The sequence below is a fragment of the Burkholderia sp. 22313 genome (assembly GCF_052045245.1).
Classification (GTDB): domain Bacteria; phylum Pseudomonadota; class Gammaproteobacteria; order Burkholderiales; family Burkholderiaceae; genus Burkholderia.
In genome coordinates, this window is sequence record NZ_JBQEON010000028.1 from 1 (window position 1) to 56,467 (window position 56,467).

A 56,467-nucleotide genomic window follows, 5' to 3' on the forward strand; every position below is an offset into this window, starting at 1 on the left:
CCGTGCGCCTGCAGATCGGCGTGATAGCTCGAGCGCACCATCGCGCCGACGGCCGCGTGCGTGAAGCCCATCTTGTACGCCTCTTCCTCGTACATCTTGAACGTATCCGGATGCACGTACGCACGCACCGGCAGGTGGTGCTCGGACGGCTGCAGGTACTGGCCGATCGTCAGCATGTCGACGTCGTGCGCGCGCAGGTCGCGCATCACCTGCAGGATTTCCTCTTCGGTCTCGCCGAGGCCGACCATCAGGCCCGACTTCGTCGCGACGTCCGGATGCTGCGCCTTGAAGTCCTTCAGCAGCTTCAGCGAATGCGCATAGTCCGAACCCGGGCGCGCTTCCTTGTACAGGCGCGGCACCGTTTCGAGGTTGTGGTTCATCACGTCCGGCGGCGCCGCGTTCAGGATCGAGATCGCGCGGTCGAGACGGCCGCGGAAGTCCGGCGTCAGGATCTCGATGCGCGTTTCCGGCGACTGCTCGCGCACTTCGCGGATGCACTCGACGAAGTGCGCGGCGCCACCGTCGCGCAGGTCGTCGCGGTCGACGCTCGTGATCACCACGTACTTGAGCTTCAGCGCGGCGATCGTGCGTGCGAGGTTCTTCGGTTCATCCGCATCGAGCGGATCGGGACGGCCGTGGCCGACGTCGCAGAACGGGCAGCGGCGCGTGCACTTGTCGCCCATGATCATGAACGTCGCGGTGCCCTTGCCGAAGCATTCGCCGATGTTCGGGCAGCTCGCTTCCTCGCACACGGTATGCAGGTTGTGCTCGCGCAGGATCGTCTTGATCTCGTTGAAGCGCGAGCTGCCGGTGGCCGCCTTCACGCGGATCCACTCCGGCTTCTTCAGCTTCTCGATCGGAACGACCTTGATCGGGATGCGCGCCGTCTTCGCCTGCGCCTTCTGCTTGGCGGTCGGATCGTAGGCAGGGGTCGCGGCCGAATCGGCCGGTGCGGGGGAAGCGGTAACGTCAGTCATTCGAATGTTCCAGTGCCTGCGGCTTGTCGGCGGCCGCGGATACGCCATCGAGGTTGGCAATCAGACGCCCCACCAGCGTGTGGGCGACGTCGTTCCAGTCGGCGGCAACCTCGAGGCTCGCCATGTCGACGGTTTCCAGTCCGGCATAGCCGCACGGGTTGATCGCAAGAAACGGGCGCAGATCCATCTTCACGTTCAGGCTCAGCCCGTGATAACTGCAGCCGTTGCGGATCTTCAGGCCGAGGGCCGCGATCTTCGCGCCTTCGTGCACGCCGGATGCCACGTAGATCCCGGGCGCGCCCGCCTTGCGGACCGAAGCGAGATTATACGCCGCGAGGGTTTCGATCACGGCCTCCTCGATCTTCGTCACGAGCGTGCGCACCATCAGCTTGCGCCGGCGCAGGTCCAGCAGCAGGTAGACGACGATCTGGCCGGGGCCGTGGTAAGTGATTTGTCCGCCGCGGTCGACCTTCACGAGCGGCACGCCGCTGTCGGCCACCAGCAGGTGGGCCGGGTCGCCGGCCTGGCCGAGCGTGTAGACGGGCGGATGCTCGACGACCCAGATTTCGTCGCCGGTATCGGCCGTGCGCGTGTCGGTGAACGCGCGCATCGCGTCGAAGCTCGTCTCGTAGGCCTCGCTGCCGCGCCAGCGCACGGTGACCGGCACGACGGGCTGAACCGGAGACCCGGCGGGCGATTCGGAAACAGCGACAGGCGTGGACACGATGGCAACCGGCGAGACGGACATGGGCGGTAGTTTACCGAAAACCCATCGGTCTCGCCGGGTCTGGAAAAGGGACGGATGGCAGGCATCCGTCGGAGGAAAGCGGTGTCAGACGGTCCGCCAGCCGTCGTGGAGCAGCGCATTCAACCGCTCGCGCAGCCGCGCCAGCACGCCGCGCGCGACATCCCGCGCCGGCCGCGACACCGAGAAGGCGACGTGCGCGCCCTGCCCGCTTTCCGCGCTGAGCCATAGCCGCTCGCCGCGACGCAGCTTCAGCGTCTCGCCGTCGACCAGGAAGTAGTCTTCGACGTCGTTGCTGCGCGTCGCCCACACCGGCCCGCATTGCACCGTCAGGCGCGTGCTGCGTTGCACCTTCATCGGCACGGTCTCGCCCGCGGGGATTTCGAACGTGATGCTTGAAGAAATTTCTTGCATGGTCGACTCCGCCAATAAATGCTTCGATGGCTACAATCGTAGTCACTTAAAGGCGTCCGACCAAACGACCAAATTTCACGTCGATGTGAGGAAAATTAGCAAATGGACCTCCGCCAGCTCCCTGCGCTGAACGCGATTCGCGCGTTCGAAGCCGCCGCCCGTCACGAGAATTTCTCGCGCGCCGCCGACGAACTGTTCGTCACGCACGGCGCGGTCAGCCACCAGGTGCGCGCGCTCGAGGAGGAGCTGGGCGTGCAATTGTTCGCGCGCAACGGCAAGCGGCTGTGCCTGACCGGCGCCGGCATGCGCTACGCGCAGCAGGTGCGCACCGCACTGATGATGCTCGCCGACGCGACCCGCGAGGTGCGCGCGAGCGACCGTGACCGGCGGCTGGTGGTGTCGATGCTGTCGTCGTTCGCCGCGCGCTTCATCACGCCGCGCATCGGCACGTTCATCGAGCGGCATCCGGAAATCGACGTCGAACTGCAGTCGACCAACACGCTGACCGATTTCGCACGCGACGACGTCGACCTGGCGATCCGCTTCGGCTTCGGCAACTATCCGGGGCTGCACGTCGAGCCGTTGTTCGAAGAGGTGTTCTTTCCGGCCTGCGCGCCGACGCTGAACGGCGGCAAGCTGCCGCAAACGCCCGCCGATCTCGTGCACTACAACCTGCTGCGCTCGGACGACGAGCTGTGGCGGCCGTGGTTCGACGCGGCGGGTCTCGACACGCTGACCGAGCCGAAACGCGGGATTCTGTACCAGGATTCGTCGAACCTGCTGCTGGCCGCGATCGACGGCCAGGGCATCGCGCTGGTGCGGCGCTCGCTCGCGGTGCACGATCTGCTGGACGGGCGCCTCGTACGCCTGTTCGACATCGACGGGAAGAGCCCGTGGCACTATTTTTTTGTGTGTCCGCCGCCGCTCGTGAACGCGCCGCGCGTGCAGGCGTTCAGGACGTGGATTCACGAGGAAGTCGCACAATTCAAGCAGCTGTGCGACGAGCTGGATGCGCGGCGCGCGGCGGGGAAACCCCCCGCCGAGTGCGCGCGGGAAGGTTAGGGCCCGTTCCCGCTAATACCGGGCCCTACAGCACGACCTTGACCATCGGATGGCCGGTCAGTGCGCGGTAGATGTCGTCGAGCTGCGCCTGGCTCGTCGCGCGCACGGTGATCGTGAGGCCGGTGTAATTACCGCCGCTCGATGCGCGCTCCTCGATCTTCTCGACGTCGATCTCGTTGTCGTGGACGGCCACGACCTTGAAAATCGTATCCTTGAACTCCGGATGCGCCTTGCCCATGATCTTGATCGGGAAATCGCACGGAAACTCCAGCAGCGACTCCTTCCGGGCATCGACCGCGCCGGTGACCTCGATGGTTTTGGTCGGTTCGCTCATCATTTTCTCCGGGTTAGGTCAAACTGTTCAAACTCGCGTGCTTTCGCACGCTGGTACGCGTCGTACAACGCCGCGAATACGGGGCCCGGCTTGCCGCCCTGCACGGGCAGGTCGTCGAGCGACGTCACGGGCAGAATTTCCTTCGTGGCCGACGTGAGCATGATCTCGTCCGCCGAGCGCAGCTCCACCTCGCTGATCTCGCGTGCGACGAACGGAATCCCGCACTGATCGGCCAACTCCTCGACCAGCGCGTAGCGGATCCCCTCGAGGATCTTGTTGCTGCGCGGCGGCGCCATCAGCTCGCCGTTCTTCACGATCCACACGTTCGACGACGACCCTTCGGTCAGGTTGTCGTCGCGCAGCTGGATCGTCTCGAACGCGTCGCGTTCGGCCGCATGCTGCGCCATCAGCACGTTGCCGAGCAGCGAAGTCGACTTGATGTCGCAATGCAGCCAGCGGCGATCCTCGGCCGTCACGCAACGCACGCCCTGCGCGCGCTCGTCGTCCGACGGCAGGCGCAGCGGGCTCGTCATCGCGAACACCGTCGGCACCGCATTCGGCGGGAATGCGTGGCCGCGCTTCGCGACGCCGCGCGTCACCTGCAGGTACACGAGCGCGTTGCCGTCGGCGAGACCTTCCGCATTCGCGGCGAGCACGCGCTCGATCAGCGCGCGCCAGCCGGCCGCGTCGTGCGGATTGTCGATGCCGATCTTCTTCAGGCTGCGCGCGAGCCGCTCCAGATGCTGTTCGATCCGGAACGGCACGTGCGCGCCGTCGTGCGCATAAACGGGGACAACTTCATACACGCCATCGCCGAAGATGAACCCGCGGTCGAGCACCGGAACCCGGGCTTGCGACAGCGGTACCAGCTCCTCCTGCGATGACACGCTGAGGTAGACGATCGGTTCGAATTCGGTTTGGCTCATGGCAATACCAGATGGGGATGAAGTCGTAAAAACAAAGACCCGTCGCGCTTACTTCTTCTTGCTGAACATCAGCAGGATCGAGTCCCAGATACGCCCGAAGATACCCGCTTCCGGCACGGCCTGCAGCGCGACGACCGGGAACGCCGACAGCGTCTTGCCGTCGGCGACGATCTTCACGGTGCCGACCTGCTGGCCTTCCGCGAGCGGCGCGATCAGCGGCGCATTGACGTCGACTTCCGTCTTGACCTTGTCGCCGAGGCCGCGCGGCACGGTCGCCCACTGGTCGCCCTTCACGCCGACCTGCACGGTGTTTTCCTTGCCCTTGTAGATGCGCGGCGTCGACATCGCCTGGCCGCCCTTGAACAGGCGCACCGCGTCGAACGCGCTATAGCCGTAGTTCAGCATCTTCATGCTGTCCTGCGTGCGCTCGCCTTCCTTCTGCTCGCCCATCATCACCGACACGAGACGGCGCTGGCCGTCGACGCCCGGGATCGCGCGCTTGGCCGACGCGATCAGGCAGTAACCGGCCGCCTGCGTGTGGCCCGTCTTCAGGCCGTCGACCGTCGGATCCAGCCACAGCAGCCGGTTGCGGTTGCCCTGGCGGATGTTGTTGTACTTGAATTCCTTCTCCGAGAAGATGCTGTAGTACTGCGGAAAATCGCGGATCAGGTGCGCGGACAGCTTCGCGAGGTCGCCGGCCGTCGTGTAGTGGTTCGGGTCGGGCATGCCGTTCACGTCGGCGAAGTGCGTGCCCTTCATGCCGAGGCGCGCCGCCTCGTCGTTCATCATCGTGACGAACTGCCCTTCGCTGCCGCCGACCAGTTCGGCCAGCGCGATCGCGGCGTCGTTGCCCGACTGGATGATCATCCCGTACACGAGATCGTGCACCGCCACCGGCTTGTCCGCCTCGATGAACATGCGCGACTCGTCGGTGCCGACGCGGCGCACGGCTGCGCTCGGCGTGACGATCTGCTCCATCGAGATCTTCTTCTTGTCGAGCGCCTCGAACACCAGGTAGGCCGTCATCAGCTTCGTCAGCGATGCGGGCTCGACGCGCTCGTCGGCGTTGCCCGACGCGAGCACCGTGTTGCTGGTCGCATCGACGAGCACCCACGAGCGTGCATTCACGCCCGGCGGCGGCACGGCGCCCGGCATGAAGGTCGCGGGTGCGCCGGTGAACTGCTCGGCGGCGGCCGGCGCCGCATGCGCGGCCTTGGCCTTGGCGGCCGGCTTCGCCTCGGCGACGACGATCGTCGACGCGAGCGCGACGGGCAGCATCACGCCCAGCGCGACGTTGCGCGCGGCGGTGCCGAAGGCGATGGAAGAAGCGAGGGACTTGAGGCCTTGGGGAGACAGACGCATGATCGATTCAGGCTGGTGGCAGAAAGTGCGGCGCGAAACGCGCAGGGTTGAACGGCGAGGCGGCGGGCGTTCCGGCGTTCGCCCGACGGTGTCGGACGGCGCGAAACGCGCCGGTTGGACTCGTGCGGACGCGTTCGGTTCACGGCCGAACGCGAGCGGGCGGACAGGCGGCGAAACGAGCGCCGCATGGGCCTAGCCGGGCCGCGGGCGACGCGAAATGCGGCCATTATACGTGGCCGCGAAGGGCGTTTTCGCGAACCGCGCACGGGGTGGCCGCACACCGGCTTCCAGAGGATAGCGCGACGGCATGGCGGAGAATCGTGGTCGAAGCCACACGAAAGGCGCGCGCAGGCGCCGTGCAAGTCGGGTTGCACCGCGCAGGAACGGGCGGGTGCGACCGTGTTCGGAACGGTGCGGCGCGAGGTCGCGCGAGCGGCGGCCTCGCCGTGGTGCGGCATCGGCACCGCACGCCGGGTTCAACGCATCAACGCCACGCGTCGACGATGATGCGCTTCAGCACGTGCAGCTTGCGATGGAAGAAATGCTCGGCGCCGGGGATCACGACGACCGGCAGTTCCTGCGGCCGCGCCCAGTCGTAGACCGATCCGATCGGCACCGTGTCGTCGGTTTCGCCGTGGATCACGAGCGTGTTCTCGGGTACCTCGGCGACCTGCCAGCGGCTCGCGGCCGTGCCGACGAACACCATCCGCTCGATCGTCTCGCCCGCGTCGCGCAGCCGCTTCGCGACATGCGACAGCACGAAGGTGCCGAACGAGAAGCCCGCGAGCACGAGCGGCAGGTCCGCCCAGGCCGCCTGCGCGCGCATGTGCGCGAGCACCGCGAGCAGGTCGTCGGCCTCGCCGATGCCGTTGTCGTGCACGCCTTCCGTCGCGCCGACGCCGCGGAAGTTGGAGCGATACACCACGTAGTTGAGCTGGACCAGCGTGCGCGCGAGCGTTTGCGCGACCTTGTTGTCCATCGTGCCGCCGAACAGCGGATGCGGATGCGCGACGAGCGCGATCCCGCGCGGCGCGGCGCTGCCTTCGCGCACGGCGTCCGGCAGGTCGACCGCGATTTCGATCTGCCCGGCCGGGCCGGCGATCAGCGACTTCTGCGTATGAACGTTCATTCGGCCGGCCCGCTCAGATCTTCAGGCGGTCGACGACCTTGCCGTCGCGCAGGTGCGATTCGACGATCTCGTCGATGTCGGCCTGATCGACGTACGTGTACCACGTGCCTTCCGGATACACGACCATCACGGGCCCTTCCTCGCAGCGGTCGAGGCAGCCGGCCTTGTTGATGCGAACCTTGCCGGGCCCCGCGAGACCGAGTTCCTTCACGCGCTTTTTCGCGTATTCCTGCATGGTCTGCGCATCGCATTGCGCGCAGCTCGGACGCTCGGCGCCCGGTTCGCGCTGGTTCAGGCAAAAGAAGACGTGGTGCTGGTAGTAGGAATCCATGATGGTGACGAGCGGCCCGGCGCGGTGCCGGGCGGAAAGAGGGGCGATTGCCGTTGCGCGCGGCAACGGAGGTGCGGACGATTATAACGACCGGCGCGCGGCGCTGCCCGCGATCGCGCCGCGACCCGCCCTGCCCTGCCTCGCGTGCCGCGTCAGCGCCGCAGCGCAGCCGGCAGCCACGCGTGCTCGACCCGCTGGCCGAGCCAGATCAGCGCCGCGTAGGGCCAGATCCATGCGAGCCAGCGCGCGATGCTGTTGAAGTGCACGTAGCGGCCCTGCCGCCAGCCCGACAGCGTGAAGTCGAAGAACGGGTTGACGGGCAGCAGGTTCACGAGCGCCACGCCGGCCAGCAGCGCGACGACCGCGAGCAGCGCGCGCCACGTCGCCGGCACGTGCAATGCGATGAGCGCCGCGGCGAAGCCGAGCTCGATGCCGAGCCGCGCGCCGGGCGTCGCCCAGACGACGACGAGGCCGGTGCGCGACTGCATGAAGGTCGCGGCCGCCTTCAGCGCCAGCGTCGCCACGACGAACGCGATCAGGAGCCGCACGCGCGGCGCGTTCGCGCGCATCGCAAGCGACGCGATCGCCAGCGCGGCGAACAGCATCAGCCCGCCGAGCGCGGCCTCCCACGCGGTGTCGGACAGCCAGCCGTCGACGCGCTCCGGCCATTCGCTGACACGCCATGCGGCCGGCAGCCACGCGAGCAGCGCGTCCTGCATCGACCCGTCGGCGCGCTCCCACAGCGCGGCCGGCCAGTCGCCGATGCCGAACAGGAACGGCGACGGAAACAGGATCGCGAACGGCCATAGTCCGGCGAGCAGCAGCGGTGTCGCGCCGTCGGCCTCGAACCACGCAAAGCGCAGCCGCCGCAGCGCGCCGCGGTCGAGCAGCGCGCCGGTGGCCGGGGCCGCGAGCGCGGCACCGAGCAGCGCGCCGAGCGCATTGGCCGCGAGGTCGAGATTCGACGCGACACGCGTCGGCAGGTAGGTCTGCAGCGCCTCCATCGATCCCGACAGCAGCACGCCGAGGCCGAACAGGATCAGCGTCGCGGCGACGCCGCGCCAGCGCGGGTGCAGCGCGAGCACGCCGAGTGCGCCGAATGGCAGGTAGCCAAGCACGTTGGTGACCACGTCGAACGCGGTCACATAGCGCTGCATCGGCGCGAACAGATAGTCGAACGGCCCGATGCCGAGCGACACCCAGCCGTCGAACGGATACAGCGACGCATAGACGATGAGCGCCGCATACGCGGCGAACGCCTGCCGCGCGAGCGACGACGCACGCGGCGCGCCCGGCGCGCTCATCGCGGCTGCACGCCGCAGGTCACGGATTGCCCGCGTACGCCTGCACGCCGACCCATGCGGCGATCTGCGACACGAGCTCGTCGCTCGCGGCCGCGAGCGCACGCGCGCCGCCGGCCGCATCGGGCGTGCTCGACGGCGCGCGGGCGACGAACGTGCGCTGGCCGAGCACCTTGCCGTCCTGCATCAGCGTCGCGCGCGCGGTGACCGCGCCGTGACTCTGCGACTGCCCGTCGAACACCTGCTCGAATTCGTTCAGGTCGACCTTCAGCGTCGGCGCGCGCACGCCGTCGGAGCCTTCGAGCACCGCGCCGCGCGACGACATCACGCCGCGCAGCCGTTGCGTGAGCAGTTGCGCGGGCGGCGCGGTCCAGCGGCTGTCGCGGTAGACGGCCGTGCGCAGCGCATCCGCATACGCCAGGCGATAGACGAACTTGTCGGTGTCGAGCGCGTCGGGTGCGCCGACGTCGAGCACCTTCAGCGCGGGGCCCGCGCCGGCCGTCACGACCGGCGCGGCCGGCCCGAGGTCGTAGCGGACGTTCGACAGCGCCGCGCTGTTGCCGGCGCAGCCGGCGGCAAACACGAGCGTCAGCATCGCGAGCGCGGTCGCGGCCGGACGCAGCGCGCGATCAAGGATTCGTGGCATGGCATGTTCCTGCATGATGTTTCCGGTTTCGATGGCGTGATGGCCCGGTCTCGCTCCGGGCCGGGCCGGGCGATCGACGGGCTGGCGATCCGTTTCACTTCCCGGCCGCCGCACCCGCGCCCGGCCAGACGAAGCCCGCTTCGCCGGGGCCGGGTGCGGAACCGGGCGAACCGAACAACAGACTGCTCGGGTTGCGGCCGAGTTCACCGGCGACGTCCTTCAATTGCCGCGACGCATCGCCGACGTTGCCCGCCAGCGCGTTGAAACGCGGCAGCGTGTCGTACTGGACCCGCGCGTTCAGGTCGTTCAGCGCGACGCCGACCTGCTCCGCGGCCGTGCCGGCCTTGTTCAGGTTCGCCACCAGCGGCCCGTTCGGCTGCAGCAGCGTGTTGGCCGACGCCATCGCGCGATCGACCTGGTGCATTGTCTCCGGCAGCGCGGCCACCGCCGGCGCAAGCTGCTTCGACAGCGTCGCCGCGCCGTCCGCCGCGTGCTGCAGGCTTTCGGCCGTCGCGCGCAGCTGCTCGCGCATCTCCGGCGACATCAGCTGGTTCGCGCTTTTCGCCGCCTGCTCGAGCTGGCGCAGCAGCACGTCGCCGCGCTCCTGGAGCTGGTCGAACAGGCTCGGGCGCATCGGGATCTGCGCGATCGCCTTCGGCGACGACGGCAGCGGCGCCAGGTCGCGGCCGGTATCTTCGAGCTGCACGAACGCGATGCCCGTCACGCCCTGGAAGCCGAGACTGCCGTAGGTCGACTGCGTGATCGGCGCGTCGTGGTCGACCAGAATCCGGATCCGGATCTGCCCCGGATGCGTGCGGTCGAAGCCGATCGACTGCACCTTGCCGACGTCGAGGCCGCGAAAGCGCACGGCCGCATCGGGGAACAGGCCCGTCACGTTGGTGCGCGCGAGCAGGTCGTACGGCACGCGCACGGTGCGGTCGACGTTGAACCAGAACACGGTGCCCGCGATCGCCAGCGTCAGCGCGATCGTGAACAGGCCGGCCCAGAACGCATGTGATTTGTTTTCCATCAGAGGGTTCCTTGTCCTTGCCTGTTACAGCTCGACGCTCGACAGCGCCGGTTCGAGAGCCGCCTTCGGCAGCTTCGCGCGCCGCTCGGGCGGCAGCGCCTGCAGCGCGCGGCGCCCGCGCAGCCCCAGGAAATACTCGTGGATGAACGGATGGTCGACGTTCGCGACGTCCTCGACGGGTGCCGCGACCAGCACCTTGCGGTCGGCCAGCACCGCGACGCGCGTCGACAGCGCGACCATCGTGTCGAGATCATGCGTCACCATCACGACCGTCAGCCCGAGCGTGCGATGCAGCGTCGCGATCAGCTCGACGAATTCGTCGGACGCCTGCGGATCGAGGCCGGCGGTCGGCTCGTCGAGAAACAGCAGCTCGGGCTCGAGCGCGATCGCACGCGCGATGCCGACCCGCTTCACCATCCCGCCCGACAGCGCGGCCGGCATCTTCGATGCGTGCTTGCACGGCAGCCCGACCATCTCGAGCTTCAGCATCACGATGTCGTGCAGCAGGTCGGGCGGCACGCGGCCGAGCTCGCGCAGCGGCTGCGCGACGTTGTCGAACACCGTCATCGACGAGAACAGCGCGCCCTGCTGGAACAGCATCCCGGAGCGCGTGCGCATCATCCGCGCGGTCGCGTCGTCGATCGTCGAGGTATCTTCGCCGAACACCTTGATCGTGCCCGACGTCGGCCGCTCGAGGCCGAGAATCTGCCGCACGAGCGTCGTCTTGCCCGAACCGGAGCCGCCGACGATCGACACGATCTCGCCGCGCCGCACGTCGAAGTCGAGCTTCTGGTGAACGACGTTGCGCCCGTAGCGCTTCGTCAGGTTGCGCACCTCGATCACGCGTTCGTCGCCGTGCGCGGCGGCCAGCGGCGGCGTGCCGGCCGAACCCGCGCCGACGGCCGCGGCATGCGCGCTGGTTTCGTTCGACGCGTTCATCCCAACCCCACGTTCTGGAACAGGATCGCGAACACCGCATCGGCGAGGATCACCACGGTGATCGACGTGACGACCGACGTCGTCGTGCCTTCGCCGAGACTCTGCGAGTTCGCCTTGATCCGGAAGCCGAAATGGCAGGCGACCAGCGCGATCAGCATGCCGAACACGATGCCCTTGCCGACGCCGATGTACAGGTTCGCGATCGGCACGACGCCCGGCAGCGAGCGCACGAAATAGTTGACGTCGATCCCGAGCACCAGCTTCGCGGCGAGCGCGCCGCCCGTCAGCGCGATGATGTTGGTCCACATCACGAGCAGCGGCATCGCGACGCCGAGCGCGAGCACGCGCGGCAGGATCAGCCGCAGCCCGTGCGGAATGCCCATCACGCGCATCGCGTCGAGCTCCTCGGTCACGCGCATCACGCCGATCTGCGCGGTGATCGCCGAGCCCGAGCGGCCCGCGACGAGGATCGCGGACAGCACCGGCCCGAGCTCGCGAATCACCGACAGCCCGAGGATGTTCACGATGTAGCGGTTCGCGCCGAACATCTGCAACTGTTGCGCGGACAGGTAGCTGAGCACGATACCGATCAGGAACGCGACCAGCGCGGTGATCGGCAGCGCCTGCGCGCCAGCGCTGTAGATGTTCGCCGAGGTTTCCGTCCACGGCATCGTCTGCGGACGGCGCAGCACCGACAGCGCATCGAGGATCACGCGGCCGAACATCGCGATGCCGCCCTGCAGGTGCTCGGCGAACGCGAACAGCATGAAGCCGAAGCGGGTGATCGGGCCGAGGTGCGCGACGCGCTCCGGCGCCTCGCGCTGGCTGTCGAGGCGTTCGATCCGCTCGAAGATCGTGCGCTGCGTGGGGCTCAGCGCGATGCCGGCCGGCAGCTTGCGGCCCCACACGCGCCACAGCGCCTGGCCGCCGACGTGGTCGAGCCGTTCGATGCCGGACAGGTCCCACTCGCTCACGCGCCCGGACGCGATGCCCGCGACGCGGCGCGCGACCGCGCCGCGGTTGCGCGCCAGCGCGAGTGCGGTCCACTGGCCGGACAGGCGCACTTTCTGACCCTGGCCGCCGGCGTCGACCGACAGGCCGGGAGGAGTCTCGAAGTCCAAGGGCGGGTTGTTTGCAAAAGGATGACAGCGGTCATTGTAGCGAACCGCCCGGCGCCGCGACGTGAGGATTTCCGCCGGGGGCGTCCGACCGGCGCCGCGCGTGCCGCGGCCCCCAGCCACCCGGCCGGCCGTCCAGCCGGCCATCCAACCGGTTAGCGCTCACGCGACCTTTCATTCTTCCGTCACGTTTCCTTTCGATACTCTCACGCGCCGCACGTCAGGCCGTCGGCGCCCGCGTCGCCATTTCGTTGCGCACCTCGCGATTCATGGAACAGAACACCGAACAGGACAATCGATGCGTCTCCCCCCGCTTTCCCGCCGCCGCGTGAGCGCCACCGCCGCGCTCGCCGGCCTCGCCTTCGTCCTCGCCGGCTGCGGCGGCGACGACGTCACCGCGCCGCCGCCGGCACAGGCCCAGGCGCCCGCCGGCACGACCGCCACGCTTGCGCTGCTCGAAACGACCGACCTGCACACCAACGTGCTGTCGTACGACTATTTCAAGCTGACCGCCGACAACTCGCTCGGCTTCGAGCGCGTATCGACGCTGATCGCGCAGGCACGCGCGCAATACCCGAACACGCTGCTGCTCGACAACGGCGACACGATCCAGGGCACCGCGCTGTCGGACTACCAGGCGCTCGTGAAGCCGGTCGGCTGCGACCAGACGCTCGCGATCTACAAGGTGATGAACGCCGCGAAGTTCGACGGCGGCGGGATCGGCAACCATGAGTTCAACTACGGGCTGCCGTACCTGTCGCAGGTGACCGGCAACACGTTCGACGTCGACGGGCTGCCGGCCCCCGCGCAGCAAAAGAAGTGCGCGGGTCCGACCTTCCCGCAGGTACTCGCGAACGTGATCAGCGCGAAGACCAACGCGCCGCTGTTCACGCCGTACACGATCCTGACCCGCACGGTGACGGCCGTCACGCCCGACGGCAAGACGGTCAGCGCGCCGGTGAAGATCGGCATCATCGGCTTCACGCCGCCCGCGATCATGAGCTGGGACAAGCGCTGGCTCGACGGCAAGGTCTACACGACCGGCCTGAAGGAAGCGGCCGAGAAGTACATTCCGGAGATGCGTGCGCAGGGCGCCGATCTCGTCGTCGCGATCTCGCACGGCGGGCTCGACAACGCCGCCTATTCGCCGACGATGGAGAACGGCAGCTGGTGGCTGTCGAAAGTGCCCGGCATCGACGCGATGCTGATCGGCCATTCGCACCAGGTGTTCCCGGACGCGAACAGCACCGTCGCGCAGTTCAACCTGCCGGGCGTCGACAAGGCCAAGGGCACCGTCAACGGCGTGCCGACCGTGATGGCCAACTACTGGGGCAAGCACCTCGGCGTGATCAAGCTCGGCTTGAAGTTCGACGGCAAGACCTGGAGCGTCGACAAGTCGCAGACGACCGTCGAGGCGCGGCCGATCCAGAACGCGGACAAGCGCTACGTGGCCGCCGATCCGTCGGTGTCCGCCGCGATCGCCGCCGAGCACCAGGCGACGATCGACTACGTGAAGACGCCGATCGGCTCGACCGACTACCGGATGAACTCGTACTTCGCGGACGTCGGCGATCCGGGCGCGATCCAGATCGTCAACGAGGCGCAGACCGACTACGTGAAGACCTACGTGCAGGCCAACCTGCCGCAATACGCGTCGCTGCCGGTGCTGTCGGTCAGCGCGCCGTTCAAGAGCGGCTTCGGCGGTGGCAGCGACTACACCGACGTCGCGCCCGGCGCGCTCGCGATCAACAACGCGGCCGACCTGTACCTGTATCCGAACACCGTGTACGCGGTGAAGGTGAGCGGCAGCGACGTGAAGAACTGGCTCGAGACGGCCGCGAAGCGCTTCAACACGATCGACCCGACCAAGGCGACCGTGCAGCCGCTCGTCAGCAGCTTCCCCGGCTACAACTTCGACATGTTCACGTCCGCGGATCTCGGGTACGAGATCGACGTCACGCAGCCGGTCGGCAGCCGGATCCGGAACCTGACGTACAAGGGCGCGCCGATCGACCCGAACGCGCAGTTCATCGTCGCGACCAACAACTACCGTGCGAGCGGCGGCGGCAACTTCCCGGGCCTCGACGGCAGCAAGACGATCTTCGCGTCGCCCGATGCGAACCGCGACGTGCTGATCGCCTTCATCAAGCAGCGCGGCGCGATCACGCGCGCGGCGGATGGCGCGCAGCGCAGCTGGCGCTTCACGAAGCTCGCGAGCTCCGTCGCGCACGTGCAGTTCGCGTCCGCGCCGAACCGCCTCGGCGACGCGGCAGCGGCCGGCCTGACCGGCCTCACGCAGGTCGCGGCCGACGACGGCTCGGGCAAGAACCTTGCCCTCTACGAAATCGACCTCACGCATTGACCACGAGAACCGCCATGCAACCGATCCGGACGATGCGGCCGGCCGAGGCCGGCTTCACCGCCGCCACGCGACGCCTGCTGCGCGCGAAACTCCCGCCGGCCGCGTTGCTCGCGGCGGCGGCCGTGACCGTCGCGGCCGTCGTCGCGGCGACCGGCTGGCGGGCCGCCGGCCCCGTGCCGAGCGCCGCGCAGCTCGACGAGTGGCAGGCGATGGTTACGCAGGCCGTCGAGCCGCACGCGCTCGCGCAGTTGCGCACCCTCGCCCGCCGCGGGTCGGGCGACGCGCAGGCGGCGCTCGGCATCGCGCTGGTCGATGCGCGCGAGCCGGGGCTGCGCGACGAGGGACGCGGCTGGCTGGAAACCGCCGCGCAGACCGACGCGAAAACCGACACGCCGGCCGCACGCCGCGCGCAGCTCGCGCTCGGCAAGGCCCTGCTGCTCGGCAGCGGCGACATCCCGAAGGACTACGCGCGCGCCCGCGCGCTGCTCGGCACGGCGGCTGCGAACGGCGACCCGGCCGCCGCGTACTACCTCGGGCTGATCTATCGCAGCGGTTACGGCACCGCGGCCGACCCCGTGCAGGCCGCGCACTGGTTCGAGGTGGCGTCGCGCGCGGACATCCCGGCCGCGGACTTCATGCTCGCGAACGCGTACCGCGACGGCAGCGGCGTGCCGCGCGACGAAGCGCGCGCACTCGCGCTATATCGCCGGGCGGCGGAACACGAGCTGCCGGAAGCCGTGCAGACGCTCGCCATGGCCTATCGCAACGGCGAGCTCGGGCTCAAGCCCGACGCGGACGAATTCCACGCGCAGTGGATCGAGACCGCGCATGCGTTGAAGCATCCGGTCGTGGCGCCGTGACCGAGGGTCGGTCACGACCAGTGCGCGCGCCAGCCGGCGGACCGGCGACGGCCTGACGCGCACGGCCTTTCGCCCGGTGCATCGATCCCGGTTTCCGGCGATCGATGTATCGGGCGACACCCGCCCGGGCGCCCGCGCCCGGCCCGGTCCGTCGCGCGCCGCGCGCGCACCGGCGCCCCCGTCGCTACAATAGGCGCCATGAACGCCCCCACCTCTTCCGACACGCCCGATTCCGGCGACGCGCACATCGCGCGCAACCGGCTCGAGGCGCACCTGGACGCCGCGCCGCGCGCGTGGCCGCTCGACATCGTCGCCGCCACCGGCTCGACCAACGCCGACGTCGCGACGCGCCTCAAGGCGCTGCCGCGCAACGCGAACGCGCTGCCCGCGCCGCTCGTGCGCGTCGCGTTCGAACAGACGGCCGGCCGCGGTCGGCAAGGCCGCCCGTGGTTCGCGCAACCCGGCAACGCGCTGCTGTGCTCGGTCGGCTGCATCGTGCCGCGCGCCGTCGACGCGCTCGGCGGCCTCAGCATCGCGATCGGCGTCGCGCTCGCGGAGGGGCTCGCCGCGCTGCCGCTCGACGCCCGCACGCGCGTCGCGCTCAAATGGCCGAACGACCTGCTGCTGACGGCCACCGACGACGGCACGCCGCACATCGTCGGCAAGCTGGCCGGGATCCTGATCGAAACCGTCTGGACCACGGCCACCGCGACCGCCGTCGTGATCGGCTTCGGCATCAACGTACGCGGCGCGGAAGCCGTCGCCGCACAGGTCGACGCACTGCGCGCGCGCGACGCGACGCTCGCCAGCGGGCTGCCGCCGACCGCGCTGTCCGCCGCGTGCGCGTCGGCCAACCTCACCGATACGCTCGCCGCGGCGCTGAACGCGCTCACGCCGGCACTCGCGCAGTTCGGGACCGACGGGCTCGCGCCGTTCCTGCCGCGCTGGCACGCGCTGCATGCGTACGCGGGGCGCGAAGTCGTGCTGCTCGAACAGGGCGTCGAACGCGTGCGCGGCATCGCGACGGGCATCGACGCGACCGGCCAGCTGCTGCTCGACACGCCGAATGGCGTGCAGGCGATCGCGGCCGGCGACGTGTCGCTGCGCGAAGCGCAATGAGCGGACCGTACCTGCTGATCGACGCCGGCAACAGCCGGATCAAATGGGCGCTCGCCGACGCGCAGCACACGCTCGTCGACACGGGCGCGTTCGGCCATACGCGCGATGGCGGCGCCGATCCCGACTGGTCGATGCTGCCACGCCCGCGCGGCGCCTGGATCTCGAACGTCGCGGGCGCCGACGTGGCCGCACGGCTCGACGCGCTGCTCGACGCCCGCTGGCCGGGCCTGCCGCGCACGACGATCCGCTCGCGGCCCGGGCAATGCGGCGTGACGAACGGCTATACGACACCCGAGCAGCTCGGCAGCGATCGCTGGGCCGGGTTGATCGGCGCGCGTGCGGCGTTTCCGGGCGAGCATCTGCTGATCGCGACGTTCGGCACGGCGACGACGCTGGAAGCGCTGCGCGCGGACGGCCGTTTCACGGGCGGGCTGATCGCGCCGGGCTGGGCACTGATGATGCGCGCGCTCGGCACGCACACCGCGCAGTTGCCGACGCTGACCACCGACATCGCGAGCGGGCTGCTCGCGGGCGCGCAGGCCGAGCCGTTTCAGGTCGATACGCCGCGCTCGCTGTCGGCTGGCTGCCTGTATGCGCAGGCAGGGTTGATCGAACGCGCGTGGCGCGATCTCGCCGCTGCGTGGCAGGCGCCCGTGCGGCTCGTGCTGGCAGGCGGCGCGGCGGACGACGTCGCACGCGCGCTGACGCTGCCGCATACGCGGCACGATGCGCTGATCCTGTCGGGGCTTGCGCTGATCGCCGCGGAAGCGGCGGCGCAGGATTGACGAAACACCGGCCGGCATCGCGCCGGTCGCGTCGACGAATGCCCTGCCGCGGGCTTCGCCATGGTGGCAATGAGAAAAACGGGCGCCGCCGCTGGCACCCACGCGGTCCGGCCGCAACGACAACGCCGGCCACCCGGCCGGGCTGACTGAACGGTTGAACGACTGATCAACGACACGGAGTTTCGACGATGCTGCGCTGGCTGATCGCTGTCCTCTTTCTCGCCAACATGCTCGCGTTCGTGGCAGTGCGCGGCGTGTTCGGGCCGCTGCCGGCGGCCGGTCCGCGCGAACCGGGCGTGCTGTCCCGGCAGGTGCAGCCCGGTGCGCTGCATGCGATGCCGCTCGCGCAAGCGGCCGACCAGCCGGTGATCGGCGGTCCGATCGCCGCGCCGGCCGTCGCCACCGAGCCGCTCGCGGCATCCGCGCCCTGACGGCGCGGCGCGCGCATCAGGACGACTGCGCGCGCACCTTCTTCAGCAGCGCGGTGGTCGAGCGGTCGTGCTCGAACGGAATCGCGAGCGCCCGCCCGCCCCAGCCGCGCACGATCGCCGATTCCGGCAGCGCGTCCATGTCGTAGTCGCCGCCCTTCACGAGAATGTCCGGACGCACGGCCTCGATCAGCGACACCGGCGTCTGCTCCTCGAACTTCACGACCCAGTCGACGCTTTCCAGCGCCGCGAGCAGCGCCATCCGGTCGTCCTCGCGGTTGATCGGACGGTCGTCGCCCTTGCCGAGCATGCGCACCGACGCATCGCTGTTCACGCCGACGATCAGGTATGCGCCGAGCGCCTTCGCGTCGGCGAGATACGTGACGTGGCCACGGTGCAGGATGTCGAACACGCCGTTCGTGAACACGACGGGCGAAGGCAGCGACGCGCGCAGGGCGACCAGGGCGTCGCGGGTGATCAGCTTGCGTTCGAAGGTAGCGGGCATGATGAAGGTCGAATGGCGTGAGCGGCGCGCAGTGCGCGGCGCGACGAAACCTGGCGGCGCCAGATGATAAAAAGCCCGCCGGACAACCGGGCGGGCTTCATGCATGGAAACTTCGGCGATCGCGACTGGCGCGGCTTCACGCCGGCGGCGACGCCGTGCGGCCTCAGGCCGGTTGCGCGGCCGACGACGGGCCGCTTTCGGACTGCAGGCGGCCGGTGACTTCCTTGCGATAGCGGTTCAGCTCCTGCGCGGTCGCGAACGTGCGCTCGAACAGGATCGACAGGTTGTGCAGGATGCGCTCGACGACCTTCTTTTCCCACTCGCCGTCGAAGCGGATCTGCTCGTCGAGCCAGCGCTCGAGCCATTCCGGATCCGGCAGGCGCGACTGCACGGTGTCGCGCGGGAACAGCGCCTGGTTCACGTGCAGGTTGGTCGGGTGCAGCGGCTTCTCGGTGCGGCGCGCCGACGCCATCAGCACGCCGATCTTCGCGAACGCCGCGCGCGCGACGTCGCCGCAGTTGTTCAGCGCTTTCTTCATGTAGCGCAGGTAAGCGCCACCATGACGCGCTTCATCGCGCGAGATCGTTTCGTAGATCTGCTTGATGACCGGCTCCGTGTGCCAGTCGGCCGCGCAGCGATACCAGTGGTTCAGGCGGATCTCGCCGCAGAAGTGCAGCATCAGCGTCTCGAGCGGCGGCGCCGGATCGAACTGGAAGCGCACCGCGTGCAGCTCTTCCTCGGTCGGCACCATTTCCGGCCGGAAGCGGCGCAGGTATTCCATCAGCACGAGCGAATGCTTCTGCTCTTCGAAGAACCACACGCTCATGAACGCGGAAAAGTCGCTGTCGTGCTGGTTGTCGCGCAGGAACATTTCCGTCGCGGGCAGCGCCGACCATTCGGTGATCGCGTTCATCTTGATCGTCTTCGCCTGCTCGTCGGTGAGCAGCGAAGCGTCGAACTTGTCCCACGGAATGTCCTTCTCCATGTCCCAGCGGACAGCTTCGAGCGACCTGTAAAGTTCCGGATAAAGCATGGTGTTCATGATGGTCCCACCCCTGTTCTGCGCAATGCGACTTCTCTAAACGTGACTGTTGCCGCATCGGCGCGAGCGCGCCGTTTGCAGCCAAGACTGTAATTTTACGCGGGAATCCAGCCCCCGGCCGCAGATTCCGCGTCCGGCAGCCGGGCGGCCGCGCGCCGCCTTGAAGCACGCCGCGGCCCCGCTCCGCTCGAACGGAACCGACCGCGCGTGCCTGATGTGGGGGCCGGCGCTGGCCGGCTCGTTGGCGAGCCGGCCTCGACGCCGCGCGGCTCCCGGACGGGCGCCCGTGCGGCTGCCGGATGGCAGGCTGCTCGATATGGTATATACGGCGGCGGCCATGATAGCACGCGTGCATGACGGTTCCGAGACGCCGGCCCGGTCGCGCGCGGCCAACCGCGCTGTGGCGATCGGTCGCGGGCGGCCGTCGCGAAAACGCAACCGATCTGTAAGCCAGATCGCCTTGGCGCGTGCGTCGGCGCGTCAGACCCGTATTTCGCCGGCCGCGCGACCGCCTTGCGGCGACGTGCCGGCCGCCGGCGCGCTGCCGCCGTCGGCGCGCGCGATCCAGTCCGCCAGCGTGTCGCGCTGCGCGCGTCCGTCGCGGTAGCCGAGCTCGATCAGCTCGCGCGTAAAGGCCTCCTCGAACAGCAGATAGCTTGCGAACGACGCGCCGGCCGGCTGGCTGCCGCCGATCGCGCCGAGCAGCCCGCGCATCGTCGCCGGCATCTGCTTCAGGTGTTTCGCGGCGATCAGCTCGATGCGCTCGGACGGCGCGATCGCGAGCACGTCCACGTGCCGCCAGCCGCTGTCCACTTCGACCTGGTGCGGCAGGTGCTCGATCATCCGGTTGATGTGCTCGATGCGCTCGATGTCCGCGCCGATCGAGTCGAGAAACACGCTCGCGAGCACCTGCTGGCCGATCTGCGCGAGCGACGGATAGCCGCGCACCAGCCCCGAGCCGTTCGCGGCCGGAATCTCGGGCCGCGGATCGGCCGCGCCGACCACGACGATCCGGTCCGCGCCGAAGTGGATCGCCGGCGACAGCGGCGCGACCTGCCGGATCGACCCGTCGCCGAAGTACTCGACCTGCCCGTCGAGCACGAGCGGCACGGCCGGGAACACGAACGGAATCGCCGACGACGCGAGCAGGTGCGACGCCGACAGGTCGACGAGCCGCGCGGTGCGCTGGGCGCGCCGCCATGCCTGGATCGGCTCGGCCGCCTGGTAGAAAGTCAGGTGCCGGCCGCTCGAATAGCTGAGCGCCGTCACCGAGAGCGCATGCAGCAGGCGCCCCTCCAGCATCTGCTCGATCCGGTGGAAGCTCAGCTCCCGTTGCAGCAGGTGCGCGAGCGGCGTGTTGTCGAGCAGCCCGCGCGGCGAGCGGCGCGACGCCCAGCCGAAGGTCATCGTCGCGAGCCAGCGGGCGCCCGCCGCCGCGATGCCGAGCCAGTCGGTGCGATACACGTAGTCGGCACGCAGCGGCTCCCAGAATTCGAGCAGGCGCCGCACGCCGTGCGAGAAATCGTCCGCGTGGCTCGCGATCGACGTCGCATTGATCGCGCCGGCCGACGAACCGCAGATCACCGAGAACGGCAGCGTATGCCGATGCGGATCGGCCTCGCGCGCGATCTCGGACAGCGCCTTCAGCACGCCGACCTGATAGGCGGCGCGTGCGCCGCCCCCCATCAGAACGAGCGCGAGTCGCATGATCGACCTGCTATCCGGCGCGCGTCACGTCGAGCGCTTCGGCGGACGCGTGGCGGGCGACGAAGCGGCCGCCGCGCGTGCCGCGGCCGAACCGGCCGGCTTCGCGCGCTTCGCGGCCGGCTTGCGCGGCGCGGCAGCGGCAGCCGCAGCCGGTGCTGGCTGTGTTGCCGAAGCCGACTGTGCGGCAGCCTGCGGCGCGTCACCCGGCGCCGCGGACTGCACGCCCGGCTGGGCCACCGCGAGGCTCGCGAGCTGGTTGAACTGCGCCTGCAGCAGGTTCCACCAGCCGGCCGGGTCGAATGCCTGCTGCGCGGCGTCGCCGGCCGGCGGCGCGTCCGCGGCGTCGGCGGCCGCCGCGGCATCCGGTGCTGGCTGCGCAGCGTCGCGCGGTGCGGAAGCCGCTTGCGCGGCCGCAACCGCCGCTTCCTCCGCCGCCGACATCGAGCTCTGCGCGAACGCGCCGAACGCGCGCAGCGTCGCGAGCGTCGCGCGCTGCACCTCGAGCGCCTGGATCGCGGACTGCAGCATCCCGAGATTGAGCTTGAGCCATTGCTCGACCGCGCGCAGATCGGTGATCCGCTTGTCGAGCTCCTCGACGCTCGTGAGCGGCGCCATCATGTCGGACATGCTCGACAGCGATGGCGGCAGCCCCGACCCGGCGCCGGGAAACGACGCCATCCCGCCGAACGGCGACATCCGCATCATGTCCCACATCCGGTCGAGCATGTCGGCGGGCTTGAAACCGGCAAAGCCGGCGAAAGGATTGGAGCCGGAGGCATCGGTCGTCATACGGGCATCCTGGTTGACTGGGTGAGCGAAGCGGCCCGCACGTGACGTGCGGGCATCTCTGGTTCGATGATAGCGCGCCTCAGAACGGGGCGTCGCAGGGGAACTCGGGTGGGCGCCGCTCGCGCAGCGAGCGGATGCCTTCCTGCACGTCGGGCCCGGAGAAGCCCATGAATTCGAGTGCGAGCGACGTATCGAACGTCGGCCCGGCACTGCGCAGCCAGTTGTTCAGCGCGTACTTGGTCCAGCGGATCGCCGACTGCGATCCGTGCGCGAGCCGCTCCGCGACTTCGTATGCCTTCGGCACCAGGTCGGCCGGCTCGACCGCGAGCGACACGAGGCCGATCCGCTCGGCCTCCTCGCCGCTCACGGGCTCGCACAGCAGCAGGTAGTACTTCGCCTTCGCCATCCCGCACAACAGCGGCCACACGATCGCCGCATGATCGCCGGCCGCGACGCCGAGCCGCGTATGGCCGTCGATGATGCGCGCATCCTTCGCGGCGATCGAGATGTCGGCGAGCAGCCCGGCGACGAGCCCCGCGCCGACGGCCGGGCCGTGCATCGCGGACACGATCGGCTTGCTGCAGTTGATCACGTTGTAGACGAGGTCGCGCGCCTCGCGCCACACGCGGGCGCGCACGTCGAAGTCGTTGGCCATCGCCTCGACGAGCGCGAGATCGCCGCCCGCCGAAAAGCCCTTGCCCTCGCCGCGGATCACCGCGACGCGCGTGTCGGGATCGCGGTCGACGTCGCGCCAGATGTCGGCAAGCTCGCGATGCATGCGTTCGTTCGCGGTCGCGAGGCCGCTGCGGTTCGCGCCCTCGCCGCTCATCACGATGTCGAGCACGCCATGCTCGCGGCGCGTCACCTTCAGTGCTTCGTAACCGCCGTATGCGGCGAGATCGGCCATGCGCAGCTCCCGGGTTCTGGTCACGCTTTAGACGTTCGAAACGCCTGAAGCGAGTGTAGCCAAGCCCGCGCGGGCAAACATCGGGCGAAACCCGGCGCGCGGGCCGGGACCGGGCTTCGCGTCGGCTTGCGCGGATGCGTCAGGCCGCGCCGTCGGGCGGCGCGACCGACTGCTCGATCGCACCGAAGATCGATTTGCCGGCCGCGTCGACCATCTCGATGCGCACGGTGTCGCCGTAGCGCATGAATTCGGTCTGCGGCGCGCCGTGCTCGATCGTCTCGAGGCAGCGCTTCTCGGCGATGCAGCAGTAGCCGCGCTTCGCGTCCTTGTTCGACACCGTGCCCGAGCCGACGATCGAGCCGGCACGCAGGTTGCGCGTCTTCGCGGCATGCGCGACCAACTGGCCGAAGTGGAACACCATGTCGGTGCCGGCGTCGGGCTGGCCGACCTTCTTGCCGTTCCAGTGGACGACCATCGGCCGGTGCACGCGGCCGTCGCGCCATTCGTCGCCGAGCTCGTCGGGCGTCACCGCGACCGGCGCGAACGCGGTGGCGGGCTTGCTCTGGAAGAAGCCGAAGCCCTTCGCGAGTTCGGCCGGAATCAGGTTGCGCAGCGACACGTCGTTCACCAGCGTGACGAGCCGCACGGCCTTCAGCGCGTCGTCGGGCGATGCGCTCATCGGCACGTCGCCGGTAATCACCGCGACTTCGGCCTCGAAGTCGATGCCCCATTCCTCGGACGGGCACACGATGTCGTCGCGCGCGCCGAGGAAATCGTCGCTGCCGCCCTGGTACATCAGCGGATCGGTCCAGAACTCCGGCGGCATCTCGGCGCCGCGCGCACGGCGCACGAGCTCGACGTGGTTCACGTACGCGGAGCCGTCGGCCCACTGGAACGCGCGCGGCAGCGGTGCCATGCAGTTCGCCGGATCGAACGCGAACGCGTGGCGCGCGCGGCCGTGGTTCAGCGCGTCGTACAGGTCGCGCAGTTGCGGCGCGTAGAACGCCCAGTCGTCGAGGACGCGCTGCAGCGTCGGCGCGATCGCATCGGCGATCGCCGCGGTGTGCAGGTCGCGCGACACGACGATCAGCTGGCCGTCGCGCGTGCCGTCCTTCAGCGATGCAAGTTTCATGGGGTATCTGCCGTTGTAGTGACGATGGAGGGAATCTATTTTACGATGGTGAATCCGTGCGGCGCGTCACGATCGTGCACGCCGTTTTCGTCCCGACCCTTGCCGCCTTGTCGCGCCCCCGTTGCCCATGCCCGCCAGCCCGATTCCCGACGACGACCTCGCTGATTCCGATACCGACGACGCCGGCTCCGGCGAGCACGGCGAAGGCGGCGAGAAGCTCCGTTCCGGCATCCAGTCGATCGAGGTCGGCTTCCGCCTGCTCGACGTGCTGACGAGCGAGCCGCGCGCGATGATGCTGCGCGACCTCGCGCAACGCGCGGGCATGAGCCCGGCGAAGGCGCACCGCTATCTGGTCAGCTTCTCGCGGCTCGGCGTCGTGTCGCAGGATCCCGTGTCGGGCCGTTACGAGCTCGGCGGCTTCGCGCTGCAGATGGGGCTTGCGCGGCTCGCGCGCGTCGACGGCGTGAAGCTCGCGCGGATCGCGCTGACCGAATTGCGCGACCGCGTCGACCAGACGGTCGGCATCGCGGTGTGGGGCAACCAGGGGCCGACGATCGTGCACTGGATGGAATCGAGCCATCCCGCGAAGGCGTCGCTGAAGCTCGGCGACGTGATGCCGCTGCTCGGCTCCGCGACGGGCCTGCTGTTCGCCGCGTACCTGCCGCGCAGCAAGACCGCGGCGATGCTCGAACGCGAACTCGCCGATACGCGCCGCTCGCCGCATCACGTCGGCCCGCGTACGCTCGACGAGGTCGACGCGGTGCTCGCCGACGTGCGCGCCCATCAGGCCGCGCGCGTCGAAGGCATGCTGCTGCCGACGATCCACGCGTTCTGCATGCCGGTGTTCGATGCGGTCGGCGAACTCGCGCTCGCGGTCGTCGCGCTCGGCCAGGAAGGGATGTTCGACATCGCATGGGGCGGCGAGATGGACACCGCGCTGCGTGCATGCGCGCAGAAACTGTCTTACGAACTCGGCTATAGTCCGGACGCGCGCGACGCCTGACGCGCGGGGCGACACCCGTGCGATGTCCCGCGAACGTGCGGCACATCCGGCGGTCCGATGGCTGTGACGCGCGTCGCGCACGACTCGCCACGATCGCCCCAACCCTGTTCCGTTTCGCCGATGCCGCCTGCCGACACCCGTCCTCGTCATGCCCTGCCCCGCCACTGGCTGCGCGCGGGCGTCGCGCTCGTCGTCGTGCTGGTGCTGCACGCGCTCGCGGCATTGTGGCTCGCGCGCAACCGCGAATCGTTCACGCCGCCCGCGCCCGCCGCGATACCGGTGCAGATCGAACTGCTGAAGCCACGGCCGATCGCGCGCCAGCCCGAAGCGAAGCCGGTCGAGCATCCCGCCGAGCCCGCGCCCTCGGCCGCGAAGCCTGCCGCCGCCGCACCCAGACCCGCGCCGTCGCAGGAACCGGTCCTGACGTCGACGCAGACGGCCGAGCACGGCGAGCCGCCGCCGGCCGCCGCGTCCGCCGCGAACGGCACGTCGGGCGCATCCGGCACGCATGCGGCATCGGCCGCCGACGCCAGCGGCGCTGCGACGCCGGGCCCCGCGACGAACGGCGTGAAATTTTCGGCGCCGCCGTCCGGCGATCTGCAGTACGACACGTTCTACAACGGGATGCAGAACATGATCGGCACGATTCACTGGCGCACCGACGGCCACACCTACGATCTGTCGGTGTCGATGCCCGTGCCGTTCGTCGGTCCGTTCACCTATCGCAGCGAGGGCCGCATCGACGCATTCGGCGTCGCGCCCGACCGTTACGTGGAACAGCGCGGCAAGCGGCCCGAGGACATCGCGATCTTCAACCGCGAGATCCACCAGGTCGTCTTCACGCGCACGCCGAACAACGCGCCGCTGCCCGACGGCGTGCAGGATCGCTTCAGCATGCTGATGCAGTTGTCGGGGCTCTTGCGCGGCAATCCGTCCGCGTACCAGCCGGGCGTCACGCAGCAGTTCTTCGTGATCGACAACAACAGCGGCGAGACCTGGCCGATCACGGTGATCGGCGACGAGAACGTGCAGACGCAGGCCGGCAACATCCGCGCACGCCACTTCATGCGGCTGCCGCGCCGCGAGGGCGACACGCGCCGCATCGACATGTGGCTCGCACCGTCGCTGGGCTGGTTGCCCGCGCGTCTCGTACAATCGGAACCGAACGGTGCGCAGATCGAGCTGCTGTGGCACGGCCCGCTCGCGCCGCCGGACGCACCGGCCGACGTCGCACCCGCAGGAGGCACGGCACCTGCGCCCGTCACGGCATCGGCGCCCGTCGCACCGGCCGCCGGGCAGGCACAACCCGTGCAGCCGCCTGCATCGCCGGCACCGGTGTCGACGCCGTCCGCGCCGTGACGATCGACGGATCGGCAATTTCGACCGATTAAAGCATTCGCGGAAATGGCCGATGACACTCTTTAACAACTATTTCAGTACACCGGCTCACAATAAGAAACGTTTGATAGACATCGACTTCCAACCGATACACCCCACGCAAACGGGAGAACGGGGTGTGCAGCGCAAGCCCCTTGAAACCGGCAAGGCCTGCCCCACCTACGGGACAACAAGGCCAGATGCCACTGCGAAGAGGAGTGCCGCCATGCAAATGATCTACAACAGCCCCAACTACTGCGTCGTCGAATTTGCGCCGCAGGCCGGTCACCATCTGATGAATGCCGGCGGATACGAAATCGTCGACAAGAACGCGCAGCGCGAGATCTTCATCGACGGCGAACTCGCCGAGCGATTCCGCGCACACGTGAAACAGCTGATCGAGGATGAACCGTCGCTCGACGAAGTGGACGAATTCCTCGGACAGTTCGACAGCCTGATGATGATGCCCGTCGTCCTGCACTGACGACCGCGGCCCGGCGCGTCGCCGGGCCATTCGCCGCGCGTGGCGCGGCACCGCGAGCACTCCGATCCAAGCCCCCGTCCGGTTCGCCGGGCGGGGGTTTTCGTTTGGTGCGGCCGGTGCGCGACGCCTGCACGTCCGGGCGCGCCTTCGTTGCGCAGGCAACGCCCGCCGCGCCGCGCCAGGCCTGCACGATTGCCTGCACCCCGAGCGCGTGCGCAACCCGCGTGCCGCGCCGCCCGCCCCGCGCCGCGCGAGGCCGGGCGGCGCCCCGGCGCACCGGCTACAATGACGGTTTTCCCGTCTTCGCCGGTCTTCCGCCATGTCTGCGACCCCTCTCGCCGCTTCCGCCCCGCCCGACGCGTCCTACACGCGCGGCGCCGAACTGCCCGCGCTGCTGAAATCGCGCATCCTGATCCTCGATGGCGCGATGGGCACGATGATCCAGCGCTACAAGCTCGACGAGGCCGCGTATCGCGGCGAGCGCTTCAAGGACTTCGCGCGCGACATCAAGGGCAACAACGAGCTGCTGTCGCTCACGCAGCCGCAGATCATCCGCGAGATCCACGACCAGTACTTCGCGGCCGGCGCCGACATCGTCGAAACCAACACGTTCGGCGCGACGACGGTCGCGCAGGCCGACTACGGGATGGAAGACCTCGTCGTCGAGATGAACGTCGAATCCGCGCGGCTCGCGCGCGAATCGGCCGCCCAATACGCAACGCCGGACAAGCCCCGCTTCGTCGCGGGCGCGATCGGGCCGACACCGAAGACGGCCAGCATCTCGCCGGACGTCAACGACCCGGGCGCGCGCAACGTCACGTTCGACGAACTGCGCGACGCGTATTACCAGCAGGCGAAGGCGCTGCTCGACGGCGGCGTCGACCTGTTCCTCGTCGAGACGATCTTCGACACGCTGAACGCGAAGGCCGCGCTCTTCGCGCTCGACGAACTGTTCGAGGACACCGGCGAGCGCTTGCCGATCATGATCTCGGGCACCGTGACCGACGCGTCGGGCCGCATCCTGTCGGGCCAGACGGTCGAGGCGTTCTGGAATTCGCTGCGCCATGCGAAGCCGCTCACGTTCGGCCTGAACTGCGCGCTCGGCGCGGCGCTGATGCGCCCGTACATCGCCGAGCTCGCGAAGCTCTGCGACACCTACGTGTCGTGCTACCCGAACGCGGGCCTGCCGAACCCGATGAGCGACACCGGCTTCGACGAAACGCCGGACGTCACGTCGGGCCTCCTGAAGGAATTCGCGCAGGCCGGGCTCGTGAATCTCGCGGGCGGCTGCTGCGGCACGACGCCCGAACACATCGCCGAGATCGCGAAGGCGCTCGCCGACGTGAAACCGCGCCGCTGGCCGAGCCAGTACAGCGACGCCGCCTGACCCGACCGCATCAACGCCCTACTTCACACGAATTCGCACCGCCATGACCGATCACATGATGCGCCTTGCCGGCCTCGAGCCGTTCAACGTCACGTCCGGGACGCTCTTCATCAACGTCGGCGAACGCACCAACGTCACCGGCTCGAAGGCGTTCGCGCGAATGATCCTCAACGGCCAGTTCGACGAGGCGCTCGCCGTCGCGCGCCAGCAGGTCGAGAACGGCGCGCAGGTGATCGACATCAACATGGACGAGGCGATGCTCGATTCGAAGGCGGCGATGGTGCGCTTCCTGAACCTGATCGCGTCGGAGCCGGACATCGCGCGCGTGCCGATCATGATCGACTCGTCGAAGTGGGACGTGATCGAGGCCGGCCTCAAGTGCGTGCAGGGCAAGGCGATCGTGAACTCGATCTCGCTGAAGGAAGGCGAGGCGGCGTTCCGCCACCACGCGAACCTGATCCGCCGCTACGGCGCGGCCGCGGTCGTGATGGCGTTCGACGAAACCGGCCAGGCCGACACCTACGAACGCAAGACCGAGATCTGCAAGCGCTCGTACGACTTCCTCGTGAACGAAGTCGGCTTCCCGCCGGAAGACATCATCTTCGACCCGAACATCTTCGCGGTCGCGACGGGCATCGAGGAGCACAACAACTACGCGGTCGACTTCATCGAGGCGACCCGCTGGATCAAGCAGAACCTACCGTACGCGAAGGTGAGCGGCGGCGTGTCGAACGTGTCGTTCTCGTTCCGCGGCAACGACCCGGTGCGCGAGGCGATCCATACCGTGTTCCTGTACCACGCGATCCAGGCGGGGATGGACATGGGGATCGTGAACGCGGGCCAGCTCGGCGTGTACGCCGACCTCGACGCGGAGCTGCGCGAGCACGTCGAGGACGTGATCCTGAACCGCCGCGCGGATTCCACCGACCGCCTGCTCGAGATCGCCGACAAGTTCAAGGCCGGCGGCGCGAAGAAGGAAGAGAACCTCGAGTGGCGCAACCAGCCGGTCGAGAAGCGGCTCTCGCATGCGCTGGTGCACGGCATCACGACCTTCATCGTCGAGGATACCGAGGAAGTGCGCGCGAAGATCGATGCGGCGGGCGGCCGTCCGATCAACGTGATCGAAGGCCCGCTGATGGACGGGATGAACATCGTCGGCGACCTGTTCGGCCAGGGCAAGATGTTCCTGCCGCAGGTCGTGAAGTCGGCGCGCGTGATGAAGCAGGCCGTCGCGCACCTGATCCCGTTCATCGAGGAAGAAAAGCGGCTGCTCGCGGAAGCGGGCGGCGACGTGCGCGCGAAGGGCAAGATCGTCATCGCGACCGTGAAGGGCGACGTGCACGACATCGGCAAGAACATCGTGTCGGTCGTGCTCCAGTGCAACAACTTCGAAGTGGTCAACATGGGCGTGATGGTCCCGTGCAACGAGATCCTCGCGAAGGCGAAGGTCGAGGGCGCGGACATCATCGGGCTGTCGGGCCTCATCACGCCGAGCCTCGAGGAAATGGCGTACGTCGCGTCCGAAATGCAGCGCGACGACTACTTCCGCGTGAAGAAGATTCCGCTGTTGATCGGCGGCGCGACGACCTCGCGCGTGCATACGGCCGTGAAGATCGCGCCGCACTACGAAGGCCCGGTCGTCTACGTGCCGGATGCGTCGCGCTCGGTGTCGGTCGCGTCGAGCCTGCTGTCGGACGAAGGCGCGGCGAAGTACCTCGACGAACTGAAGTCCGATTACGACCGGATCCGCGACCAGCACGCGAACCGCAAGGCACAGCCGATGGTCACGCTCGCCGAGGCGCGCGCGAACAAGACGAAGGTCGACTGGGCCGGCTACCGGCCGGTCAAGCCGAAGTTCATCGGCCGCCGCGTGTTCAAGAACTACGACCTGAACGAGCTCGTGAATTACATCGACTGGGGCCCGTTCTTCCAGACCTGGGATCTCGCGGGCCCGTACCCGGCGATCCTGAACGACGAGATCGTCGGCGAATCGGCGCGGCGCGTGTTCTCCGACGCGAAGTCGATGCTCGCGCGCCTGATCCAGGGCCGCTGGCTGACCGCGAACGGCGTGATCTCGCTGCTGCCGGCGAACACGGTCAACGACGACGACATCGAGATCTACACCGACGACTCTCGCTCGGAAGTGCTGCTCACGTGGCGCAACCTGCGCCAGCAGAGCGTGCGTCCGGTGGTCGACGGCGTGATGCGCCCGAACCGCTCGCTCGCCGACTTCATCGCACCGAAGGAATCGGGTGTCGCCGACTACATCGGGATGTTCGCGGTGACGGCCGGCCTCGGCGTCGACGTGAAGGAAAAGCAGTTCGAAGCCGACCACGACGACTACAGCGCGATCATGCTGAAGGCGCTCGCCGATCGTTTCGCGGAAGCGCTCGCGGAAGCGATGCACGCACGCGTGCGCCGCGAGCTGTGGGGCTATGCGAGCGGCGAGACGCTCGACAACGACGCGCTGATCGCCGAAAAGTACGCCGGCATCCGCCCGGCGCCCGGTTATCCGGCCTGTCCCGATCACCTCGTGAAACGCGACATGTTCACCGCGCTGCGCGCGGACGAGATCGGGATGAGCGTGACCGATTCGCTCGCGATGCTGCCGGCCGCGAGCGTGTCGGGCTTCTATCTCGCCCATCCGGACAGCCGCTACTTCTCGGTCGGGAAAATCGGGCAGGATCAGCTCGACGACTACGCGCAGCGGATGGCGCTGTCGCTCGACGACGCGCGCCGCGCGCTCGCGCCGCAACTCTGATCCGCATGCGGCCGGGGCACCTCGCCGCCCCTTTGGTCAGACGAAATAAAAAAGCCCGCTTCGCGCGGGCTTTTTCTCGTCTTACTACTAACCTTTCGTACTCTCGGGCAACGACGCTCAGAACCCCCAATGCACGTCGGCCTCGCCCGCCTTCGCTTCGCGCAGCATCGTGAGGAACGGTGCGACGCGCTGCGCCAGGCTCGGCGGCACTTCGTGGTGCGCGTGGTCGGCGTCATCCTCGTGGAAATGGCCGGCGTGCTCGGCGCGCTCCTGCTTCGCCTGCGCGACCGCGCCTTCCAGCTTCGCGATCGCGTGGTCCAGTTCGTCGTGCGTAATGACACCGCGTTCGCCCAGTTGCTTGCCGACGAGGCCCAGCACGTATACAGCGAAATCCTTCAGCACGTCGAGATCCTGTGCCGCCTTGCTCTTGAACGTAATCATGACAATTCCCTTTTCATCTTGTTGTGCCTGCGCGGCGCGGTTGGGGGGACGCCGGCAAACCGGCGTCCGGCCTCGCGGACGCGGGACGCCTGAGCGGCATATTAGCACCTGTTAAAATTCTGCGATCCCTGAAACGCGCGCTTAAAAAGCGCGCCGGCCGGCCGGCGTTTCCGGCCGCCACCAACGAAGCCTTCTACCAGCATGCTGCCAGCACACAAACAGACCCTCGAAGCCCTGCTCGCGGATAGCGTCACGCAGGTCGCACACGCGCTGAAAGGCGCCGACGCTGCGTTCGTCGCCCCGGCCATCACGCTGGAGCGCCCGAAGGTCGCCGCGCACGGCGACGTCGCGTGCAACGTCGCGATGCAGCTCGCCAAGCCGCTCGGCACGAACCCGCGCCAGCTCGCCGAGCAGATCGTCGCCGCGCTCACGGCCCAGCCGGCCGCGCAAGGCCTCGTCGACGCCGCCGACATCGCCGGCCCCGGCTTCATCAACCTGCGCCTGAGCGCCGCCGCGAAACAGGCGGTGATCGCCGCCGTGTTTGCCCAGGGCCGCGCCTTCGGCACGTCGGACCGCGAAAAGGGCAAGCAAGTGCTGCTCGAATTCGTGTCGGCCAACCCGACCGGCCCGCTGCACGTCGGCCACGGCCGCCAGGCGGCCCTCGGCGACGTGCTCGCGAACGTGATCGCGAGCCAGGGCTACGCGGTGCACCGCGAGTTCTACTACAACGACGCGGGCGTACAGATCGGCAACCTCGCGATCTCGACGCAGGCGCGCGCGCGCGGCCTGAAACCGGGCGACGCGGGCTGGCCGGAGGCCGCGTACAACGGCGAATACATCGCCGACATCGCGCGCGACTACCTGAACCGCGAGACGGTCGCGGCAAAAGACGGCGAGCCGGTCACGGGCGCGGGCGACATCGACGATCTCGACGCGATCCGCAAGTTCGCGGTCGCGTACCTGCGCCACGAGCAGGATATGGACCTGCAGGCGTTCGGCGTGAAATTCGACCAGTACTACCTCGAGTCGTCGCTGTACAGCGAAGGCCGGGTCGAGCAGACGGTCGACGCGCTGGTCAAGGCCGGCATGACCTACGAGCAGGACGGCGCGCTGTGGCTGCGCACGACCGACGAAGGCGACGACAAGGATCGCGTGATGCGCAAGTCGGACGGCACGTACACGTACTTCGTGCCGGACGTCGCGTATCACGTGACGAAATGGCAGCGCGGCTTCACGAAGGTCATCAACATCCAGGGTTCGGACCACCACGGCACGATCGCGCGCGTGCGCGCCGGCCTGCAGGGGCTGCACGTCGGCATCCCGAAGGGCTATCCCGACTACGTGCTGCACAAGATGGTCACCGTGATGCGCGACGGCCAGGAAGTGAAGCTGTCGAAGCGCGCGGGCAGCTACGTGACGGTGCGCGACCTGATCGAATGGTCGGGCGGCGCGGTGCCGGGCCAGGAAGCCGCACCCGACCTGATCGACGAGGCGACCATCACGCGCGGCCGCGACGCGGTCCGCTTCTTCCTGATCTCGCGCAAGGCCGATACCGAGTTCGTGTTCGACATCGATCTCGCGCTGAAACAGAACGACGAGAACCCGGTCTATTACGTCCAGTACGCACACGCGCGGATCTGCTCGGTGCTGAACGAACTGAAGTCGCGCTACAACGTCGAAGCCGCGCAGCTGCCGGGCGCCGACCTGTCGCAGCTCGCGAGCCCGCAGGCCGTGTCGCTGATGCAGAAGCTCGCCGAGTATCCGGACATGCTCACGCACGCGGCGAACGAACTGGCGCCGCATGCGGTTGCGTTCTACCTGCGCGATCTCGCTGGTGAATTCCACTCGTTCTACAATGCGGAGCGCGTGCTGGTCGACGACGAAGCGCCGCGCAACGCGCGCGCCGCGCTCCTCGCCGCAACCCGGCAGGTACTCGAGAATGGCCTGGCGGTGCTCGGCGTGTCCGCGCCCGCCAAGATGTAACGATGTAAGCGGCCCGAACCGGGCTGCAAATGGCCGCGGCAGCGCCCGTTGCCGGATGCCCGTCGCCGGATGCCCGTCGCAGCCTTTTCACGATTCTTTTTGCAGGTGACTCAAGCAATGGCACAACCACGCCGAACTTCGAAGCAATCGAAACAAGCCGGAGGGACATTTCTTGGAATCGTGCTGGGCCTGATCGTCGGCCTCGCGATCGCGGTGGTGGTGGCGCTCTACATCACGCGTTCGCCGTCGCCGTTCGTGTCGAAGGTCGCGCCGCCGCCGGCCGACACCGGCGCGAGCCAGCCGCAGCAGTTCGACCCGAATCGCGCGCTGCAGGGCAAGACGCCCGGCCAGCCGGTGCCGCAAGCCGCGCAACCCGCGCCGCCCAACACCGCGCCGGGCCAGGCCGCGAACCAGACCCAGGGCGGCCTGCTGCCCGAGCCGCAGATCGTCGAAGTGCCGCCGTCGGGCAACGCGAACGGCGCCTCCAGCGGCTCGAGCAACACCACCGCGTCGAACAATGCGTCGTCGGGCAACGGCGTCGCCGTCGCACCGAAGCCGGCCGAGAACACGCCGCCGCCGAAGAAGGCGCAGCAGCAGCAGCAAGGCGGCGAGGACGACCTCGCGCGCTTCGCCGCGCAGAAGCAGGCGCAGCAGGCTGCCGCGCAGAAACAGCAGCAGGTCGCGAACAACACGCCGAAGCCGACGTCGTCCGCGACGGCCGCCGCGGCAGCGAAGCCGCCGACCGCGAACGACGCGAACACCGGCTACTTCCTGCAGGTCGGCGCGTACAAGACGGAAGGCGACGCCGAGCAGCAGCGCGCGCGGCTGGGCTTCCAGGGCTTCGAATCGAAGGTGTCGAAGCGCGATGTCAGCGGCGTGACCTATTTCCGCGTGCGCGTCGGCCCGTTCTCGAAATTCGAGGAGATGAACTCGGCCCGTCAGCGCTTGTCCGATGCAGGTGTCGATACGGCGGTGATCCGCTTCACGAAGCAGTAAGCAACCGGCCGCACCCACGCAGAACCCGTTACGTTTCGTAACCCGAGCAACTGATTCGACGTCCACAACATGAAAAAACTGCTTAGCACGCTCCTTCTGTCCCTGGGCCTGGCCGCTGCCGGCTTCGCCCAGGCGTCGCCCGCCGCGCCGGCCTCCGGCAAGGACTTCGAGGTGATGAAGTCGCCGCAGCCGGTGTCCGCGCCGGCCGGCAAGGTCGAGGTCATCGAGTTCTTCTGGTACGGCTGCCCGCACTGCTACGAATTCGAGCCGACGATCGAGGCCTGGGTGAAGAAGCAGGGCAACAACATCGACTTCAAGCGCGTGCCGGTTGCGTTCCGCGACGATTTCATCCCGCACTCGAAGCTGTACTACGCGGTGTCCGCGCTCGGCATCTCGGAGAAAGTCACGCCGGCGATCTTCAACGCGATCCACAAGCAGAAGAACTATCTGCTGACGCCGCAGGCGCAGGCCGACTTCCTGGCGACGCAAGGCGTCGACAAGAAGCAGTTCATGGACGCGTACAACTCGTTCAGCGTGCAGGGCCAGGTGAAGCAGTCGGCCGAGCTGCTGAAGAACTACGCGATCGACGGCGTGCCGACGGTCGTCGTCCAGGGCAAGTACAAGACGGGCCCGGCTTACACGAACAGCATCCCGGGCACCGCCCAGGTGCTCGACTATCTCGTGAAGCAGGTTCAGGACAAGAAGCTCTGATCCCCGCCCGCGCGCCGGCATGACTACTCCGCTGAAGGTCTTCATCACCGGCGCGTCGAGCGGCCTCGGCCTCGCGATGGCCGAGGAATACGCCCGCCAGGGCGCCACACTCGCCCTCGTCGCGCGCCGCACCGATGCCCTCGATGCGTTCGCGCGACGCTTTCCCCGGCTCTCCGTCTCCGTCTATTGCGCCGACGTGCGCGACGCCGATGCGCTGGCCACCGCCGCCGCGTCGTTCATCGCCGCGCACGGCTGCCCGGACGTCGTGATCGCGAACGCGGGCATCAGCCAGGGCGCCGTCACGGGCCAGGGCGATCTCGCCGCGTTCCGCGACGTGATGGACATCAACTACTACGGGATGGTCGCGACCTTCGAGCCGTTCGTCGGCCCGATGACGGCCGCGCGCCACGGCACGCTGGTCGGCGTCGCGAGCGTCGCCGGCGTGCGCGGGTTGCCCGGTTCCGGCGCGTACAGCGCGTCGAAATCGGCCGCGATCAAGTATCTCGAGGCGCTGCGCGTCGAACTGCGTCCGGCCGGCGTCGGCGTCGTGACGATCGCGCCCGGCTATATCCGCACGCCGATGACCGCGCACAACCCGTACCGGATGCCGTTCCTGATGGACGCCGACCGCTTCGCGGCCCGCGCCGCGCGCGCGATCGCGCGGCAGAGCGCGTTCCGCGTGATTCCGTGGCAGATGGGCGTCGTCGCGAAGGTGCTGCACGTGCTGCCGCGCTGGCTCTACGACCGCCTCTTCGAGAAGGCGCCGCGCAAGCCGAAGGCCGGCGCGCACTGAGTGCGTCGTGGATCCCGGCGCACATCTCGCGCCGGGACGCTGCCTGATCGGCGTCGCCGTACCGCGCGAATCCGCGCGGGCCTTTTCCGTCCTGCCCACTACGTTGACGTTGCGCGCCGCCGCCGCGATCCTCGCGATTCCGTCGAGCCTGCCATGCCTTTCTTTGCCGCATGCGCGTGCCGGCCGCCACTTCGCCTCACCCGCCTCGTCGCCTCACCCATCTCCGTCACCCCGCCGCCCCAACACGCATTCCGTCGCGAACGCAGCCGTTTTTCGCTCAATTCACCGCGTTCCGGCGCCTTTTTTCACGCGTCGCACGCTTTGACGTTATGCTAGTCGCCAGCCGCGCCGCCCCCGTCGTCTACCCAGCCGCGCCCGCATTCCGACACCCGGCAAAAATCACAAGTCACATGGGAGAACCTATGCACGTCAAGCTGTTCGCCGCGGCCGCCATTGCCGCCGCCCTCGCCGCCCTCGCCGCTCCCGGCCTCGCCGTCGCCAAGCCGCTCACCGTCTGCACGGAATCGAGCCCGGACGGCTTCGACGTCGTGCAGTACAACTCGCTCGTCACGACCAATGCCTCGGCCGACGTGATCTTCAACACGCTGGTGTCGTACGACGAAGCCGCGAAGAAGGTCGTGCCCGCGCTCGCCGACAAGTGGGAAGCCAGCGCCGACGGCCTCACGTACACGTTCCACCTGCGCCCGAACGTCGCGTTCCAGACCACCGACACCTTCAAGCCGAGCCGCACGCTGAACGCGGACGACGTCGTGTTCACGTTCAGCCGGATGCTCGACGATGCGAACCCGTGGCACAAGGTGGCCGGCGCGAGCGGCTTTCCGCACGCGCAGTCGATGGGGCTCGTGAAGCTCGTGAAGTCGGTCACGAAGGTCGACGACAACACGGTGAAGTTCGTGCTGAACGAGCCGAACGCGACGTTCGTGCCGATCCTGACGATGGGCTTCGCGTCGATCTACTCGGCCGAATACGCGGACCAGCTGCTGAAGGCCGGCAAGCAGGCCGACCTGAACGCGAAGCCGATCGGCACCGGCCCGTTCGTGCTGAAGAGCTACACGAAGGACGCGCTGATCCGCTATGACGTGAACCCGACCTACTGGGGCGCGAAGCCGAAGGTCGACCGGCTGATCTACGCGATCACACCCGACGCGTCGGTGCGCATGCAGAAGGTGAAGGCCGGCGAATGCCAGATCGCGCTGTCGCCGAAGCCGCAGGACGTGCTCGCCGCGAAGGGCGAAAGCGCGCTGAAGGTCGTGCAGACGCCCGCGTTCATGACCGCGTTCGTCGCGCTGAACACGCAGAAGAAGCCGCTCGACAACGACAAGGTGCGCGAGGCGCTGAACCTCGCGTTCGATCGCGCGACCTATCTGAAGGTGGTGTTCGACAACACGGCGACGGCCGCGAACAATCCGTATCCGCCGAACACGTGGAGCTACGCGAAGGACATCGCGCCATATCCGTACGATCCCGCGAAGGCGAAGCAGCTGCTCGCGTCGGCCGGCTTCCCGAACGGCTTCTCGACGACGATCTGGACGCGCCCGACGGGCAGCGTGCTGAACCCGAACCCGAAGGCCGGCGCGGAACTGCTGCAGGCCGATCTCGCGAAGATCGGCGTGAAGGCCGAGGTGAAGGTGATCGAATGGGGCGAGCTGATCAAGCAGGCGAAGCTCGGCCAGCATGACATGCTGTTCATGGGCTGGGCCGGCGACAACGGCGATCCGGACAACTACCTGTCGCCGCTGTTCAGCTGCAACGCGGTGAAGTCGGGCATCAACTTCGCGCGCTTCTGCGACGCGCAGCTCGACAAGCTGATCGCCGACGGCAAGTCGACGGCCGACCAGGCCAAGCGCGCGAAGCTGTACGAAGCGGCGCAGAAGATCATCCACGACCAGGCGCTGTGGATTCCGCTCGGCTACCCGACCGCGGCCGCGCTCACGCGTGCGAACGTGAGCGGCTATCGCGTGAGCCCGTTCGGGCGGCAGAACTTCACGACCGTCGCCGTGCAGTAACCGTGCGCGGCGCGCAAGCGACGGCATGCTCGCCGGTTGCTTGCCGCCCGCCGCCGCCGCCGTGCAGCGCCTGAGCGGCGGCGAACGGCTGCAGGCCGCGCTCGCGTATGCGTTGTGGCGCGGCACGCCCGCGCAGCGGTTGCTGCTCGACGAGCCGGCCCATCACCTCGATCTCGAATCGGTGCGCGCGATCGTGGTCGCGTCGCACGGCGCCGCGTTGCTCGCGGCGCTCGAACCGACGCACACGATGCAATGGCAGCGCGACGCGTGGCGCTACGAACCCGCCGCGTGACGCGCGCTCAAGATCCTTTGTCCGTATGCGCGCCGCGCGAATCGACGAATTGCAGCCTGAAGAGGCGCTCCGATTCCCGCAAGCCTTCATCCGTCAGGACGATGGATTTCGTCTTGTTGATCGGGTCGCCGATCAAACCGCGCGCGTGCAAGCGATTCAGCACATCCCAATCGAAACTTTTCCAAGCGCGATTGCCGTCGTGCAGGGTCAGATGCAGGAGCGCGAGCACGGCGTCGTCGACTGCCTGAAGATCGATATTCATTTCCACACCTTCCTCAGCCTGGCCGTCAAATCACGCGTCAAGCTTCTCGAGCAACTTGATGAAATTGCGCTTCGCGCGGTAATCCTTGCGAATCTCGTCGAGTTCCGCGTCGAATACCGCAAGCTGTCGATGTGCGACCCGTAGCGCGTGGATATCGCGCACGACACCGAACGCCTCGTCGTAACGCGCACTGCCCGCACCACGCTCGACCGCGAACGGCAGCAACCGGTGATAGAGCGCGATCGCATCCTCCGGATGCGTCTTCGCACGCGCCGCCGCCAGCGTAGGCCACACGCCAACTTCGACCGGGCCGCCCTGAAACGCATCCCACGCCGCGGCGTCATCCTGCTCCGCGAGCAACAGCTTCACCAGCTCGGTGCGCGGCGGCGGCTCCCAGCGCCGTGCGCCGGTGCGGGGTTCCCCCACTGCTTCGCGCTTGCAGGCAAGAGACTGCAGATGCGCGATCGCGCGCGCTTTCACGGTAGCGCCCCGCCCCGTCCGCTTTGCGACCTTCATCAATGCGCGGAATGCGTCGGCCGTCGGATGATCCGCGAAGCGCTCCCACGCGAGCGCGTCCGCCCGATCGAACGCGCGCCGCCGCAAATGCTCGTTGATGCAAAAGCCCATCAGCCGATCGTCGTACCGGTCCTTCATCTCACGCATCCCGCGTTCGGCCCACGCCAGCCCTTCGTCGAAACGTCCGTGTGCCGCGCACAGTTCCGCGATCTGCGCATACCGGTACGACGCGGACAGATCCGTCGACCAGATGCGGATCAGTGCATCGACGTCGCCGTCGTGTTTCGCGAGCGCCTCCATCGCGTGCTGGAGATTGTGGCGCACCACGTCATGCGCGTACTGGTCGCGCTTGTCCAGCGGCCGCGCGGGCAGCACGGCCCAGGCTTCCTCGACGCGTTCGCGATAGCGTGTCAATCCCGCGTCGCCCAGCACCTCGGTATAGGCAGGCAGTACATCCCGGAACGTATCCCACTGGCCGCGAGCCTGCAGGCCGAACAGGCGATCGGCGAGCTTTACCGGATCCGGCCGCGTCTGGATGCATGCATCGAGATGCAGACCGGCCAGCTCGCCGATGCCCGGCGCCACGCTACCGTCGGAGTCGTCGATCTGTTCGAGGCTCGCTTCCGCGTCGGCGATCGCGAGTTCGGCCAGTTCGACGACCTGCGCGGCATGGGAACCGGCCAGCTGCCGCCGCAGCATGGCGGCCAGCTCGAACAGCTGTTCTCCAAACACGTGCGCCTCGTCCCAGCCAAGCGGCCGCGAGACGCGGGCCATTTGCCGGACGGCGGCGCGCAGGCCCGGGAGGTCGCTGGCTTGCGCCGCATGTGCGTCGAACAGCAGCCTGTCGCGCAACGATCGGTCGCGCTCGGCCGCGTCGAGCAGCCAGCGGCGCAGCGCGTGCTCGTCGAGCGTCTCCAGATGGTCGCGAATCAACTCCGCGTGCGTCTTGCGCTTGCGCCGCGGCCGCGCCGGCTCGCGTTCCTCGTCGTGGAAAACCGCTTCGCCGCCGTTCTCGAGCCATGACAGCGCGACCGCCACCGCATGCTTGCAGAACGCGCCATCGTCGCCGACCGGGCAATTGCATGCATGGTGCAGCGTATCGTCGTCGCCGACCGCGAATTCGACGCAATAGCGATACGTGCCGCGCACGGTCGCCGACAGCTCGCCATCGCGTTCGGTCAGTCGCGAAACCGCGCCGTCGCGATAGTAGGCTCGGCCACGCTCGAAGGATTTCGCGTCGGCCAGGGCCTGGATCGTCGAGAGCGTGATGAGGTCGGAGAGACTGAAGTTGCGCGGCATGGATCGTATGGCAATTGCAACGGAAACAACGGCGGCGAAGGTGGACTCGGGCGGACCAAGGCGGTCAGGCCCGCGCGTAGCGAATCACCCCGTCGTCGCCCTGCTCGCGCACGAGCTCGCCCGCGAGCCACAGCAGGTTCAGGTGCGCGAGCGCCTCGCCGAGCGCGAAGGTCATCTGGTGGATGTCGAGCTCGCGGCGGCGGAACATGATCGGCACGATGTCGGCCGCGCTCGCCGGCTGCGCCGCGCAGGCGACGCGCACTTCGTCGAGCCGCGCGTCGTGGTGCGCACGCAGTTGCGCGATGCGCGTGCGCACGCCGCGGAACGGCTTGCCGTGCGACGGCAGCACGAGCGTGTCGGGCGCCATCGTCTCGTAGCGGCCGAGCGATTCGAGGTACAGCGCGAGCGGGTTCGCTTCCGGTTCGAGATCGAACACCGACACGTTGGTCGAGATGCGCGGCAGCACCATGTCGCCGGAGATCAGCACGCCGTCCGCTTCGCTGTGGAGCGCGCAATGTTCAGGCGAATGGCCGTAGCCGGTGACGACGCGCCACGTGCGCGCGCCGATCGTCACCGCGTCGCCTTCGCGCAGGCGCCGGTAGCGCGGCGGCACGGCCGGCACGAGATCCGAGTAGTAGCTGCGGCGGCTGCGCAGCTTGTCGAGCGCGACCGGATCGGTCAGCCCGTGCCGTGCGAAGTGATCGGCCGCGGCCGCGCCGCCTGCGTTCGAGCCGTTGCCGGCCGCCATCAGGCAGCCGAACATGTATTCGCCGAGCGTCATCCACAGCCGCGCGTTCCAGCGGCCCTGGTCGCCGCCCTCGCAGATCCAGTTCGCGAGGCCGAAGTGATCGGGGTGGCAGTGCGTGACGAGCACGCGCAGCACCGGCAGCCCGTCGAGATGCCGATCGAAGATCGCTTCCCAGTGCGTACGGATCGCGTCCGACGAGATCCCGCAATCGACGACCGTCCAGCCGGCCTGCCCGTCGATCTCGTCACGCAGCAGCCACAGGTTGATGTGGTCGAGCGAAAACGGCAGCGGCATGCGCAGCCAGCGCACGCCGGGCGCGACCTCGAACGTGTCGCCCGCGGCAGGCAGCGTGTCGGCGAAGGGATAGTCGAGTTGGTGTTCCAGTGCGTTCATCGGTGGGGGTGTCTCGTCGTTATCGGTACGAATGCGGGGCCCGGCGCACGGGCCGGGCGCGCGCAGGCGGCAGGCCGCGGCGGGCATCGCGTCGATTCTATCGCCGTCGCACGAAATGCGTGCCGCGCAGGGGCGGGCCGGTCAAAAAAAGTTCGTGTCAGGATCCGATCCGTACCCGTATCTTTACGCGAAGATGCCCCGAACGGCAGGCAACGGCGCACAACCCGCGCACTGACGGCGCTTGGCGCCGGACCCCGAAAATCATTGAAACGCCGACTTGGGCGCTAAAATGGCGAGTGCTTACAGTCCCTCTCGAACGAGCCTGCACGCAATGAATCACTTCCCCAAGCTGCTGTCGTCACAGATCGGTTTCGACGTCGCGCAGACGATGCTCGAATACTTCGACCGCCACTACCGGATCTTCCGGGAAGCGGCCGTCGAAGCGAAGACGCTATACGAGCGCACCGACTGGCACGGGCTGCAGCGGCTCGCGCGCGAGCGGATCACGTCGTACGACGATCGCGTGAAGGAATGCGTCGAGGTGCTGCAGGACGAGTACGACGCGGAGGACATCGACGACGAGGTGTGGCAACAGATCAAGCTGCACTACATCGGCCTGCTCACGTCGCACCGCCAGCCCGAGTGCGCGGAAACGTTCTTCAATTCGGTGTGCTGCAAGATCCTGCACCGCTCGTATTTCAGCAACGATTTCATCTTCGTGCGCCCCGCGATCTCGACCGAATACCTCGAGAACGACGAACCCGCGGCCAAGCCGACCTATCGCGCGTACTACCCGGGCACCGACGGGGTCGCGGCCACGCTCGAGCGCATCGTCACGAACTTCCAGCTCGAGCCGCCGTTCGAGGATCTCGCGCGCGACATCGGCTGCGTGATGCAGGCGATCGACGACGAATTCGGCCGCTTCGACGAAGCGCCGAATTTCCAGATCCACGTGCTGTCGTCGCTGTTCTTCCGCAACAAGAGCGCGTATATCGTCGGCCGCATCATCAACGCCGATCGCGTGCTGCCGTTCGCGGTGCCGATCCGCCACGTGCGCCCGGGCCTGCTTGCGCTCGACACCGTGCTGCTGCGCCGCGACCTGCTGCAGATCATCTTCAGCTTCTCGCACTCGTATTTCCTCGTCGACATGGGCGTGCCGTCCGCGTACGTGGAGTTCCTCGGCACGATCATGCCGGGCAAGCCGAAAGCCGAGATCTACACGTCGGTCGGCCTGCAGAAGCAGGGCAAGAACCTGTTCTACCGCGACCTGCTGCATCATCTGTCGCATTCGAGCGACCGCTTCATCGTCGCGCCCGGGATCAAGGGCCTCGTGATGCTCGTGTTCACGCTGCCGTCGTTCCCGTACGTGTTCAAGATCATCAAGGATCACTTCCCGCCGCCGAAGGAAACGACCCGAGCGCAGATCATGGAGAAATACCAGCTCGTGAAGCGCCACGACCGGCTCGGGCGGATGGCCGACACGCTCGAGTATTCGAGCGTCGCGCTGCCGGTCTCGCGGCTCGACCATGCGCTCGTGCGCGAGCTGGAGAAGGAAGTGCCGTCGCTGCTCGAGTACGAGGACGGCAACCTCGTGATCCGGCACCTGTACATCGAGCGCCGGATGACGCCGCTGAACCTGTACCTGCAGAACGGCACCGACGCGGACGTCGAACACGGCGTGAAGGAGTACGGCAACGCGGTGAAGGAGTTGATGAAAGCCAACATCTTCCCGGGCGACATGCTGTACAAGAACTTCGGCGTCACGCGCCACGGCCGCGTCGTGTTCTACGACTACGACGAGATCGAGTACCTGACCGACTGCAACGTGCGGCGCGTGCCGCCGCCGCGCAACGAGGAAGACGAACTGTCCGGCGAACCGTGGTATACCGTCGGCCCGCACGACATCTTTCCGGAAACCTACGGACCGTTCCTGCTCGGCGACCCGCGCGTGCGGACGGTCTTCATGAAGCACCACGCGGACTTTTTCGAACCCGCGCTGTGGCAGGCGAGCAAGGACAAGCTGCTGCAGGGCGAGTTGCCCGACTTTTACCCGTACGACGTGTCGCTGCGTTTCAGCGTGCGCTACCCCGCGCGCTTCGACGCGGCGCCGGACGCCGGCGACGGCGCAGGCGCCGCGCAGCGCGCGGCCTGACACACGGCCTGATCGAACCGAATCGAACCGATTCAAACCGCCAATCGACCTGATTTCCGCCAACGGAATCCACACCGATGACTATTCAAGACAATCCGCTTTCACACCTGTTCGACAACAACGACGCCTGGGTCAAGCGCCAGCTGGCCGACGATCCCGATTTCTTCGCGCGTCTCGCCGACCAGCAGGCGCCGGAATATCTGTGGATCGGCTGCTCGGATTCGCGCGTGCCCGCGAACCAGATCATCGGCCTGCCGCCGGGCGAAGTGTTCGTGCACCGCAACATCGCGAACGTCGTCGTCCACAGTGACCTCAACTGCCTGTCGGTGATCCAGTTCGCGGTCGACATCCTGCGCGTGAAGCACATCATGGTCGTCGGCCACTACGGCTGCTCGGGCGTGAACGCGGCGCTGCACAACCGCCGCGTCGGCCTCGCGGACAACTGGCTGCACCACGTGCAGGACGTGCGCGAGCGTCACGCGGCACTGCTCGACGAATGGCCGGTCGGCGAAGCGCGCTATCGCCGCCTGATCGAACTGAATTCGATCGAGCAGGTGGTCAACGTGTGCCGCACGACGATCGTCAACGACGCGTGGGCGCGCGGCCAGTCGCTGACCGTGCACGGGCTCGTCTACGGCGTGCACGACGGGCGGATGCGCAACCTCGGGATGGCCGTGTCGAACTTCGACGCGCTCGACGACACCTACCAGCGCTGCGTCGCGGCGCTGACCGCGCGCGGCCAGCATGCCCCCGACAACGACATGGTCGCGGCGGATGCCGCGCGGCTCGAAGGCGTCGCGCAGGCGGTCGCCGACACGCTGAAGCCGTGCGGCGACGCGAAGTAACCGGCGCGCCCGCCGCGCGGCTTGCGGCTGCCGACGCAACCTGCCCCCGGCCGCGTCGCGCGTCCGGGGGCCGATCGACGTGCTGCATGCGGTCGTCGCGTGCCGCCGCGCAGCGCGGCTGCACGCGACGACCGTCGAATTGACCTGACACCGGCACTGCCGCGACGGCGGTGCCATGCAAAGGAGCGGCGAACATGAAAACCGTACTGATCGTCGGCGCATCGCGCGGCTTGGGCCGCGAATTCGTCCGGCAATACCGGCGCGACGGCTGGAACGTGATCGCGACCGCGCGCAACGACGCATCGCTCGCCGCGCTGCGCGAGCTCGGCGCGCATGCGCACGCGCTCGACATCGCGCAGCCCGAGCAGATCGCGACACTCGGCTGGAAGCTGGACGGCGAACGGCTCGACGCGGCCGTGCTGGTGTCGGGCGTGTACGGGCCGCGCACCGAAGGCGTCGAGACGATCGGCGCCGAGGATTTCGACACGGTCATGCATACGAACGTGCGCGGGCCGATGCAGCTGCTGCCGATCCTGCTGCCGCTCGTCGAGGATGCGCGCGGCGTGCTGGCCGTCGTGTCGAGCCGGATGGGCAGCATCGCGGAGGCGACCGGCACGACCGGCTGGCTGTACCGCGCGAGCAAGGCCGCGCTGAACGACGTGCTGCGCATCGCGTCGCTGCAGACGCGCCACGCCGCATGCATCTCGCTCCATCCGGGCTGGGTACGCACCGACATGGGCGGCGCGCAGGCCGCGATCGATCCGGAAACCAGCGTGACCGGCATGCGCCGCGTGATCGCCGAAGCCGGCGCGGACATCTCGCAGGCCAACGGCCGTTTCTTCCAGTACGACGGCGTCGAGCTGAGCTGGTAAGCCGGCATCACAACCCGGCGTCGTTAATTCACGATTCGCATGACTTTGAACCGACCTGACGCGTGCCCGTGCGGCGGCGCGTCCCCCGTTCCTGCCGGCAAAGCCCCGGCGCCGCGCTATGCGGCCTGCTGCGGCCGCTTCATCGACGGCGGCGAAGCCGCACCGACCGCGCTCGAATTGATGCGTTCGCGGTACAGCGCATACGTGCTCGGCGCGACCGGCTACCTGCGCGCGACCTGGGACGCGCGCACCTGCCCGGCCGATCTCGATGCGGACCCGAATGCGCCCGACGCGCCGCGCTGGCTCGGCCTCGCGGTCAAGCGCCACGCGGCGCTCGACGAACGGCACGCGGAGGTCGAATTCGTGGCCCGCTACAAGGTCGGCGGGCGTGCCTACCGGCTCCACGAGACGAGTCGCTTCACCCGCGACGAGCACGGTTTCTGGCGCTATGTCGACGGTGAAGTAAGTGAACGCTGACAAATAGTTGCTGTGTCAGACGCCGGGTAATTCCTGCATTGCACAACCCGAATTTGTCGGGCTACGATGGCCGTCAGATTGGTCAAGTTGCATGGCAGGGCTTACGAATGGCGTTCAGCAAGGTATTGGTGGGATGGATGGCGGCCTGTGCGCTGTCGGCCGCTCAGGCCGGTACGTTGCCGAACGCGAACGCCGGCGCGGTCACGGCCAGCGGGTCGCTCGCCCATGCCGAGCGCTTCGATTACGGCGATTCGAGCCTCCCGCAGGTCGCCGCGAACCTCAACGAACAAATCATCAGCATTCCGGCCGATGCCTCCGGCTCCGTGATGCTCCAGGCCACGCTGTTCAAGCCGAACGGCCCCGGCCCGTTCCCGCTCGTCGTCTTCAACCACGGCAAGAACACCGGCGATCTCCATCAGCAGCCGCGCAGCCGGCCGCTCGCGTTCGCACGCGAATTCGTGCGCCGCGGCTATGCGGTGATCGCGCCGAACCGCCAGGGCTTCGCCGGGTCGGGCGGCACGTATCAGCAGGAAGGCTGCAACGTCGGCAAGAACGGCCTCGCGCAGGCCGCCGACGTCGATGCCACCATCCGCTACATGTCGCGCCAGTCGTACATCGATGCGTCGCGCATCGTCGTCGCGGGCACGTCGCACGGCGGCCTCGTGTCGGTCGCCTACGGCACCGAAGCGGCGTCCGGCGTGCGCGGCATCATCAATTTCTCCGGCGGGCTGCGCCAGGACCTCTGCGACGGCTGGCAGCGCAATCTCGTCGAAGCATTCGACCAGTACGGCGCGCATACGGCCGTGCGCTCGCTGTGGCTGTACGGCGACAACGATTCGGTCTGGACGCCCGCGCTCGTCGCACAGATGCACGACGCGTACGTGTCGCACGGCACGCAGGCGCAATTCATCGACTTCGGCCGCTACAAGGACGACGCACACCGGCTGATCGTCGATCGCGACGGCGTGCCCGTGTGGTGGCCGGCCGTGCATGCGTTCCTCGCGGAATTGAACCTGCCGACCGCGGTGCGCTACGCGGTCGCCAGCCCGCACGAACCGAATGCGACCGGCTACGCGTCGATCGATGCGGTCGATGCGGTGCCGTTCCTCGACGAGGCCGGCCGCGAAGGCTATCGCCGCTTCCTGAGCCAGCATCCGAGCCGCGCGTTCGCGGTGTCCGCCGAAGGCGCGTGGTCGTGGGCCGAAGGCGGCGACGATCCGATGGCGCTCGCGCTCGACAACTGCGGAAAGCAGGGTGCGGGCGCATGCCGGCTGTATGCGGTCAACGACCGCGTCGTGTGGAATGGCGGCACGACGCAGACGGCCGACAACGGCGACGGCAACACGCACGACGCCGATACAGATACACGCGCGCTGGCCTCGCGCTGACGCGGGCGCCGCGCCGCTCCAGGTCGCACCTTTCCCGCACGCTCCCCTTTTTCCGTTTTCGCGAATGCTGGCGCGTTGCCACGGCGCCCGTGCGCCGCCTGCGCCTGCGCCGGGTGTCCGGCGAACCGTCGGAGCCGGGATCCCGGCCGTAATCGCATGCAGGCGCCCTTCGAGGCGTTTCCCGGCCCTGTCCCGCCCTTCTTCCCACCCTTCCCGGCTGTTGCCGCCCTCTGTCGCGCCTGATTCCGCACACCATTCATCCGCGGCCGCGCGCCACGCATTGCGCTTCGCGCCCTGCTTTCATTCGCGACCCGATTTTCGCCCTCGCGCGTACGCCCGCCCGACGATTTTTTCTGTTGGGGGGTGTCACTCGAACGTCGTCATCTGCGGTCATTTCGGGATATCTGGTGCGTACCGTCCAGAGCCCCCGCGATCTGCGCCGAACTCCCGTCCGGCAAGGCTGCGCGGCGTTTGTAACCGGTAGTGCAACGGATCGCGGAACACGCTAATCTCAGCGCGTTTTCGACTGTCGCCGCGCGGTATCCCGTTCGATGCCCGCCGCCGTTTGATCCCCGGAGTTGCCTTGAGTACGCGAGCCACCGATGACTGGGTCGCGCGCAGCCTGCGCGCGGTCTGGCATCCCTGCACCCAGATGAAGCACCACGAGCGCCTGCCGCTCATTCCCGTCGCGCGCGGCGCGGGCCTGTGGCTGTACGACCGCGACGGCCGCCGCTACTTCGACGCGATCAGCTCGTGGTGGGTGAACCTGTTCGGCCATGCGAACCCGGACATCAACGCGGCACTGAAGGACCAGCTCGACACGCTCGAGCATGCGATGCTCGCCGGCTGCACGCACGAACCGGCGATCGAGCTCGCCGAGCGGCTGCATGTGCTCACCGATCGCACGCTCGGCCATGCGTTCTTCGCGTCGGACGGCGCGTCGGCCGTCGAGATCGCGCTGAAGATGAGCTTCCACGCGTGGCGCAACCGCGGCCGCGCGGACAAGCGCGAGTTCGTGTGCGTCGCGAACGGCTATCACGGCGAGACCATCGGCGCGCTCGGCGTGACCGACGTCGCGCTGTTCAAGGATGCCTACGACCCGCTGATCCGCCACGCGCACGTGGTCGCGTCGCCCGACGCGCGCGGCGCCCTGCCGGGCGAAACGGCCGCGGATGTCGCGGGCCGCGCGCTCGACGACGTGCGGCGGCTGTTCGCCGAACGCGCCGACCGGATCGCCGCGCTGATCGTCGAGCCGCTGGTGCAATGCGCGGCCGGCATGGCGATGCACGATCCGTCGTACGTGCGCGGGCTGCGCGCGCTGTGCGACGCATTCGGCGTGCATCTGATCGCCGACGAGATCGCGGTCGGCTGCGGCCGCACCGGCACCTTCTTCGCGTGCGAGCAGGCCGGCGTCTGGCCCGATTTCCTGTGCCTGTCGAAGGGCATCAGCGGCGGCTACCTGCCGCTGTCGCTCGTGCTCACGCGCGACGACGTGTTCGCGGCGTTCTACGACGACGACACGACGCGCGGCTTCCTGCATTCGCATTCGTACACTGGCAACCCGCTCGCGTGCCGCGCGGCGGTCGCGACGCTCGACCTGTTCGCGCGCGACGACGTGCTCGCCGCCAACGCGCGCAAGTCGGACGCGATGCGCGCCGCGCTCGCGCCGCTCGCCGCGCACCCGCAGGTGCGTCACCTGCGCGAGCGCGGCACGCTGTTCGCATTCGACGTCGCGCTCGACGGCGATGCGGCACGCGGCTTCTCGCGGCGCTTCTTCGAACGCGCGCTCGAGCGCGAACTGCTGCTGCGCCCGATCGGCACGACCGTGTACCTGATGCCGCCGTACGTGATGAGCGACGACGACATCGCGTGGCTCGCGCAACGCACGCGCGATACGCTCGACGCAACGCTCGCGGAGGCGGCGTGATGAAACAACCGTCACCGAAACCGGCCACGCCGCTGCTCGACACGCTGCAGCGCGGCCTCGCCGAACTCGATGCGCAGGGCCTGCGCCGCGTGCGCCGCACCGCCGACACCGCCTGCGACGCGCACATGCGCGTCGACGGCCGCGACATCGTCGGCTTCGCGAGCAACGACTATCTCGGCCTCGCCGCGCATCCGGCACTCGTCGCCGCGTTCGCCGAAGGCGCGCGGCGCTACGGCTCCGGCAGCGGCGGCTCGCATCTGCTCGGCGGCCATTCGCGCGCGCACGCGACGCTCGAGGACGAGCTCGCCGGCTTCGCGGGCGGCTTCTCCGACGCGCCGCGCGCGCTGTACTTCAGCACCGGCTACATGGCGAACCTCGCCGCGATGACGGCGCTGTCGGCCAAGGACGCGACGATCTTCTCCGACGCGCTGAACCACGCGTCGCTGATCGACGGGATCCGGCTGTCGCGCGCGAACGTGCAGGTCTATCCGCATGCGGACCTGGCCGCGCTCGCCGCGCTGCTCGACGCGTCCGACGCCGAAACGAAACTGATCGTCAGCGACACCGTCTTCAGCATGGATGGCGACATCGCGCCGCTCGCCGAACTGGTCGCGCTGGCCGAGCGCCACGATGCGTGGCTCGTCGTCGACGACGCGCACGGCTTCGGCGTGCTCGGCCCGCAGGGCCGCGGCGCGCTCGCGGCCGCCGCGCTGCGCTCGCCGAACCTGGTGTACGTCGGCACGCTCGGCAAGGCCGCCGGCGTCGCCGGCGCGTTCGTCATCGCGCACGAGACGGTGATCGAATGGATGATCCAGCGCGCGCGCAGCTACATCTTCACGACGGCCGCGCCGCCGGCCGTCGCGCATGCGGTGTCGGCGAGCCTGAAGGTGATCGCCGGCGACGAAGGCGATGTGCGCCGCGCGCACCTTGCCGCGCTGATCGAGCGCACGCGCGCGCTGCTGCGCATGACGCGCTGGCAGCCGGTCGACTCGCACACGGCCGTGCAGCCGCTCGTGATCGGCGGCAACGACGCGACGCTCGCGGCGATGCGCTCGCTCGACGCGCATGGCCTGTGGGTGCCCGCGATCCGGCCGCCGACGGTGCCCGCCGGCACGTCGCGGCTGCGCATCTCGCTGTCGGCCGCGCATTCGTTCGACGATCTCGCGCGGCTGGAAACCGCACTCATCGAAGCCAGCGAGCAAGCCGCATGAGCACGCCCCTTTCCCTCTTCGTCACCGGCACCGACACCGAGATCGGCAAGACCTTCGTGTCGGCCGCGATGCTGCACGGCTTCGCGCGGCACGGCCTGCGCGCGGCCGCGCTGAAGCCCGTCGCGGCCGGCGCGTATGAACGCGACGGCGTCTGGCGCAACGAGGACGCCGACCAGCTCGACGCGGCCGCGAACGTCGTGCTGCCGCCCGAGCTGCGCACGCCGTTCCTGCTGACGGCGCCGGCGGCCCCGCACATCGTCGCGGCGCAGGAAGGCGTGACGATCGACCTCGATACGATCGTCGCGAGCCATCGCGACGCGCTGACGCGCGCGGACGTGGTGGTCGTCGAAGGCGTCGGCGGCTTTCGCGTGCCGCTGAACGACACGCAGGACACGGCCGATCTCGCGGTCGCGCTCGGCCTGCCGGTCGTGCTCGTCGTCGGCGTGCGGCTCGGCTGCATCAGCCACGCGCTGCTGACGGCCGACGCGATCCGCCAGCGCGGCCTCACGCTCGCAGGCTGGGTCGCGAACCACGTCGACCCGGCGATGTCGTACGCCGACGAGAACGTCGCGACGATCCGCGACTGGCTCGCGCGCGAGCATCGCGCGCCGCTGCTCGGCCGCATCGCGCACATGGCGCCGGCCGCCCCCGAATCCGCGGCGGCGATGCTCGACATCGCCGCGCTCGTCGACACGCTGCGCGCCGCGCAGCATTGACGCCCCGATCCCCGCATTCACGACAGGAAAACCACCATGACCCAAGCCCAGACCGCCGCCGTGCAACCCGACGCGATCCCCGTGGCCGCTCCGGCGCCGCAGCGCTGGCGCGTCGCCGATGTCGTCGCGCTGTTCGAGCTGCCGTTCAACGACCTGATGTTCCGCGCGCAGCAAGTGCATCGCGAGCACTTCGACGCGAACGCGGTGCAGCTGTCGACGCTGCTGTCGATCAAGACGGGCGGCTGCGAGGAAGATTGCGGCTACTGCTCGCAATCGTCGCACCATGAAACGGGCCTGAAGGCCGAGAAGCTGATGGACGTCGACACGGTGCTCGACGCCGCGCGCGCGGCGAAGGCGAACGGCGCGAGCCGCTTCTGCATGGGCGCCGCGTGGCGCAACCCGAAAGAGCGCCACATGCCGGCGCTGACCGAAATGGTGCGCGGCGTGAAGGAACTGGGCCTCGAGACCTGCATGACGCTCGGCATGCTCGAGGACGAGCAGGCGCAGCAGCTCGCGAACGCCGGCCTCGACTACTACAACCACAACCTCGACACGTCGCCGGAGTTCTACGGCCAGGTGATCTCGACGCGCACCTACCAGGACCGTCTCGACACGCTCGACCGCGTGCGCGATGCGGGCATCAACGTGTGCTGCGGCGGCATCATCGGGATGGGCGAATCGCGCCGTGAGCGCGCGGGCCTGATCTCGCAGCTCGCGAACCTGAACCCGTACCCGGAATCGGTGCCGATCAACAACCTCGTCGCGATCGAAGGCACGCCGCTCGAAGGCACCGCGCCGCTCGACCCGTTCGAGTTCGTGCGCACGATCGCGGTCGCGCGCATCACGATGCCGAAGGCCGTCGTGCGGCTGTCGGCCGGCCGCGAACAGCTCGACGACGCGATGCAGGCGATGTGCTTCCTCGCGGGCGCGAACTCGATGTTCTACGGCGACCAGCTGCTGACGACGAGCAACCCGCAGACGCAGCGCGACCGCGCGCTGTTCGAGCGGCTCGGCATCCGCGCGAGCCAGGCCGACATGCTGGCGGAGAACGCGTAAGCGCCTGCATCGCGGCGCATCTCGCGCGCACACGAACAAGCCGGGGCATGCCCCGGCTTTTTTTCAATCGGCCGTCAGCACCGGATTGCCGTGCGCGTCGCGAAGCGTGGACTGCTTTCGCTCGACGCGCCGGCGCATGCATCACACATGTGCCGCCGCGCCGTCTACCGCCGCGCGCACGCGCCCGACGAGCTGTTCGTCGACAGCCGCCAGCACCTCGCCGCGCGAGCGCACGCCTGAACCGAAATGCACCGCGCGCACGCCGGTGGCGCGGACGAAGTCGCCGACCGCATCGACCGTGAGCCCCGAGCCGGCCAGCACCGTGCAGGTCGAGCCTGCCGCCTGCCGCGCCAGCCGCGTGATCGTCGCGACGGCGTCGAGTACCGACGGATGGCCGCCCGACGTCAGCACCGACGTGACGGCCGGCACGCGCAGCAGCGCGTCGAACGCGGCGTTGAGATCGCGCGACACGTCGAACGCGCGATGGAACGTCAGGTCGCGCCCGTCCGCGGCGGCCGCGATGCGCGTGAGCGCGTCGAGATCGATATCGCCGCGCGCATCGAGCGCGCCGAACACGACACCGTTCGCGCCGGCCGCGACGGCCGCGCGCACGTCGCGTTCGATCACGCGCAGGTCGGCGGCGTCGTAGACGAACGCGCGGCTGTGCGGGCGCACGATCACGTTCACGGGGATCGGCACCGCGGCCACGACGGCCTCGATCAGGCCGACGCTCGGCGTGAGCCCGCCTTCGGTGATGGCGGTGACGAGTTCGAGGCGATCGGCGCCCGCGCGGGCGGCGGCCTTCGCATCGCCGACGGTCGTGGCGATCACTTCGAGAAGGACGGAGGAAGCGGCGGTTCGGTTCATCGGCGGCTCGCGAATCGTCAGGACAATTCGCGCATCCTAGCCGAGCGGCGTGAGCGGCGCCAGCGCGCCGGCCCGCGCTAGCCGGCGTCCGCTTCGTCGCCGATCCAGTCGATATCGCCGCACAGCACGTGCTGCGCATCGCCGATGCGCACGGCCACCGACAGCGTCACGCACGGCTGCGCCTCGTTGATCGACAGGTACGGACGCGTCACCTGCACGCGTCCGGGCTCGGCGATCGCCGTGCGGAAATACGGCCGGCGCAGCCAGTTCGCGCCCTGCGCATCCGCCAGCGGCGAGAAGCGCGCCTCGGCGAGCGCGCGATCCGCGCGCAGCACGACGTTGCGGCCCGACTGCCGGCCGCGCGCGTCGAGCAGGAAGCAGCGCGCGGCGGCGTCGAGCGCGAGGAAGTTCCAGCACACCTCGTCGAGCGGCTCGCCGGCCGCCACCCGCTCCGCCGCGCGCTCGAACGCGCGCAGGTACGGTGCGAGCCGCTGCGCGTCGCGCCGCTCGCGCGCTTCGGTCTGCTCGCGAAACCGCTCGGTCAGCTCGCCGATGCAGCCGGTCGCCATCGCACTGTCGGGCAGCCCGGGCGCCGGGCGGCCGAAGAAATAGCCCTGCACGAAATCGGCCTCGCACGACAGCGCGATCTGCGCGTCGTGCTCGGTCTCGATCCCCTCGACGAGCACGAGCTTGCCGGCCTCGTGCAGCAGCGTGACGAGCCCGTGCAGGATCGCGGTCAGCCCCGTGCGGTGCGCGGCGTGCGACAGCATGATCCGGTCGAGCTTCACGATGTCGGGATTCAGCTGCCAGATCCGTTCGAGGTTCGAATGACCGGCGCCGAAATCGTCGAGCGCGATCAGGAAGCCCTGCGCGCGGAATTCGCGCACGGCCTCGGCAAGCCGCTCGACGTCTTCCGCGCGCTGTTCGAGCACTTCGAGCACGACGCGGCGCGGCGGCATGCCGAGCCGCTTCAGGTTCGCGAGCAGCGCGGCGGCCTGGAACGGGTCGGTGAGCACGCCAGGATGCACGTTGAGGAACAGCCACTCGCGCTCGGCGCCGAGCAGCGCGAAGTTCTCCAGATGCAGCGCCTGCGCGAGCCGGTCGAGCTGCAGCAGCTCGCCCTGGCGCGCGGCCTCGCCGAACACGTCGAGCGGCGACACCGCGCGATCGAGCGCATCATGCGCGCGCAGCAGCGCCTCGTAGCCGACCGCGCGCTGATGCGACAGGCTGAAGATCGGCTGGAACACGGTCGTGAGCGCCAGGTCGCGATGCCGCGTCGCCAGGCGCTCGAGGCCGGAGCTCATCTCCCGCTCGAAACGGTACGGCGACGCGGCGGCCGGACGCTCCTGTTGCGCGAGCGTCATGACCGCCTCCTGCTGAGGCAGCCGGGCGCGGCGGGTGAACGGGACGGCGCGTGCAATGTCATGGTCGAATCCTCGGTTGTCCGGCCGGTGCCGGACCATGCGCAAGCATCAAGCAAGCTCCGTGCAAGCGCCGGACACGTGCGCCGCGCCTGAGCCCGGCTGCCGCCGCACCAACGTGGCGCAGGCCGGATGCACCGTTTGCGTGCGCGCGCACCGGCGCACGCGAGCGCACCCGTCATGTCGTCACGCTAAACTCCGTACGGTCGTTTCATTCTTCACATTTGCCGTATCGATGGAAATCGTCTTCACAGTCCTGATCCTGCTGCTCACCGTCGCGCTGTCCGGCGCGATCACGCGCATGCTGCCGTTGCGGCTTCCGCTGCCGCTGATGCAGATCGCGTTCGGCGCGATGCTCGCGTGGCCGAAGCTCAATCTGCACGTCACGTTCGATCCCGAAATCTTCATGCTGCTGTTCATTCCGCCACTGCTGTTCGCGGACGGCTGGCGGATTCCGAAACGCGAGCTGTACCTGCAGCGCCGCGCGATCCTGATGCTCGCGTTCGGGCTCGTGTTCATGACGGTACTCGCAGTCGGTTACTTCGCGCACTGGCTGATACCCGAGTTGCCGCTGCCGATCGCGTTCGCCCTCGCGGCGGTGCTGTCGCCGACCGACGCGGTCGCGCTGTCCGGCATCGCCGGCCGGGGGCGGATCCCGCCGCAACTGATGCACATCCTCGAAGGCGAGGCGCTGATGAACGATGCGTCGGGCCTCGTCGCGCTGAAGTTCGCGGTCGCGGCCGCGCTCACCGGCATGTTCTCGCTGCGCGAAGCGTCGGTCACGTTCGTGATCGTCGCCGCCGGCGGGCTCGCGACGGGCGCGATCGTATCGTGGGTGTTCAGCGCGCTGTCGACGCGCTTCCTGAACGCCGAGCAGGAAGGCGATCCGGCCCCCGGCATCGTGATGACGCTGCTCGTGCCGTTCGCCGCCTATCTGTTCGCCGAGCACCTCGACCTGTCGGGCGTGCTCGCGGCCGTGTCGGCCGGGATGATGATGAACTACACGAGCTTCTCGCGCAAAAGCACCGTCGCATCGCGCGTGCGTGCCGAAAGCACGTGGGCGATGATCGAGTTCGTGTTCAACGGCATGGTGTTCCTCATGCTCGGCCTGCAGCTGCCGCACATCATCGGCCGCGCACTCGTCGACGCGCACCACACGAGCGACGCGCTCGTCGGCCGGATGATCTTCAACGTGTGCGCGATGATGCTCGCGCTGTATGCGATCCGCTTCCTGTGGGTCTGGCTGCTGCGCTGGATCGCGAGCCGCCGCGCCGCGCGCCACGGCCTCGCGGGCACCATGGCCGGCATCCGCACGATCGCGGTGATGACGGTCGGCGGCGTGCGCGGCGCGGTCACGCTCGCGGGCGTGCTGTCGATCCCCGTCGCGCTGTCCGACGGCGCGCCGCTGCCCGGGCGCGACACCGCGATCTTCGTCGCGTCGGCGGTGATTCTCGGTTCGCTGATCGTCGCGGTGATCGGCCTGCCGCTGCTGCTGCGCGGCGTGCGCTCGACGCGCAACCCGCTCGCCGACGAGGAGCGCACCGCGCGCGCCGCCGCCGCGCAGGCCGCGATCCGCGCGATCGATTCGTCGCACGACGCGATCTCGGCCGATCTCGACGAATCGGGCGCCGCGCGCTGCGCGGACATCTCCGCGCGCGTGATGGATCAGTACCGCCGCCGCCTCGCCGCGCTCGCCGAGGACGGCCCGACACCGCGCGCGCAAGCGCGGCAGACCGAGACGATGGAGCTGCAGATGCGGATCGCGGCGGTGCGTGCGGAGCGGTCGGTGCTGTACCGGCTGCGCAGCGAGAGCAAGATTTCCGACGAGACGCTGACGAAGCTGATCCGCGAAATCGATCTGTCGGAAACGGCGTTGTCGACGCGCAAGAAGGGCATCGTCTGAGCGCCGCTCACGTGGCACGACAACACGGTCGTGCATAAAAAAACGGCGACGCGCTGGCTGCACGTCGCCGTTTGCGCCTCCGCGCATGTTCGCGTTACTTCGCGACGACGACCGGGATCCCCTTCAGCATCCCCGCGCCCTTCATCTCGTCGAGCGCGTGCTGCACGGCCGCGCTCGTGGCCGCGTCGATGCCGAGTTGCAGCGCAAGC

Annotated in this window: 52 protein-coding genes and 1 pseudogene (1 of these 53 cut by a window edge); 27 read left to right on the forward strand and 26 right to left on the reverse strand. The window is 68.7% G+C overall.

What is annotated here, in order from left to right:
- The 3 genes from lipA to ACTJKF_RS21850 form a co-directional block, all read right to left on the reverse strand.
- A partial coding sequence (gene lipA, locus ACTJKF_RS21840; RefSeq protein ID WP_440626013.1) for a lipoyl synthase occupies window positions 1–977 on the reverse strand: 977 nt, incomplete at its 3' end.
- On the reverse strand, window positions 970–1,725 hold the full coding sequence (lipB, locus tag ACTJKF_RS21845) for a lipoyl(octanoyl) transferase LipB (RefSeq protein WP_440626015.1): 756 nt from the start codon (window positions 1,723–1,725) through the stop codon (window positions 970–972). The genes lipB and lipA, both read right to left, overlap by 8 nt.
- Before the next feature lie 84 nt (window positions 1,726–1,809).
- A complete protein-coding gene (locus tag ACTJKF_RS21850; protein ID WP_440626017.1) occupies window positions 1,810–2,136 on the reverse strand; it encodes a DUF2917 domain-containing protein in 327 nt (108 codons plus the stop codon).
- Between the two features lie 102 nt (window positions 2,137–2,238).
- Between ACTJKF_RS21850 and ACTJKF_RS21855 the strand changes: the two genes are divergently transcribed.
- Entirely contained in the window at window positions 2,239–3,198 is a 960-nt protein-coding gene (locus tag ACTJKF_RS21855; protein ID WP_440626019.1) for a transcriptional regulator GcvA, read from the forward strand.
- A 25-nt stretch (window positions 3,199–3,223) separates the two neighbouring features.
- Here ACTJKF_RS21855 and ACTJKF_RS21860 read toward each other — a convergent pair whose 3' ends face one another.
- The 10 genes from ACTJKF_RS21860 to ACTJKF_RS21905 form a co-directional block, all read right to left on the reverse strand.
- Complete coding sequence (locus ACTJKF_RS21860) at window positions 3,224–3,532, reverse strand: HP0495 family protein (RefSeq protein WP_440626021.1); 309 nt, start codon at window positions 3,530–3,532, stop codon at window positions 3,224–3,226.
- Window positions 3,532–4,458: a D-amino acid aminotransferase gene (locus ACTJKF_RS21865; RefSeq protein WP_440626023.1), complete on the reverse strand. Its 927-nt coding sequence runs from the start codon at window positions 4,456–4,458 to the stop codon at window positions 3,532–3,534. Before ACTJKF_RS21865 ends, ACTJKF_RS21860 begins: the two co-directional genes overlap by 1 nt.
- A gap of 48 nt (window positions 4,459–4,506) precedes the next feature.
- Complete coding sequence (locus ACTJKF_RS21870; protein WP_440626025.1) at window positions 4,507–5,820, reverse strand: D-alanyl-D-alanine carboxypeptidase family protein; 1,314 nt, start codon at window positions 5,818–5,820, stop codon at window positions 4,507–4,509.
- Window positions 5,821–6,304: 484 nt separating this feature from the next.
- Window positions 6,305–6,949, reverse strand: a complete 645-nt coding sequence (locus ACTJKF_RS21875) for an alpha/beta hydrolase (protein ID WP_440626027.1) — start codon at window positions 6,947–6,949, stop codon at window positions 6,305–6,307.
- Between the two features lie 13 nt (window positions 6,950–6,962).
- On the reverse strand, window positions 6,963–7,280 hold the full coding sequence (locus ACTJKF_RS21880; protein ID WP_011694422.1) for a (2Fe-2S) ferredoxin domain-containing protein: 318 nt from the start codon (window positions 7,278–7,280) through the stop codon (window positions 6,963–6,965).
- Window positions 7,281–7,432: 152 nt separating this feature from the next.
- A complete protein-coding gene (locus tag ACTJKF_RS21885) occupies window positions 7,433–8,584 on the reverse strand; it encodes a VanZ family protein (RefSeq protein ID WP_440626029.1) in 1,152 nt (383 codons plus the stop codon).
- 19 nt (window positions 8,585–8,603) lie between these two features.
- The gene (locus tag ACTJKF_RS21890) at window positions 8,604–9,227 is read right to left on the reverse strand and encodes an ABC-type transport auxiliary lipoprotein family protein (RefSeq protein ID WP_440626031.1); all 624 of its coding nucleotides are present in this window, start codon (window positions 9,225–9,227) and stop codon (window positions 8,604–8,606) included.
- Window positions 9,228–9,321: 94 nt separating this feature from the next.
- Entirely contained in the window at window positions 9,322–10,257 is a 936-nt protein-coding gene (locus ACTJKF_RS21895) for an MlaD family protein (protein ID WP_440626032.1), read from the reverse strand.
- Window positions 10,258–10,281: 24 nt separating this feature from the next.
- Window positions 10,282–11,196, reverse strand: coding sequence for an ABC transporter ATP-binding protein (locus ACTJKF_RS21900; RefSeq protein WP_440626034.1), 915 nt, complete (start codon window positions 11,194–11,196; stop codon window positions 10,282–10,284).
- Entirely contained in the window at window positions 11,193–12,317 is a 1,125-nt protein-coding gene (locus tag ACTJKF_RS21905) for an MlaE family ABC transporter permease (RefSeq protein WP_440626036.1), read from the reverse strand. The genes ACTJKF_RS21900 and ACTJKF_RS21905 overlap by 4 nt, the downstream gene beginning before the upstream one ends.
- Window positions 12,318–12,612: 295 nt before the next feature.
- Here ACTJKF_RS21905 and ACTJKF_RS21910 point away from each other — a divergent pair, with 295 nt between their 5' ends.
- The 5 genes from ACTJKF_RS21910 to ACTJKF_RS21930 all read left to right on the forward strand — a co-directional run bounded on the left by ACTJKF_RS21910 (window position 12,613) and on the right by ACTJKF_RS21930 (window position 17,871).
- Entirely contained in the window at window positions 12,613–14,676 is a 2,064-nt protein-coding gene (locus ACTJKF_RS21910) for a bifunctional 2',3'-cyclic-nucleotide 2'-phosphodiesterase/3'-nucleotidase (protein WP_440626038.1), read from the forward strand.
- A gap of 14 nt (window positions 14,677–14,690) precedes the next feature.
- Window positions 14,691–15,536 (forward strand): tetratricopeptide repeat protein, encoded by an 846-nt coding sequence (locus ACTJKF_RS21915; RefSeq protein ID WP_440626040.1) that lies wholly within the window; start codon window positions 14,691–14,693, stop codon window positions 15,534–15,536.
- A gap of 198 nt (window positions 15,537–15,734) precedes the next feature.
- Window positions 15,735–16,655, forward strand: coding sequence for a biotin--[acetyl-CoA-carboxylase] ligase (locus ACTJKF_RS21920; RefSeq protein WP_440626042.1), 921 nt, complete (start codon window positions 15,735–15,737; stop codon window positions 16,653–16,655).
- Window positions 16,652–17,440, forward strand: coding sequence for a type III pantothenate kinase (locus ACTJKF_RS21925; protein WP_440626044.1), 789 nt, complete (start codon window positions 16,652–16,654; stop codon window positions 17,438–17,440). Before ACTJKF_RS21920 ends, ACTJKF_RS21925 begins: the two co-directional genes overlap by 4 nt.
- Before the next feature lie 188 nt (window positions 17,441–17,628).
- Complete coding sequence (locus ACTJKF_RS21930; protein WP_440626046.1) at window positions 17,629–17,871, forward strand: hypothetical protein; 243 nt, start codon at window positions 17,629–17,631, stop codon at window positions 17,869–17,871.
- A 16-nt stretch (window positions 17,872–17,887) separates the two neighbouring features.
- On the opposite strand, the gene rfaE2 is transcribed toward ACTJKF_RS21930, so the two are convergent.
- The 6 genes from rfaE2 to ACTJKF_RS21960 form a co-directional block, all read right to left on the reverse strand.
- On the reverse strand, window positions 17,888–18,373 hold the full coding sequence (gene rfaE2 / locus ACTJKF_RS21935; protein WP_440626048.1) for a D-glycero-beta-D-manno-heptose 1-phosphate adenylyltransferase: 486 nt from the start codon (window positions 18,371–18,373) through the stop codon (window positions 17,888–17,890).
- A gap of 163 nt (window positions 18,374–18,536) precedes the next feature.
- Complete coding sequence (locus tag ACTJKF_RS21940; protein ID WP_014895903.1) at window positions 18,537–19,415, reverse strand: diiron oxygenase; 879 nt, start codon at window positions 19,413–19,415, stop codon at window positions 18,537–18,539.
- Window positions 19,416–19,895: 480 nt separating this feature from the next.
- A complete protein-coding gene (locus tag ACTJKF_RS21945) occupies window positions 19,896–21,122 on the reverse strand; it encodes a patatin-like phospholipase family protein (protein ID WP_440626050.1) in 1,227 nt (408 codons plus the stop codon).
- Between the two features lie 24 nt (window positions 21,123–21,146).
- On the reverse strand, window positions 21,147–21,911 hold the full coding sequence (locus ACTJKF_RS21950; RefSeq protein WP_440626052.1) for a PhaM family polyhydroxyalkanoate granule multifunctional regulatory protein: 765 nt from the start codon (window positions 21,909–21,911) through the stop codon (window positions 21,147–21,149).
- Between the two features lie 79 nt (window positions 21,912–21,990).
- Window positions 21,991–22,818: an enoyl-CoA hydratase/isomerase family protein gene (locus tag ACTJKF_RS21955; RefSeq protein WP_440626054.1), complete on the reverse strand. Its 828-nt coding sequence runs from the start codon at window positions 22,816–22,818 to the stop codon at window positions 21,991–21,993.
- Between the two features lie 139 nt (window positions 22,819–22,957).
- Window positions 22,958–23,950: a fumarylacetoacetate hydrolase family protein gene (locus ACTJKF_RS21960; RefSeq protein WP_440626056.1), complete on the reverse strand. Its 993-nt coding sequence runs from the start codon at window positions 23,948–23,950 to the stop codon at window positions 22,958–22,960.
- A gap of 127 nt (window positions 23,951–24,077) precedes the next feature.
- Between ACTJKF_RS21960 and ACTJKF_RS21965 the strand changes: the two genes are divergently transcribed.
- The 5 genes from ACTJKF_RS21965 (at window position 24,078) to metH (ending at window position 30,962) form a co-directional block, all read left to right on the forward strand.
- Window positions 24,078–24,953 carry an IclR family transcriptional regulator gene (locus ACTJKF_RS21965; RefSeq protein WP_440626058.1) on the forward strand — a complete coding sequence of 292 codons (876 nt, stop codon included), beginning with the start codon at window positions 24,078–24,080 and terminating at the stop codon, window positions 24,951–24,953.
- Window positions 24,954–25,073: 120 nt separating this feature from the next.
- Window positions 25,074–26,312 (forward strand): DUF3108 domain-containing protein, encoded by a 1,239-nt coding sequence (locus ACTJKF_RS21970; RefSeq protein WP_440626060.1) that lies wholly within the window; start codon window positions 25,074–25,076, stop codon window positions 26,310–26,312.
- A gap of 244 nt (window positions 26,313–26,556) precedes the next feature.
- On the forward strand, window positions 26,557–26,814 hold the full coding sequence (locus ACTJKF_RS21975; protein ID WP_006477667.1) for a BTH_I0359 family protein: 258 nt from the start codon (window positions 26,557–26,559) through the stop codon (window positions 26,812–26,814).
- Window positions 26,815–27,133: 319 nt separating this feature from the next.
- Entirely contained in the window at window positions 27,134–28,201 is a 1,068-nt protein-coding gene (locus ACTJKF_RS21980) for a homocysteine S-methyltransferase family protein (protein ID WP_440626062.1), read from the forward strand.
- Window positions 28,202–28,244: 43 nt separating this feature from the next.
- The gene (gene metH / locus ACTJKF_RS21985) at window positions 28,245–30,962 is read left to right on the forward strand and encodes a methionine synthase (protein WP_440626064.1); all 2,718 of its coding nucleotides are present in this window, start codon (window positions 28,245–28,247) and stop codon (window positions 30,960–30,962) included.
- A gap of 117 nt (window positions 30,963–31,079) precedes the next feature.
- Here metH and ACTJKF_RS21990 read toward each other — a convergent pair whose 3' ends face one another.
- Window positions 31,080–31,403 (reverse strand): DUF1840 domain-containing protein, encoded by a 324-nt coding sequence (locus ACTJKF_RS21990; protein WP_009693452.1) that lies wholly within the window; start codon window positions 31,401–31,403, stop codon window positions 31,080–31,082.
- Window positions 31,404–31,604: 201 nt separating this feature from the next.
- Between ACTJKF_RS21990 and argS the strand changes: the two genes are divergently transcribed.
- The 6 genes and pseudogenes from argS to ACTJKF_RS22020 all read left to right on the forward strand — a co-directional run.
- Window positions 31,605–33,386, forward strand: a complete 1,782-nt coding sequence (gene argS / locus ACTJKF_RS21995) for an arginine--tRNA ligase (protein ID WP_440626066.1) — start codon at window positions 31,605–31,607, stop codon at window positions 33,384–33,386.
- A gap of 117 nt (window positions 33,387–33,503) precedes the next feature.
- Entirely contained in the window at window positions 33,504–34,382 is an 879-nt protein-coding gene (locus tag ACTJKF_RS22000) for an SPOR domain-containing protein (RefSeq protein ID WP_440626068.1), read from the forward strand.
- 69 nt (window positions 34,383–34,451) lie between these two features.
- The gene (locus tag ACTJKF_RS22005; RefSeq protein ID WP_440626070.1) at window positions 34,452–35,093 is read left to right on the forward strand and encodes a thiol:disulfide interchange protein DsbA/DsbL; all 642 of its coding nucleotides are present in this window, start codon (window positions 34,452–34,454) and stop codon (window positions 35,091–35,093) included.
- A 19-nt stretch (window positions 35,094–35,112) separates the two neighbouring features.
- A complete protein-coding gene (locus ACTJKF_RS22010) occupies window positions 35,113–35,886 on the forward strand; it encodes an SDR family oxidoreductase (RefSeq protein ID WP_440626071.1) in 774 nt (257 codons plus the stop codon).
- A gap of 422 nt (window positions 35,887–36,308) precedes the next feature.
- A complete protein-coding gene (locus tag ACTJKF_RS22015) occupies window positions 36,309–37,913 on the forward strand; it encodes an ABC transporter substrate-binding protein (RefSeq protein WP_440626073.1) in 1,605 nt (534 codons plus the stop codon).
- A 67-nt stretch (window positions 37,914–37,980) separates the two neighbouring features.
- Window positions 37,981–38,205, forward strand: a pseudogene (locus ACTJKF_RS22020) (ABC transporter ATP-binding protein); the annotation flags it as partial.
- Between the two features lie 7 nt (window positions 38,206–38,212).
- Here the strand turns inward: ACTJKF_RS22020 and ACTJKF_RS22025 are convergent.
- The 3 genes from ACTJKF_RS22025 to ACTJKF_RS22035 form a co-directional block, all read right to left on the reverse strand.
- Window positions 38,213–38,467, reverse strand: coding sequence for a DUF6429 family protein (locus ACTJKF_RS22025; RefSeq protein WP_440626075.1), 255 nt, complete (start codon window positions 38,465–38,467; stop codon window positions 38,213–38,215).
- A gap of 30 nt (window positions 38,468–38,497) precedes the next feature.
- On the reverse strand, window positions 38,498–40,282 hold the full coding sequence (locus ACTJKF_RS22030; RefSeq protein WP_440626077.1) for an SWIM zinc finger family protein: 1,785 nt from the start codon (window positions 40,280–40,282) through the stop codon (window positions 38,498–38,500).
- A gap of 64 nt (window positions 40,283–40,346) precedes the next feature.
- Complete coding sequence (locus tag ACTJKF_RS22035; protein WP_440626079.1) at window positions 40,347–41,423, reverse strand: MBL fold metallo-hydrolase; 1,077 nt, start codon at window positions 41,421–41,423, stop codon at window positions 40,347–40,349.
- A 331-nt stretch (window positions 41,424–41,754) separates the two neighbouring features.
- On the opposite strand from ACTJKF_RS22035, the gene aceK reads away from it, so the two are divergent.
- From aceK to bioB, 9 genes are all read left to right on the forward strand, one after another.
- Window positions 41,755–43,575 (forward strand): bifunctional isocitrate dehydrogenase kinase/phosphatase, encoded by a 1,821-nt coding sequence (gene aceK, locus ACTJKF_RS22040; protein WP_440626081.1) that lies wholly within the window; start codon window positions 41,755–41,757, stop codon window positions 43,573–43,575.
- A gap of 77 nt (window positions 43,576–43,652) precedes the next feature.
- On the forward strand, window positions 43,653–44,420 hold the full coding sequence (gene can, locus ACTJKF_RS22045) for a carbonate dehydratase (RefSeq protein ID WP_440626083.1): 768 nt from the start codon (window positions 43,653–43,655) through the stop codon (window positions 44,418–44,420).
- Between the two features lie 194 nt (window positions 44,421–44,614).
- Entirely contained in the window at window positions 44,615–45,292 is a 678-nt protein-coding gene (locus ACTJKF_RS22050) for an SDR family oxidoreductase (RefSeq protein WP_440626085.1), read from the forward strand.
- A gap of 39 nt (window positions 45,293–45,331) precedes the next feature.
- Window positions 45,332–45,769, forward strand: a complete 438-nt coding sequence (locus tag ACTJKF_RS22055; protein ID WP_440626087.1) for a YchJ family protein — start codon at window positions 45,332–45,334, stop codon at window positions 45,767–45,769.
- 107 nt (window positions 45,770–45,876) lie between these two features.
- Window positions 45,877–47,157, forward strand: a complete 1,281-nt coding sequence (locus tag ACTJKF_RS22060; RefSeq protein WP_440626089.1) for a dienelactone hydrolase family protein — start codon at window positions 45,877–45,879, stop codon at window positions 47,155–47,157.
- 583 nt (window positions 47,158–47,740) lie between these two features.
- Window positions 47,741–49,084 (forward strand): adenosylmethionine--8-amino-7-oxononanoate transaminase, encoded by a 1,344-nt coding sequence (gene bioA, locus ACTJKF_RS22065; protein WP_440626091.1) that lies wholly within the window; start codon window positions 47,741–47,743, stop codon window positions 49,082–49,084.
- Window positions 49,084–50,295 carry an 8-amino-7-oxononanoate synthase gene (gene bioF / locus ACTJKF_RS22070; protein WP_440626093.1) on the forward strand — a complete coding sequence of 404 codons (1,212 nt, stop codon included), beginning with the start codon at window positions 49,084–49,086 and terminating at the stop codon, window positions 50,293–50,295. Before bioA ends, bioF begins: the two co-directional genes overlap by 1 nt.
- Window positions 50,292–51,011: a dethiobiotin synthase gene (gene bioD, locus ACTJKF_RS22075; RefSeq protein ID WP_440626095.1), complete on the forward strand. Its 720-nt coding sequence runs from the start codon at window positions 50,292–50,294 to the stop codon at window positions 51,009–51,011. Before bioF ends, bioD begins: the two co-directional genes overlap by 4 nt.
- 36 nt (window positions 51,012–51,047) lie before the next feature.
- Window positions 51,048–52,067, forward strand: coding sequence for a biotin synthase BioB (gene bioB, locus ACTJKF_RS22080; protein WP_440626096.1), 1,020 nt, complete (start codon window positions 51,048–51,050; stop codon window positions 52,065–52,067).
- A gap of 141 nt (window positions 52,068–52,208) precedes the next feature.
- Here bioB and ACTJKF_RS22085 read toward each other — a convergent pair whose 3' ends face one another.
- Together ACTJKF_RS22085 and ACTJKF_RS22090 are read right to left on the reverse strand one after the other, a co-directional pair.
- Entirely contained in the window at window positions 52,209–52,934 is a 726-nt protein-coding gene (locus tag ACTJKF_RS22085) for a copper homeostasis protein CutC (protein WP_440626098.1), read from the reverse strand.
- A gap of 77 nt (window positions 52,935–53,011) precedes the next feature.
- A complete protein-coding gene (locus ACTJKF_RS22090; RefSeq protein WP_440626101.1) occupies window positions 53,012–54,298 on the reverse strand; it encodes a sensor domain-containing phosphodiesterase in 1,287 nt (428 codons plus the stop codon).
- 292 nt (window positions 54,299–54,590) lie between these two features.
- Between ACTJKF_RS22090 and ACTJKF_RS22095 the strand changes: the two genes are divergently transcribed.
- Window positions 54,591–56,258 carry a Na+/H+ antiporter gene (locus tag ACTJKF_RS22095; protein WP_440626103.1) on the forward strand — a complete coding sequence of 556 codons (1,668 nt, stop codon included), beginning with the start codon at window positions 54,591–54,593 and terminating at the stop codon, window positions 56,256–56,258.
- A gap of 94 nt (window positions 56,259–56,352) precedes the next feature.
- Here the strand turns inward: ACTJKF_RS22095 and ACTJKF_RS22100 are convergent, their stop codons facing one another.
- Window positions 56,353–56,467, reverse strand: partial view of an indolepyruvate ferredoxin oxidoreductase family protein gene (locus tag ACTJKF_RS22100; protein ID WP_440626105.1) — the 3' end only. Its footprint extends 3,458 nt past the window's final position; only the last 115 of its 3,573 coding nucleotides appear in the window; its start codon lies off the right edge, out of view; it ends in the stop codon at window positions 56,353–56,355.

Excerpts from the sequence above, each read along its gene's own strand:
- ACTJKF_RS21970 (WP_440626060.1), top strand. The coding sequence starts at position 25,074 with ATGCCGCCTGCCGACACCCGTCCTCGTCATGCCCTGCCCCGCCACTGG.
- ACTJKF_RS21880 (WP_011694422.1), bottom strand. The coding sequence starts at position 7,280 with ATGGATTCCTACTACCAGCACCACGTCTTCTTTTGCCTGAACCAGCGC.
- ACTJKF_RS21955 (WP_440626054.1), bottom strand. The coding sequence starts at position 22,818 with ATGGCCGATCTCGCCGCATACGGCGGTTACGAAGCACTGAAGGTGACG.
- ACTJKF_RS22010 (WP_440626071.1), top strand. The coding sequence starts at position 35,113 with ATGACTACTCCGCTGAAGGTCTTCATCACCGGCGCGTCGAGCGGCCTC.
- ACTJKF_RS22050 (WP_440626085.1), top strand. The coding sequence starts at position 44,615 with ATGAAAACCGTACTGATCGTCGGCGCATCGCGCGGCTTGGGCCGCGAA.
- ACTJKF_RS21900 (WP_440626034.1), bottom strand. The coding sequence starts at position 11,196 with ATGAACGCGTCGAACGAAACCAGCGCGCATGCCGCGGCCGTCGGCGCG.
- ACTJKF_RS22035 (WP_440626079.1), bottom strand. The coding sequence starts at position 41,423 with ATGAACGCACTGGAACACCAACTCGACTATCCCTTCGCCGACACGCTG.
- ACTJKF_RS21915 (WP_440626040.1), top strand. The coding sequence starts at position 14,691 with ATGCAACCGATCCGGACGATGCGGCCGGCCGAGGCCGGCTTCACCGCC.
- ACTJKF_RS21895 (WP_440626032.1), bottom strand. The coding sequence starts at position 10,257 with ATGGAAAACAAATCACATGCGTTCTGGGCCGGCCTGTTCACGATCGCG.
- ACTJKF_RS21975 (WP_006477667.1), top strand. The coding sequence starts at position 26,557 with ATGCAAATGATCTACAACAGCCCCAACTACTGCGTCGTCGAATTTGCG.
- ACTJKF_RS22030 (WP_440626077.1), bottom strand. The coding sequence starts at position 40,282 with ATGCCGCGCAACTTCAGTCTCTCCGACCTCATCACGCTCTCGACGATC.
- ACTJKF_RS21945 (WP_440626050.1), bottom strand. The coding sequence starts at position 21,122 with ATGCGACTCGCGCTCGTTCTGATGGGGGGCGGCGCACGCGCCGCCTAT.
- can (WP_440626083.1), top strand. The coding sequence starts at position 43,653 with ATGACTATTCAAGACAATCCGCTTTCACACCTGTTCGACAACAACGAC.
- ACTJKF_RS22005 (WP_440626070.1), top strand. The coding sequence starts at position 34,452 with ATGAAAAAACTGCTTAGCACGCTCCTTCTGTCCCTGGGCCTGGCCGCT.
- ACTJKF_RS22015 (WP_440626073.1), top strand. The coding sequence starts at position 36,309 with ATGCACGTCAAGCTGTTCGCCGCGGCCGCCATTGCCGCCGCCCTCGCC.
- bioB (WP_440626096.1), top strand. The coding sequence starts at position 51,048 with ATGACCCAAGCCCAGACCGCCGCCGTGCAACCCGACGCGATCCCCGTG.
- ACTJKF_RS22000 (WP_440626068.1), top strand. The coding sequence starts at position 33,504 with ATGGCACAACCACGCCGAACTTCGAAGCAATCGAAACAAGCCGGAGGG.
- ACTJKF_RS21865 (WP_440626023.1), bottom strand. The coding sequence starts at position 4,458 with ATGAGCCAAACCGAATTCGAACCGATCGTCTACCTCAGCGTGTCATCG.
- rfaE2 (WP_440626048.1), bottom strand. The coding sequence starts at position 18,373 with ATGCCCGCTACCTTCGAACGCAAGCTGATCACCCGCGACGCCCTGGTC.
- ACTJKF_RS21925 (WP_440626044.1), top strand. The coding sequence starts at position 16,652 with ATGAGCGGACCGTACCTGCTGATCGACGCCGGCAACAGCCGGATCAAA.
- argS (WP_440626066.1), top strand. The coding sequence starts at position 31,605 with ATGCTGCCAGCACACAAACAGACCCTCGAAGCCCTGCTCGCGGATAGC.
- ACTJKF_RS21990 (WP_009693452.1), bottom strand. The coding sequence starts at position 31,403 with ATGATTACGTTCAAGAGCAAGGCGGCACAGGATCTCGACGTGCTGAAG.
- ACTJKF_RS22090 (WP_440626101.1), bottom strand. The coding sequence starts at position 54,298 with ATGACGCTCGCGCAACAGGAGCGTCCGGCCGCCGCGTCGCCGTACCGT.
- ACTJKF_RS21870 (WP_440626025.1), bottom strand. The coding sequence starts at position 5,820 with ATGCGTCTGTCTCCCCAAGGCCTCAAGTCCCTCGCTTCTTCCATCGCC.
- ACTJKF_RS22025 (WP_440626075.1), bottom strand. The coding sequence starts at position 38,467 with ATGAATATCGATCTTCAGGCAGTCGACGACGCCGTGCTCGCGCTCCTG.
- ACTJKF_RS21920 (WP_440626042.1), top strand. The coding sequence starts at position 15,735 with ATGAACGCCCCCACCTCTTCCGACACGCCCGATTCCGGCGACGCGCAC.
- ACTJKF_RS21930 (WP_440626046.1), top strand. The coding sequence starts at position 17,629 with ATGCTGCGCTGGCTGATCGCTGTCCTCTTTCTCGCCAACATGCTCGCG.
- aceK (WP_440626081.1), top strand. The coding sequence starts at position 41,755 with ATGAATCACTTCCCCAAGCTGCTGTCGTCACAGATCGGTTTCGACGTC.
- ACTJKF_RS21860 (WP_440626021.1), bottom strand. The coding sequence starts at position 3,532 with ATGAGCGAACCGACCAAAACCATCGAGGTCACCGGCGCGGTCGATGCC.
- ACTJKF_RS21885 (WP_440626029.1), bottom strand. The coding sequence starts at position 8,584 with ATGAGCGCGCCGGGCGCGCCGCGTGCGTCGTCGCTCGCGCGGCAGGCG.
- ACTJKF_RS21890 (WP_440626031.1), bottom strand. The coding sequence starts at position 9,227 with ATGCCACGAATCCTTGATCGCGCGCTGCGTCCGGCCGCGACCGCGCTC.
- ACTJKF_RS22095 (WP_440626103.1), top strand. The coding sequence starts at position 54,591 with ATGGAAATCGTCTTCACAGTCCTGATCCTGCTGCTCACCGTCGCGCTG.
- bioD (WP_440626095.1), top strand. The coding sequence starts at position 50,292 with ATGAGCACGCCCCTTTCCCTCTTCGTCACCGGCACCGACACCGAGATC.
- metH (WP_440626064.1), top strand. The coding sequence starts at position 28,245 with ATGACCGATCACATGATGCGCCTTGCCGGCCTCGAGCCGTTCAACGTC.
- ACTJKF_RS21855 (WP_440626019.1), top strand. The coding sequence starts at position 2,239 with ATGGACCTCCGCCAGCTCCCTGCGCTGAACGCGATTCGCGCGTTCGAA.
- ACTJKF_RS21850 (WP_440626017.1), bottom strand. The coding sequence starts at position 2,136 with ATGCAAGAAATTTCTTCAAGCATCACGTTCGAAATCCCCGCGGGCGAG.
- ACTJKF_RS22060 (WP_440626089.1), top strand. The coding sequence starts at position 45,877 with ATGGCGTTCAGCAAGGTATTGGTGGGATGGATGGCGGCCTGTGCGCTG.
- ACTJKF_RS22085 (WP_440626098.1), bottom strand. The coding sequence starts at position 52,934 with ATGAACCGAACCGCCGCTTCCTCCGTCCTTCTCGAAGTGATCGCCACG.
- ACTJKF_RS21965 (WP_440626058.1), top strand. The coding sequence starts at position 24,078 with ATGCCCGCCAGCCCGATTCCCGACGACGACCTCGCTGATTCCGATACC.
- ACTJKF_RS21980 (WP_440626062.1), top strand. The coding sequence starts at position 27,134 with ATGTCTGCGACCCCTCTCGCCGCTTCCGCCCCGCCCGACGCGTCCTAC.
- ACTJKF_RS21950 (WP_440626052.1), bottom strand. The coding sequence starts at position 21,911 with ATGACGACCGATGCCTCCGGCTCCAATCCTTTCGCCGGCTTTGCCGGT.
- ACTJKF_RS21960 (WP_440626056.1), bottom strand. The coding sequence starts at position 23,950 with ATGAAACTTGCATCGCTGAAGGACGGCACGCGCGACGGCCAGCTGATC.
- ACTJKF_RS21940 (WP_014895903.1), bottom strand. The coding sequence starts at position 19,415 with ATGAACACCATGCTTTATCCGGAACTTTACAGGTCGCTCGAAGCTGTC.
- lipB (WP_440626015.1), bottom strand. The coding sequence starts at position 1,725 with ATGTCCGTCTCGCCGGTTGCCATCGTGTCCACGCCTGTCGCTGTTTCC.
- ACTJKF_RS21875 (WP_440626027.1), bottom strand. The coding sequence starts at position 6,949 with ATGAACGTTCATACGCAGAAGTCGCTGATCGCCGGCCCGGCCGGGCAG.
- ACTJKF_RS21910 (WP_440626038.1), top strand. The coding sequence starts at position 12,613 with ATGCGTCTCCCCCCGCTTTCCCGCCGCCGCGTGAGCGCCACCGCCGCG.
- ACTJKF_RS22055 (WP_440626087.1), top strand. The coding sequence starts at position 45,332 with ATGACTTTGAACCGACCTGACGCGTGCCCGTGCGGCGGCGCGTCCCCC.
- bioF (WP_440626093.1), top strand. The coding sequence starts at position 49,084 with ATGAAACAACCGTCACCGAAACCGGCCACGCCGCTGCTCGACACGCTG.